The organism is Methylobacterium sp. TK31 (assembly GCF_055361545.1).
In genome coordinates this window covers 856,618-911,364 of sequence record NZ_CM143964.1, presented here as the reverse complement: position 1 = coordinate 911,364, position 54,747 = coordinate 856,618, and the positions used below count along the sequence as shown (strand labels likewise).

The following is a 54,747-nucleotide window of genomic DNA, read 5'->3' as shown; positions in this document are numbered from 1 at the left end:
GGTTCGAGGGACACCGTGCAGACCTGCGTCACCTGGGCGGTCACCGTGCCGCGCACCCGGAAGGCCGAGGCCGGGCCGCTCGTCTCGAAGGTGCCCATGAGGTCGCAGATGGCCGGGATCCCGAAATCCGCGGCGAGCGCCGCGCATTCCTCCGGGCTCGCCGTGACGACGAGGCGGCCGTCGCTGCGGCGCAGGCGGTCGACGCTGACGACCCGCGAGAGCGGGCCGGGCTCGTCGCGGCGCAGGGTGTCGTGGCGAGGCTTGTCGTGAGGGGGCTTGTCGTGACGAGTCATGGAACTGTCCGTGTCGTGGCGCCCTCCGGCCCGGCAGGCGGAGCGGCGAAGGTGTGCGGCGGCGGGAAGGCCGGGCCGAGGCCGATCAGGCCGTCGAGGTCGGACCGGGCCAGGGCGGCATCGCTGGCGACGACGTAGCGGGCGAGCCCGGCGGCCGCCTCCGGCGCGTCCAGGCCGAGGGTGTTGCGGGCGAGCGCGGCCGTCAGGGCCGTCGCATCCCCGGCATCGAGGGCGGCATCGTAGCCCTCGGCACGGCCGTAGAAGGCCGAGCCGAGCTTCTTCATGCGCTTCGGCACCCCGAAATCGCCGATGCCGGATTCCCGCAGCGACGAGTCGAGCTGCAGGAACACCGAATTCACGAGGTCCTGCGCCACGTCGGCGGCCGGTTCGGGCAGCCGATTCAGGCGCCGCAGCACCAGGATGACGTGCAGGATCAGGCACTCGAACCGGCCCTCCAGCGTGTCCGGCACGCCGAGACGCAGGTAGAGGTCCGGATGCCGCGCCGCCTCGTTGACGCGGCCGTGCAGCGTCTCGATCACCTGCTCGCGCGGGCTGGAGCGCCCCCAGCCGCGCAGCCGGTCGAGGAGTCCCGTCATCATGCGCATCTCCCCCGGCCTGCGGCCTCGGAACCACTGCAGACGGCCGGCGGGTGTGGCCGGGCTTGCCTTGTCAAAACCATAACCCCGCGTTACGGCAGCGAACGGTCAAGGTGCAACCTCCATCGGGATTCTTCCGCCCTCGGTGCCGGGTCGGCATCGGGGCCGCGGGATGACTTCCTGGAAGATGCCCTCGCGGAGGACGCCTTCCGGGAGTCGCCTTCACGGAAGACGCGTTCAGTTTCTCACTGTCAGCAAGGGTGGCCGATGTCGCGCCGTCTCGTCTCGTCGCTCGCTCGCCTCGTCGTCCTCGGCGTGATCGGAGCCGGTGTGTCCGGCTGCATCGGCGAGGACATCCGCCACGGCTACCAGATCGACCAGGCGGCCCTCGCCACGGTGAAGCCTGGCATGAGCGCCGAGCAGGTGCTGCAGATCCTCGGTACGCCCTCCACCGTCTCCACCGTCGGCAACAAGTCCTGGTACTACATCAGCCAGAACACGCGCCGCACGGTCCTGTTCCTCGGCGAGCAGGTCGAGGATCAGAAGGTCACCGCCGTCTATTTCACCCCGGCCTTCAAGGTCGAGCGCGTGGCGCTCTACGGCCTGCAGGACGGCAAGGTGTTCGACTTCATCGAGCGCACCACGCCGACCAGCGGCGCCGACCGCGCCTTCCTCAGCCAGCTCTTCCGCGGCCTGACCAAGTACGAGCCGTTCGGCAGCGGTTCCGGCGCCAGCGTGGTTCCGGGCGCCAACCGCGGCCTCTAACCGGCCTGGTCCGCGGCCGGATCCGGTCGGCTGTCGAATGGGCCGGGCGGCCCATGCCATGAACGGCCCGCCCGGGCTCGCCCCCGGGCCGGCAGAGGACCCTAGGATGCCGTTTCGCGAAGCCTTTCTCGTCGAGGGTGGCGAGACCGGCGCGCTCCTGCGCCAGCACGACTGGTCGGCGACCTCCATCGGCGCGCCGGCGGGCTGGCCCCAGGCGCTCAAGACCCTCGTGGGCGTGATGCTCGGCTCGCAGCAGCCGATGCTGATCGTCTGGGGGCCGGACTACATCACCCTCTACAATGACGGCTACGCCGCGATGTGCGGCGCGCGGCACCCGGCCGCCCTCGGCGGCTCGTTCCGCGATCTCTGGCACGACATCTGGGACCAGGTGGAGCCGATCCTCGCCCGCGCCTATGCGGGCGAAGCGACGCATATGGACGGCATCGCCTTCATCATGCATCGCAACGGCTACCCGGAGGAGACCTACTTCTCGTTCGGCTACACGCCCGTGCGCGACGAGGCCGGGCGGGTCGCCGGCATGTTCTGCGCCTGTGCCGAGACCACCGGCCGGGTCCGGGCGGAGCGCCGGGCCAGGGCCGAGCACGAGCGCCTCGAGCAGCTCTTCGCTCAGGCGCCGAGCTTCATGGCCGTCCTGCGCGGGCCCGAACACCGCTTCGAGCTCGCCAATCCGGCCTATCGCCGCCTCGTCGGCAACCGGCCGGTGCTCGGCCGGACCGTGGCGGAGGCCCTCCCCGACGCCGTCGCCCAGGGCTATCTCGACCTGCTCGACACCGTCTACCGCACCGGGGAGGCCTTCACCGCGACGGCTTCGAAACTGACCCTGAAGGCCGCCGACGGACCCGAGGTCGAGCTCTATCTCGACTTCGTCTACCAGCCGATCTTCGATGACGACGGCGCCGTCACCGGCATTTTCGTCGATGGGGTCGACGTCACCGACCGGGCGCTGGCCGAGATCGCTCTGCGCCGGAACGAGGCGGAATTGCGCTTCCTCAATGCCGATCTGGAGCGCCAGGTCATCCTGCGCTCCAACGAGCGCGGCCTGACCTGGCTGGTCAGCCCCGACCTCCTCGGCGTGTTCCACCCGGACGGCTATTTCGAGCGCCTGAACCCGGCCTGGGAGGTGGTGCTCGGCTGGTCCGAATCGGAGATCGCCGGGCGCCCCGTGATCGACCTGATCCACCCGGACGACGTCGAGCGCACGCAGGCGGCGATCCGGACCCTCGCGGGCAGCACGCCCGTCTTCCGTTTCGAGAACCGCTACCGCACCCGCGACGGCGGCTACCGCTGGCTCTCCTGGACCGCGGTGCCGGAGGGCGGGCGCTCCTATTGCAGCGGCCGCGACATCACCGAGGAGAAGGCCCGGGAGGCCGCCCTCGACCAGGCCCAGGAGGCCCTGCGGCAGGCGCAGAAGATGGAGGCGGTGGGCCAGCTCACCGGCGGCGTCGCCCACGACTTCAACAACCTCCTCACGGTCATCAAGTCCTCCACCGACCTCCTTAAGCGGCCGGGGCTCGCCGAGGACCGCCGCCGCCGCTACGTCGACGCGATCTCCGACACGGTGGCGCGGGCGGCCAAGCTCACCGGACAACTCCTCGCCTTCGCCCGGCGCCAGGCCCTGAAACCCGAGACCTTCAACGTCGGCACCGGTGTCGCCGCGATCAGCGAGATGGTCGGGACCCTGACGGGCGCCCGCATCGCCATCGTGGTCGAGGTCCCCGAGACGCCCTGCTACGTGCATGCCGACCCGAGCCAGTTCGACACCGCGCTGGTGAACATGGCGGTCAACGCACGCGACGCCATGGACGGCCAGGGCCGGCTGACGATCCGGGTCGGCACCGTCGAGGGCATCCCGCCCATCGACATCCGCGCCGGCGCCTTCGTGGCCGTGTCGCTGACCGATACCGGCTCCGGCATCGCGGCGAGCGACCTCCACCGGATCTTCGAGCCGTTCTACACCACCAAGGGCGTCGGCCAGGGCACCGGCCTCGGGCTGTCTCAGGTCTTCGGCTTCGCCAAGCAGTCCGGCGGCGAGGTCGTCGTGGAGAGCGCGCCGGGGCGCGGCTCGACCTTCACCCTCTACCTGCCGCGGGTCGCGGGCGTGCCGGAGACCGTCGGGCTCGCCGAGGAGGCCGAGCCCCTGACCGAGGGCCACGGCACCTGCGTCCTCGTGGTCGAGGACAACCCGGAGGTCGGCCGCTTCGCGACCCAGACCCTGGCCGAGCTCGGCTACCACACGGTCTGGGCGACCTCCGCCGCCGACGCCCTGCGCCAGCTCGAGAAGATCCCCTTCCGCTTCGAGGTGGTGTTCTCCGACATCGTCATGCCGGGCATGAACGGGATCGAGCTCGCCAAGGAGATCGTCCGCCGGCGGCCCGACCTGCCGGTGGTGCTGGCCAGCGGCTACAGCCACGTCCTGGCCGAGGAAGGCGCGCACGGCTTCGAGCTGCTGCACAAACCCTACTCGGTCGAGCAGCTCTCACGGGTGTTGCGGAAGGCGGTGGCGCGCAGCCGGCGCGGTCGGCGCGAACAATCCTGACGGCGTCAGGACGCGTCGGGCGCCCCGGACTCGAGGCGGGCGATCAAGCCGGCGAACAGGTCGGAGACCTCGGCTTCGGGCTGCGGCTGGTAGGCGGCCGGCAGGCCGCCGGCGAGGCAGGCCACCAGGAAGTGCGACCGCGCTCCGCGGGCCCGGAAGCGGCGGACCGCCGGCTCCCGGTCCGGCGTGACGGCCGGGCCGGTCGGCTGCGATCGAGGCGACTTGTCCATGCACGAGCTTCCCGAGCGCCGAGCGGCACGTATCAGGCGGTAACCTGGCGCGCCGCGGGACCGGGTGGCAAGCCGGCGGGCCGGCCCGCGGCGCAGTTTCCATCGTCCTGTGGCAGACCCGACACGATGGCCCGGGCGATCGCGCCGGGATCGGCGAAGACGTGCGCCGGCCCCCGGGCCGCCAGGGCGTCGGCGCGGGTATAGCCCCAGGCCACGGCCCCGAAGGCGCAGCCCGCCTCGGAGGCGGCCTGGTGGTCGCGGATCTCGTCGCCGACATAGAGCGTGTCGGACGGGGCGACCCCGGCATCGCGGATCAGGGCGCGCAGGCGCCGCGCCTTGCCGAACAGCGCGGCCCCGCAGGCATAGTGCGTGAAGCGCCGGGCCTCCGGCCCCAGCGCCCGCCGGATCGTCGCCTCGCGGTTCGAGCTGGCGATGCCGAGCAGCAGAGCCGCTCCGTCGAGGTCGGCGAGGAGGTCGGGCACCCCGGGGAACAGCCGGATCGCGGCGATGTCGCGGGCGGCGAGCCGGTGCATGTGGCGGGTGATCAGCGGCAGCTTCCGGGCCGGAATGCCGAGATGCCGGACGATGCCCCGCGCATCCATGCCGCGCAGGGTCTCCGTCTCGTGCGCGGCGATGCGGGCAAAGCCGTAGCGGTCGGCCACCCCGTTGATGACCCCGGCGAACCAGGGAAAGCTGTCCGCCAGGGTCCCGTCGAAATCGAAGACGACGAGGCGGTAGGGGCGCCCGCTCACGACTCGAGGTTGTTCACCGGCACCACGAGGCGCATCACGAGGCCGGTCGGGGCCCAGTCCTGCTCCAGGGTGCCGTCGAGCTGCCCGACGACGCTGCGCTGGGCCAGGACCGTGCCGAAGCCCTGCCGCGTCGGCGGACCGATGACCGTCGGGCCGCCGCTCTCCGCCCAGGTCAGGATGTAGAAAGCCCCCTCTCGCCGGCCGGTGAGACGGACACCGCCGGTCTCGGTCGACAGGCCCCCGTACTTCATCGCGTTGGTGGCCTGCTCGTGCATGATGAGCGCCAGCGCGGTGGCGGCGCGCTTGCCCACGGCCACGTCGTCGCCGTCGACCACGATCCGCTCCCGCCCGTCCTGCACGTAGGCCGCCATGATCAGCCGCATCAGGCCGAACAAGGTCTGGCCCTTCACCGCCGGGGCGCTGGCGGGGGAGTGGGGCCGGACGTATTCGTGGGCCTGGGCCAGGGCGCCGAGGCGCTCGCGGAAGGCCGAGACGAAGGGCCGGGCGGCCGGGTCGGTGCGGGCCGAGAGGCCGGCGATACCGCCCACCACCGCGAAGATGTTCTTGATCCGGTGCGACAGCTCCTTGATCAGGAGGTCCTGCGCCTCCTCCGCGCGCTTGCGCTCGCGCAGGTCGCGGGTGACGGTGGCGTAGCCGACGAAGCGACCCGCATCGTCGCGCACCGGGAAGATGTTGTAGAGGACCGCGATCCCCTCGCCCGTGCCGAAGTGCCGGAAGGCGAGCTCGCCCTCCCACCAGCCCTGCCGTTCGACGGCGGGCAGGACGGTGCCGGTGACCAGCGCCTGGCTCTCGGGCATGAAGTAGTCGAGGAGCTGGGTCCCGGCCACGGCGTTGACGTCGGGCAGCCCGACGAGGCGCCGCCCGGCCTCGTTGATGTGCTGGACCGATCCCTCGCGGTCGGCGATGCCGATGAAGTCCTGAGACTGCTCGACGATGGCCGCGAGCTTGCGCGCCTCGGCCTCCGCCCGCTTCAGGTCCTCGATGTCGGTGCAGGTCCCGAACCATCGCTCGATCCGCCCCTCGGCATCGTAGAGCGGCATCGCCCGGCCGAGGGTCCAGCGATAGGCTCCGGAATGATGGCGCAGGCGGTACTCCACCTCGTAGGGCTCGCCCGTGGCCAGGCTGTGGCGCCAGCGCGTCCAGGCCCGCTCCTGGTCGTCGGGATGGAACATCCCGTTCCAGGCTTCGCCGTCCGTCGAGCCGGGCGGCATCCCGGTGAAGTCGTACCAGCGGTCGTTGTAGAAGTCGTGGTAGCCGTCGGGCTGCGTGGTCCAGACCATCTGCGGCATCGCGCCGGTCATCACCCGGAAGCGGCGCTCGCTCGCCTCGAGTTCCGCCTCGCGGGCATCGACCTCGCGGCGCGTCCGGCTCAGCTCGATCAGCGTGGCGGCCTGGCGGGCCAGGGCCTCCAGCATCTCGGCCTGGACCGGGGTGATCCCGTCCGGGCGCGCGACCCGGTCGAGGACGCACACCGTGCCGAGCGGCAAGCCCGCGCGCGAGTGGATGACGGCACCGGCGTAGAAGCGCAGCCGGCGCTCGCCGCTCACGAGGGGATTGTCCCGGGTGCGCGGGTCGGCGGTCAGGTCCGGGATGACGAGGAGCGACCCCGCCTCGAGGGCGTGCGCGCAGATCGACATCCGCCGCGGCGTCTCGGGCAGTTCGACGCCGGTGCGGCCCTTGAACCATTGCCGGTCCGCCTCGACGAGGCTCACCAGGGCGATGGGCGCGTCACAGACCAGGGCCGCGATCCGGGTCAGGTCGTCGTAGGCGGTCTCGCGCCCGGCCGCCGTCAGGTCGAGGCTGGCGAGCTCCGCCAGCCGATCGGACTCGGTCCATCCGGTCGGCGCGGCTGAGCAGGCATCGGTCGAAGGCAAGCGCGGTTATCCCCGTCGATCGCAACACATAGGGTGTCTCCCCTCCGAGCGATAGCGCCGGCCGCTACTGAGGCGCCCGGGGCCGTTCCGCGATCGACCGGGTCCTCCCTTCGTGTATAGGCCGTCCAGGGTCGAAGACGACGACCCGGACGGCCCCGATCGGGTCGGCCGCTCAGGCAGCCCGGGCCGCATCCCGCGTTGGATAGTCGACGTAGCCCTCCGGACCCTGGCTGTACCAGGTCTTCGCCTCGTCCTTGTTCAGGGGCGCGCCTGCGAACAGCCGCTCGGGCAGGTCTGGATTGGCGATGAAGGGACGCCCGAAGGCGATGGCGTCGGCCTGGCCCGCGTCGAGGGCCGCCTGCGCGCGGGGGCCGTCGTAATCCGAGTTCAGGATCAGGGGGCCGTCGAAGGCCGCCTTCATCGTCGGCGCGACGGGGGCGTGGTTGGCCGTGCCGAAGGTGCCGTTCGGCCCCGGCTCGCGCAGCTCCAGGAAGGCGATGCCGATCTTCGACAGCGCGGCGGCCGCCGCGCCGAACAGGGCGTCGGGGTTCGAATCGTCCACGCCCTGGATCGCGCCGTTGGGTGAGAGGCGCACGCCGGTGCGGTCCTTGCCGACGGCCTCGGCCACCGTCTGCGTCACCTCGGTGAGCAGGCGGATGCGGTTCTCGATGGAGCCGCCATAGGCATCGGTGCGGAAGTTCGCGCCATCGCGCAGGAATTGGTCGATGAGGTAGCCGTTCGCCGCATGGATCTGCACGCCGTCGAAGCCGGCCGCGATGGCGTTGCGGGCGGCGCGGTCGTAATCGGCCAGCAGGCGCGGGATCTCGTCGACGGGCAGCGCCCGGGCCTCGGCGTAGGGCTTCTTGCCCTCGTAGGTGTGGGCGGCGTCCGGGGCCGTGGTGGCCGAGGACGAGATCGGCTGCCGGCCGCCGAGGAAGTCCGGATGGACGATGCGGCCCATGTGCCAGAGCTGGCAGACGATCTTGCCGCCCGCCTCGTGCACGGCCCGGACCACCGGCTTCCAGGCCTCGACCTGCTCGTCGGACCAGATGCCCGGGGCGAAGGGCCAGCCCAGGCCTTCCTGCGAGATCCCGGTCGCTTCCGTCAGGATCAGTCCGGCGCTGGCGCGCTGGCGGTAATACTCCACCATGATCGGCGTCGGCACGTGCGCGCGGGAGGCGCGGCCGCGGGTGAGCGGCGCCATGAAGACGCGGTTCTTGGCGTCGATCGCGCCGATGCGGATCGGATCGGAGAGGGAGGGCATGCGGACAGTCTCACGTTGTTTCAAGGACAAACGGGATGGACGAGCGACGGCGCGCAGCCTCCGCCGCGTCCGCCGGTCACCTCATGTGGTTGTCGTCCCCGACACGGCCAGACGGAGCCGCCGCCTCGGACGGCAACCTTGTGCGGCGGCGCACGCCCCGTACCATGTGAAGGAACGGACGACCCAACCCTGAGAACGAAGCCGGTTCCTTCTTTCGCGTCTGCCCTGGCGCGGTCAGAGGATTCTCGGAAGGCGTGACACCGGAGCCTGGGCTATGGTCCAGACCGTCCGCTGGCTCCGCGACGATGCCGTCCGTCACGGTTCGCGCGCATCGATCCCCCTCCCCCTCAAGGAATCCTGAGGTCGGGTATCGTCGTACTCTCGTTCGAGTGCCCGTCCGCTCGGCCCCGGGTCAAGCTTCAGGCCCCGAACTCGCTGGAGTGGCTGAACGGCGAGATCGAGCCGAAATCGAGGCGGCCGGCATCCTCCCCGAGGAAGCGGCTGTCACTCGATCTGCTGGCACGGTCCTGCCCGAACAGATCGACGAGTACGACCTCCGGTGTTCCGGTCGTAGGACCCTGGAGAGCGTTGCCCCGATCGATGATAACTCCCACGCCAGCCTGCTCAGGCTGGCGGGCCGATGATCCGCTTCGGCCGTGATCGTGGCGGCCACGCCGGAACCGAACCTCTTCAGGGGACGCGACTTATCGCTTCGGCGTACTGGCCGCGACGCGCGCGCTTCGTCAGCGCCGGCCATCGGGTAGGCATTCTCGAACATCAAGCGCAACTGCCGGCTCTCCAGCCCGGATGCGTCCGGAGGCTCTCGCCGGTCGAAACCGCTCCCATTCGAGTTCGGCTCGGCGCCGGCAGAGAATCCCGGGCCATCCCCATCATCTCGAGGACCAAGATTCTCCGGACATCCAAAGCGCCATGGCGTTCCTGAAGCCCCCAGCCCTGAAGCCCTTATCACTGCACCGCTCCAGGGACGTGGGAATTTCGCGGCCTCGTTCGACAAGCTCGGCAGGGACGTGATGCTTCGGTTCGAGCGTGCGCAGGTGGGAGCAGACATGGCGAGTCTGAATGCGGAGCAGAAGGAGCAACTGACCTTCCTGACCGGGATCGACGAGAACGGCGTGATCGCGAAGGACACCTATTTCACCTGGAGTGTCGGGGACAATCTCGGCCGGGCGTGGATCTCGAAATGGAACAACGACGCCGGGGGGGCGGTCGTGTCGCCGGCCAGTTCCGCAGGAACCGGCGGCGGCACGGTAAGCTACGGATTCGCGGCGGGGCTCAGTGCCGAAGAGCAGGCTGGCTACGAGGCGGCGCTGGCGCTCTATTCGGACTTCGCGAACATTCAATTTCGGAGGGATGATTCAGGCGCTGCCGTCAACATGCAGTTCAAGCCTTCGGCTGATGGTAATGGGACTACCTTCGTTCCGGCCAACGGCTCGTCCAGGACCGGAATGGGCGTGACGCAGATTCCTTCGCAGAATTCTCCGAACACCCGGGGTGGACAACTCGAGATCAGCATCAATGCTCCCGCCGAACAGTTCGGCAGCTTCGGTCCTACTGCCAGCTTTACGCTCAATACCGTCGCTCATGAGTTGGGGCACGCACTCGGTCTCGGGCATGCGGGACGATACAATGGAGATGATTTCAATAGTCAGAATCAGCTTGGTGTTTATGACAACCAAGCATGGACAATTATGTCATACGTCAATCCGGACGACTCCGGTGCAAAATACTACTCCAGCTATCCTGTTGCTGGGACGAACTGGGTCACGGTCAATTCTGGCGTAAGCTACCGATTGTATTCCCAGACGCCTATGTCGCTCGACATCCAGGCTCTTCAGAGAATCTACGGTAGCTCGACAAGCAGTACGTTCGCGGGTGGCCAGACATACGGCTTCAATACGAATATATCGGGTCTCTCCCGAAAATTCTATGATTTTAAACAGAATATGGATCCTGTACTAACGATTTATAATCGGGGCGCCAACAACACACTCGATCTATCCGGGTATTCGACCAACTCGAACGTCAATCTCAACCCGGGGACGTTTAGTAGCGCCAGCGCCAACGGAACACTCGTCAACAACATCTCCATTGCCTACGACACACGAATAGACAGGGCGATTGGTGGCCGTGGCAACGATACCTTCCGCACGAATGGCAACGGCGACACCATCGATGGTGGCTCCGGCAGGGATACGGTGGAATTCGCAGGAGCCGAGACGGATTACGCCATCTCCGCCACAGTAGATGGCACGACCCTCGTCGTCGACAAGCTGACGGGCACGACCGATCGGCTGACCAATGTCGAAGATCTTCGGTTTGGCGCCCCTCTCTGCTTCACCACCGGGACACGGATCGCCCTGATCCGAGACGGCGCAAGAGCCGAGGTCGCGGTGGAAGCGTTGCGGCCCGGCGATCTCGCCCTCACGGCGACAGGGGGGCGACGCGTCATCCGATGGATCGGCCATCGGACGTTGGGCGTGGGGGGGCGGATTTCATCGGCCCACTGGCCCGTGCGGGTTCTGCGGGGGGCTTTCGGCCGGGACGCCGAAGGCCGGTCGGTGCCCACACGCGACCTGCGCCTCTCTCCGGGGCACCCCATTCTCGTCGCCGGCGGACCAGCGTCGGATCGCGGCGTCCTTGTGCCGATCATGTGCTTGGTCAACGGTACCTCGATCGCTCGCGAGCCCGTCACCACGGTGACCTATTGGCATGTTGAACTCGCCGCACACGATATCCTGCTCGCGGAGGGTCTGGCCGCTGAAAGCTATATTGATGGAGGCGACCGCGCCTTCTTCAATGAAGCCTCCGACGGCATCCTTCAGAATCCAGATTTGGTGCAGTCAGGCTGGAGCGCGCGGTGTCGGCCCGTGGTCGTCGACGGTCCGGTGGTCGAGACCGAACGGCGACGACTGGATGTCCACTTCGCGGCCGCCCTGCATGACGCGTGCGCCTGGCCCTCGACCGGGATCGACTGGTCGAGGGCCGGGGATCCCTTCGGATCGCTCGCCAGGGAGAAGATGACCGCCGGAACCATCTGTCAAAACATCGGAAAGGATCGCGAAAAGTCGATCGAGAGGGTGTGAAATTCCAGGTCTCGCTAGACAGATAGCGAAAGCTCCTTGGTCATTTAAAACAATCAAGAAGCGAATTTGTCATTTCTCGGGAGGCGCTTGAATTGTCACTTGACGAGATCCCGGCTGAACATATTGGAGGAGCTCTGTATAATGTAAATAAAAATGATTTATATGAAATATGTGTCGCCCCCAAATAAATATAAACATGTATATGGATTGTTTGCGATAGATATTGGGTTTCTTATTTATGGCTTATGCTATTATCGAGAAGTCTTAATTCCATCATCGATCCAAATCGAGCCCATGAAGCGGAGTTATCGATATGTCGTCTGGTCCAAATCCATCTGTCGTGTACAGTAATTTCGTTGAGCTGATCGCCAATGCTAACAATACGTTTACGGTCGGGAACGTCATTACCAACGGCCGCTATACGCTTTCGGATGCGGCGAGCAGTGGGAGTGAGGACAGCACCCAAGTCTTCGGGGATGTGAAGAGCGAGCCCCTCAAGATTATACAGACGGATGGGACTGAGTATAGGACAGACCAGACATATTGGGGCAAACTTGGTAACGAGGGTGTCGTAGTCGAGTATCCATCCACAAAGCGGCCTGGTGGGTTCAGTTATATTTTATACACAGATAAATCGTATACGCAGTCAGATATCATTCCCAGATCAACTTTTGATCAGTCCGCTTTCGTTCTCTGTTTTGCGTCCGGCACGCGCATCCTGACGACGCGGGGCGAGGTGGCCGTCGAGGACCTGCAGGTCGGCGACTGTGCCGTCACCGCCTCGGGCGACCGCCGCGCCGTGATCTGGACCGGCCACCGCCGCCTCGGCGCCGAGCCGGTGTTGCCCGTCGATCAAGCCCCCATCCGGATCCGCGCCGGCGCCTTCGGCCACGGCCTGCCCACCCGTGACCTGTTCCTCTCCCCCGGCCACCCCGTCCTCGTCGGAGCCGATGCCGAGGCTCGGGGCGGCGTGCTCGTGCCGGTCATGCACCTCGTCAACGGAACCACCATCGCCCGCACCTGCACGGCGAGTGTCACCTACTGGCACGTGGAGCTCGACACCCACGACATCTTGCTCGCCGAGGGATTGGCCGCCGAGAGCTTCCTCGACTTCGGCTGCCGGCCCTTCTTCGAAGAGGCGTCGGATCACGAACTGCACAATCCGGATTTCGTGCCGCCGGGGCTGTCGGCCCGATGCCGACCGGTCGCATGCGACGGCCCCCTCGTCGAGACCGAGCGCGCTCGCCTCGATGCCGTCTTCGCTCAGACCCTCGTGGACGACTGCGCCTGGAGCGGTTATGCCGACCGTTTGGTTCTCGCGGCTGTCTAAACCGCACCATCGGGTCTGGATGCATGCAGTCAGGTTCGCTCACCCTCGATGCCTTTCTGAACCGACGATCTGCCGACCGCCGCCTCGCGCGGCTGACGCACGATGTCGGCCTGCCCGAAGGTCGGGGTTTGGAGTTCGATGCAGGGTCCGAGCCGACGCCGTTGCCGGAAGGTCTGCACGTCACTTATCTCGATCACGCCGTCGATGCCTATGCCGATCGCCTTGACGCTGTCCGGGCAGATTACGCCTGGACCGGTTCCACCTCGCTGGCCGCACTGATCGGACGAACGGATTTCGACTTCGCGATCGCCGCCGATGCAGCCCACCGCGTGCCGAACCTGCTCGGCTGGCTTCGCGGCCTCCACGCCGTGCTCCGCCCTGGCGGCGTGCTCAACCTCTCACTGCCGGATCGACGCTACACCTCCGACGCGAGCCGTCGGGAAAGCACGATCGCCGAATTGGTCGAAGCAGACCTGCTCGCCTACGAGCGTCCAAGCCCACGGCAGATCTTTGCCCACGTCTACGACACGCGCGCGATCGATCCAGCGTCGGTTTGGGAGGGCAATGATCCCTCGTCTGCTCGGCGGATCCACGAGGACGCGGCACTGTCCCTCGCATACACGCGTGCAGCGGCTCTCGGGTCCGAAAATCACGCGGCATGCCATTGCTGGGTCTTCACCCCTTTGTCGTTCCTCGACGTGATCGAGGAGGCGACCAGGCTCGGCCTCTTTCCCTTCGTGTTGAACCAGATTGCCGGGACGGATCGGGGTGGGCACGAGTTCTTCGTGTCGATGCGGCGCGATACAGAGCTGGATTCGCAGGTTCTGCGCCCGATGCAGGAAGGCGCCATCGGATATCTGCGCGCGATCCTCCAGCGGCAGCACCGGATCGCCAAGCTCGTCGCCCGCGACTGACGGAGCGTTTCGGCGAACCCGTCCCGCCTGCGAGACCGGGCACCCGGTCTGCACTCGATCCCATTGACCACACGGCCTGTTCGGGGGGGCCTGAGCCTCTATCGCATCCTCCCGGATGGCCGTCGGTAGTCACAGGCTTCGCCTTCCCCTGCGACTTCCTCGGGACTGTCCATGCTCGACAGGAACGCTGTCTCGGCAGACATCCTTGGACCCGTGACCGCATGCCGGTTCGAGGGGCTCGCCCTCAGGCGCCTGCTTGGCGGAAACCCCCGTCATGATGCATCCGCACGAGATCGCCGGTCAGGAACTCTCCCGGGCCAAGGATATGCCGCTGCTGCTTGGTCGACCCACCGCGGAAGAAAAGACCGCGACGTTCCTAACGGGTCCCCAAGATCGGGACGTCCGGATCGGGCGATCCGCGATTACCCTCGGTACCCATGGGTCGTCTCGACCTCGCCGACCACCTGGGCCTGATCATCGGGACGGCAAACCGGACCCTAGCTAAGCCCGACCGGGACCACCGTATACCTGCCCGCTGGCCTGTACCGCGAGGAGGTCCTCGGCCGCGACGGCGACCTGCTTTGGAACGATGGCCTCAGTGAGGCCGTGGCGACCGGTTGCGGCTCCGACGCGCCGATCGATCCGACCGCCGTCGCCGCGATGGGCGCCATCATGTGGCGCCTCGATGCGTCGATCCAGGCCGGCTGGGTGCAGATGAACGCCCGCACGATCGGCGGGGCTGGCTCGGGTGCGACCGAACTCGCCAACGTCAGCAAGAGGGCCCTATTTCTCTACTCCTGAAACACCTTCCCGGACTCGATCGCGTCCGTGGTCGGCGGGCATGGCGTCTCGGCGTCGAAAGACTTCTCGTCCGGCCGGCAGATCACGAGTCCGATGCACCTCTTGTACGTGCCGGTCCAACTCTGCATGGTGAAGCCTGAGTAGGGGACGACGCGCGGTCGGAGTCCGAGGAAGGCGCTACGCTAGATCTGTGGGTTAGCGGGGACGATTTTAGTCTCAAGTGGAGCGGGCATGGGGGCCGGCGGTTGGTGCGGGCCGGGCGGGATAGGGGCACTGGCCGCTACGCGGAAGGCCCAATTCGACCTCTCCTGCCCTTGCCGATGCCGGCTCTTCACGGTACGCAAGCTAGGGATTCTGTCGCCGGTTCTGTCGCCCGCGGGGTTTCGGTCGTCGGCAGAATAACCGAAGTCTAAGTCGTAACAACGGCTTGGGCCTGTAGCTCAATGGTTAGAGCCGACCGCTCATAACGGTCTGGTTGCAGGTTCGAGTCCTGCCGGGCCCACCAATACCCTCAATGGCTTAGGCGACATTCTGTCGGGCCGCGCCGGCTGCGCCCACAGGAATACCCACTTTTTGGTGCTTCTTCCGGTTCCGCACGCTGAAGGATTCGGCGGCCGCCTCTTGGAAGTCGGGGTGATGGTGGCCGTAGACGTCGATCAGCATCTGGGGCGACATGCCGAGGAAGCCGGCGACCTCGCCGATGTCCTCGCCGTTCTGCATCATCCAGGTCGCGGAGGTGTGCCGCAGGGTATGCGGATGCACCCTCCCCTCGAGGCCGGCGAGCCGAACGGCTGACGCGAAGCCGACCTTCACCGAGGCGACCGGCTTGCCGTTCCATTCGATGAAGTGGGTCTTCAGCCGCCAGCGCCGCATGTGTGCCACGAGCCGCGAGGGTAGGCGCACGAGGGGCTGGCGCTTCTTCGTCGCCCTCTTGCCTTCGGCAAGCCTCTGAAACTGGCCGGCGTCGAGGTCGACCCAAGAGTGCCCGATCCCGCGATAGGGCGATGCCGTCGCGATGGCCCCCGCCCTGGTGCCGGTATAGAGGCCAATCAGGATGAATCGGGCGATGTGACGGAGAGGGCGCTTGTCCGTCGTCACCGACTTGCCGGCCCGCGTGCCCCGCTGCCAGACCTGCACCTCCCGATGCCGCCAGCAGGTCCAGAGCAGGCGCGCGACCTCACTTCTCGTCAGCCAACGGTCGCGCGACACCCCTTTTTCGGGTAGCAGGACCTCAACGATCTCACGATGGAGCCCATGCTTTCGGTGAAGCGTGATCGCAGCAGCCAGGTCTTGCAGATCGCGGCGGGCACCGCCTGGCGTTTTCCGGGATGCGGCGTAGGCCTCGCAGGTCTCGCCGGTTACATCGGAAAGCATTCGACCGCCCCACCACTTCGTCAGCCGGATCACGCGCTCGTCGAGCTTCGCCTTGTTTGCCTGCTTGTCGCGGGTCTTGTCATGGTAGAAGCCCAAGACTTCAGCCACGTCTATCTTTTCAATGTCCTTAATTCGGCGGTCGGCCGACCTGCGCTCTGCGATGTAGATTGCGAGCTTGGTCTCAGCTTCTCCAACCTCATCAAAAGCGCATCCCGTGGCGATAAACTTTGCCCCGTCGCGGATGACCCAGCTCCCGCGCTCGCGGAGCTTGCCCGTCTTGACGTCGTAGCGCGGCTCTCGGAACCACAGTCGCGTCCCTTTGGTCGGGCGAGGCATCGTTGCATCATCTCGTTGATGGCCGCGAGGGTCGTGTAATCCTTGCCGGCGATTCGCATAGTGACAAGATGGCCTCGGGCAGCCTCGCGGCGCAGGCCTGACACGGTCATGCTGCCGTCGGGGAAAGCCATCTCGGCTGCCACCGCAAGCCGGAGCGGAGACGTGTCGGTGATCTCAGCCGGCATCTGGCTCCCCCTGGCGGGTGACGGTGTGTGGATGGGAGGCGGTCATGGACGCTGCCTCCGCTCGTGTCCGGTAAGCCCCTGAAGCTGTACTTTCGGCTCAAGCGGCAGCATGGCGTCTAGGGCGGCTTCAGCGTCAGTCTCTGGACACCGCGAATGCCCATGCCGGATCTTGGTGAGGGCATCGCGAGCGATCTTCAACGACCGCTGCAATTCGATGATGCGCTTCTTCTCACTCATGGCCGACCTTTTCGTCCAGCGCCGTCCGCAGGTCCTGCTCTTGGGTGTTGTGGGTGGTCATGGCTCAAGTCCTCCCAGTGAAGATGAAGCGCAAGCCGTAGATCAGCCCGGCAGCGATCAGGGTGAGGAAGAAGCCAGCACAGATGCCAATGATCGTACCAATAGCCGCCATTGAGAATTGACCGTTTGGGTCGTCGTGGTAGCCGGCCCAGCACCCCCAGATGCCGCCCGAGACGATCAAGACTATGAGGATCGCAACGAATACTCGGTCAGCACCGGAGCCGCGGAGCGGGTCACCTTCCAAGGCGATGACCGCTTCGACGTACCGCTGCCGGCCCTCCCAATCGGATCGGCGCGGATTTGTCCGTCGTCAGATGATTTGGGACATTCAGCGGTGTTCAGGAGCGGAGGCTCTGGTCCATCTGGGGTGAGAGGTTAGGCAGCGTGCGCGTGGTGGCGCAAGCGGCGATCCATGAATGTCTGGCGCTTGATGCGTTCCCGCTCGGCCAGGATCCCTTCACCGCGTCCGAAGTAGACGTCGGCGGGCGTGAGGTTGCTCAGGCTCTCATGGGCTCGGGCATGGTTGTAGTGTTCGACGAAGTTGGCAACCTGCGTCTCCAGCTCGCCGGGCAAGTAGGCGTGTTCAAGCAGGATGCGGTTCTTGAGCGTCTGGTGCCAACGCTCGATCTTGCCCTGCGTTTGAGGATGGCATGGCGCGCCGCGGATGTGGGTCATGGCCCGAATGCCGAGCCAGTCAGCTAGGTCGCTGGCGACGTAGCTCGGCCCATTGTCGGAGAGCAGGCGTGGCCGCGGCATCACCCGCGCCTGATCGAGCCCAGCCGCACCCAGCGCCAGGTCGAGCGTGGCGGTGACGTCGCTGGCCTGCATCGTCGTGCACAGCTTCCAGGCGACGATGTAGCGTGAGAAGTCGTCCAGGACCGTCGACAGGTAGTACCAGCCCCAGCCAACGACCTTCAGGTAGGTGAAGTCCGTCTGCCAAAGCTGGTTGGGCGCGGTGGTCTTATCGCGGAACTCGTCGGCGGCCTTGATGACGATATAGGCCGGGCTGGTGATCAGGTCCTGAGACTTGAGCAGCCGGTAGACGGTCGCTTCCGAGACGAAGTAGCGCCGCTCGTCGGTGAAGCGTACCGCCAGTTCACGCGGGCTGAGTTCAGGCTGCTCCAAGGCCAGAGCAACGATCTGCTCGCGGATCTCCGCAGGTAGGCGGTTCCAGACCCGGCTTGGCTGCGAAGGATGGTCATTCAACGCCTCGGGGCCGCCGCGCTGGTAGGCGTCGTACCAGCGGTAGAACGTCGAGCGGGTGATGCCGAGCTTGTCCAGGGTAGCGCGCACCGGCAGGTGGGATTGCTCGACGAGCCGGATGATCTCCAGCTTCTCGGGGGCCGGGTACCTCATGCCTCGTCGCCCCCAGCCCCGCTCATGCTTTTTTTGAGCAGACGGTTCTCCAGGACGAGATCAGCTACGACCTCCTTCAGCGCCCCCGTCTCGCGACGGAGGTCCCGCACCTCATCCGTAGTGGCCGCACGAGACGTGTCGCCGGACAGGCGCTTCTTGCCAGCCTCCAGGAACTCCTTGGACCAGCCGTAGTACATCGAGGCGGCGATCCCCTCACGTCGGCATAACTCGGCGATGCTGTCCTCGCCCCGCAAGCCTTCCAGCACCACACGGATCTTCTCCTCGGACGAGAACTGCCGACGTGTGGCCCGACGGATGTCCTTGATCACCGCTTCTGCCGGCTTCTTGGCCGGTCCGGATGTCTGCTTCATCTTCGCTCCTCAGGGGCTACGATGAACCAGCCATCCTCCGTTCGTGAAGACCCTCAATCTGTCCCATAGGTGCTGACGTCGGACATCGAAGCTCTACGCTCCGAAGCAAACGATCCGCGAGACGGTAGCGAAGTTCGCGCGGGCGCTGCGCCGAGGGCCGGAAGCCTTGCGGACGTTCTACAACACGCAGCTCGCCCGCACCTGGAAGGAAGGCGCGGACACGCCCGAGTGGCAGGATGTCTACGCGCGGCGGGACAGTTACCTGAGCGGTACGGTCAGCCGCGGTGCGCTGATCCTCTTCGGCGGCGTCGATGTGCAGAAGGACCGTATCGAGGTCAGCGTCTGGGGCTTCGGTCGCAACCGAGAACGCTGGCTGATCGAGCACCGCGTGCTGCCTGGCGATACCGGGCGCGCTCCAGTGTGGGCCGAGCTCGCGGCGATGTTCGACGAGACCTGGGCACACGAGGGTGGCGCCGACATGGCGGTACGGGACTGGGGCGTCGACTCCGGTGCGTTCACCGCCGAGGTCTACGCCTTCGTCCGTTCCATGGCTGGGCGCGGCAACGTGCACGCCGTCGACGGGCAGGACAGCTACTCGGGCGCGTTCCTTGGAGTGGGCGCTAAGGACACTACCGCATCGGGCAAGAAGCTACGGCGCGGGCTGAAGACTGTCCGGGTCGGCGTATCATTCGCTAAGCAGGAGCTGATGGGGTGCTTGGCGCTCCATCGCCCGCCGAACGGTGAGGCCTTCCCGGCTGGCTTCGTCCACCTTCCTCGGGATGTACCTGAGGACGGGGTGAAGCAACTGACCGCCGAGGAAATGGTGGTGAGCACGAACCGCGGACGCACCCGGCGCGAGTGGGTGCCGATCGGGGGGCGCCGCAACGAGTGGCTGGACTGCGCGAACTATGCTCGCGCCCTCGCTGCGATGCGCGGCTGGGATCGCTGGCGCGAGGTGCACTGGCGCGACCTGGAGGCGGCACTCGGGATGGAGCGCTTGAGGTCCGCCGCTGAGGCTGAGGTCCCGCCCGTGGTCGCCGCCAACACGCTGGCTGCTCGGGAACAGCACCGCCGCAGCGTCCGACGCAGCCGCGTATCGAATCGACGGTGAGGGCAGCATGGCCACCGACCTGACGAAGCAGATCGCGGACCTGCGCGATGCCATGGCCAGCGGCGTCCTCACCCTTCGTGACGGCGACAACGGCCTGATCACGTATCGAACTTACGCCGAGATGCGTCAGGCTCTGTCCGACCTTCTTGCGCGCCAGGCAGCCGAAGCTCCGGTTACAACCGTGACGCGCCGGACGCGGCAGGTCGTGATGGTCGGACGCAGCGGGTGGTAGCGTCCGCTAACCCCCACGGCGCCCGGTTTCGCGTCAAGGGGACCGCTCATTACGTCGAGCCGCTGGCGATGGACTTGGCGGGCGACATCGTTGGGGTGCCGAGCGCTGCCCCCTATGATGTCGCCAACGGTACCGGTCGGCGCTCGCGCGCATGGCGCGTGGGAAGCTACGGGCCGAACGCGGCCATCACCTATTCACTTGACGAGCTCCGGCAGAAGTCCCGCGACCAAGCCAGGAAGAACCCCTACGCAGGCGCGGCTGTCGAGCGGCTTGTAACGAATATCGTGGGAACGGGCATCGTGCCGCGCTCCATGGCAGCGCGCTCCCTCGACGGGCTGACGAAGCCGCAGGCCAAGAAGCGCAAGGCCGAAGACGCCGCGTTTCGTTCGCAGATCCAGAAGCTGTGGCTCGCCTGGACGGACGAGGCCGACAGTGTCGGCGCGCACGACTTCTACGGCCTCACTGCCCTGGCTGTGCGCGGCATGGTCGAGGGCGGGGAGACGTTCACCCGCCTTCGAACCCGTAGACCAGAGGACGGCCTTACGGTTCCGTTGCAACTGCAGCTGCTTGAGGGTGATCAGTGCCCACACGCGAAGACTGACGCCGCGGAGGGAATACGGCAGGGTATCCAGTACAGCGCCATCGGGAAGCGAGCAGGGTACTACTTCTACCGGGAGCATCCCGGCGACGTGCTCTACTCAGCCGGAGCCTTGGACCTGACGCTCGTGCCGGCGACGGACGTCTGCCACCTCTATCGGGCTGCGCGGCCTGGGCAGGATCGTGGTGAACCCTGGCTCGCCCGCGCGCTGCGCACGCTCTACGAACTCGACGGCTATCTCGACGCTGAGTTGGTCCGGAAGAAGAACGCGGCCCGCCTGGTTGGCTTCATCCGGCGCAAGCTCGATGAGAACGAGGGGCTACCTGGAGGCGGCCCTCTCGGGGCTGACCCGGCCGACGATGACGGTGCCGCTACCGTGGCATTCGAACCCGGCACACTGCAGGTGCTGGCCGACGGCGAGGACATCGAGTTCTCAGACCCGAAGGATGTGGGACCGAACTTCGAGGCCTTCGTTCGCGAGTCGAAGCGCAGCGTCGCGGCGGCTTGCGGCTTGCTCTACGAAGTCTTGAGCGGCGACTACAGCCAGCTCAACGACCGTACGCTGCGCGCCGCGCTCAACGACTTCCGCCGGGCCGTCGAGCAGTGGCAACATCACCTGGTCGTATTCCAATTCTGCCGTCCAATCTGGATCCGTTGGATCGATCTCGCGCTGCTGTCTGGCGCTCTCCGTCTGCCGCCCGGAATGACCAGGCAGGAAGCCTACGCAGCGAACTGGATCCCCCAGGCCTGGCCGTACATCCACCCGGTGCAGGACGTGCAGGGTAAGACCATGGAGATCCAAGCGGGTCTCTCCACCCGCACGCGGAAAGTCGCCGAGGGCGGCTACGACTCCGAGACGGTCGACGCTGAGCAAGCGAGCGACAACGAGCGGGCCGATACCCTGGGCCTCTCCTACACCAGCGACGGCCGACAGAAGGCGAAGACCGACGAGGCCGTGCCTGTCGATAATGACCAGCAGGCAGAGCCCGCCCCGCCCACGATCTGAGTGGCCGCAACACTTCACGGAGGCACCATGGCCGCTCTGGTCAATGGGAACGAGATCATCCTTTCGGGGACGGTCGGCAATCTCTACTGGGACGAGTGCTTCACCGCCTCAGACGTCATCTTCGCCCTGGCGCAGGTCGGACGCGACCAGGATGTCACGATCCGCCTGAACAGCGGCGGTGGCATCGCCACCGAAGGGGCGGCCATTCATTCGGCCATCGCCGCCCACCGGGGGCGCAAGGTCGTCATCGTCGAGGGTATCGCTGCGTCGGCCGCATCCGTCATCGCGATGGCGGGTGACGAGGTAGTGATGTCGCTCGGTGCCCTGATGATGGTGCACGACCCCTCGGGCTTCACCTTCGGCACGATCGACGACCACGAGCTGCAGATCCGGGCGCTGACCGCGCTCGCGACGGCCATGGCCGGCATCTACGCCGAGAAGACCGGCAAGACCGTCGCCGAGGCCCGTGCCGACATGCAGGCCGAGGTCTGGATGACCCCGGAGGAGGCCGTCACCGCCGGTTACGCCGACCGGACCCTGGCGCGCGCCGCCAACGACGACGCTGCGCCCGAACCGACGGCCTTCGACTACCGCCTCTTCGAACATCCGCCGGAGCGCCTGGTCGCCCTGGCCGATCAGCGTGCGTGGACTAAGCGCGCTCGCCCCACGGCCGCCTCGCCGGCCGCTCCCCCACGCTTGAAGGAAAAGCCCATGGCGACCGCGCCGGCCAGCACTGACACCGCCATACCCCCGAACCCCAGCGCTGCGCTCGCGGCGGTCGTCGATGGCCCCAAGCCTGAAGTGACCTCTTCGACGGTGTCGCGTGCCGACGCGTCCGAGATCGTCACGCTCTGCGTCGCAGGCGGCGTGCCGACCATGGCTGCCAACCTCCTCGCCGAGGGCGCGACTGTCGCCCAGGCCAAGGAGCGCATTGGCGCGGCCGGCGAGGTCAAGAACCTTGTCGCGCTCGCCCGGCGCAAGGACCCGACCCTGCCGGCCGACCTCGATGCCACCATGCTCGCCGAGGGCAAAACGGTGGAGCAGGCCCGTGCCGCCCTCTTCGACAAGCTCGTGGCGAGTGAGGAGAAGACTGCCGTTTCCTCGCACGTACCGGCCTGTCCGTCGTCAGATGATTTGGTACATTCAGCGGTGTTCAGGAGCGGAGGCTCTGGTCCATCTGGGGTGAGAGGTTAGGCAGCGTGCGCGTGGTGGCGCAAGCGGCGATCCATGAAGGTCTGGCGCTTGATGCGTTCCCGCTCGGCCAGGATCCCTTCACCGCGTCCGAAGTAGACGTCGGCGGGCGTGAGGTTGCTCAGGCTCTCATGGGCTCGGGCATGGTTGTAGTGTTCGACGAAGTTGGCAACCTGCGTCTCCAGCTCGCCGGGCAAGTAGGCGTGTTCAAGCAGGATGCGGTTCTTGAGCGTCTGGTGCCAACGCTCGATCTTGCCCTGCGTTTGAGGATGGCATGGCGCGCCGCGGATGTGGGTCATGGCCCGAATGCCGAGCCAGTCAGCTAGGTCGCTGGCGACGTAGCTCGGCCCATTGTCGGAGAGCAGGCGTGGCCGCGGCATCACCCGCGCCTGATCGAGCCCAGCCGCACCCAGCGCCAGGTCGAGCGTGGCGGTGACGTCGCTGGCCTGCATCGTCGTGCACAGCTTCCAGGCGACGATGTAGCGTGAGAAGTCGTCCAGGACCGTCGACAGGTAGTACCAGCCCCAGCCAACGACCTTCAGGTAGGTGAAGTCCGTCTGCCAAAGCTGGTTGGGCGCGGTGGTCTTATCGCGGAACTCGTCGGCGGCCTTGATGACGATATAGGCCGGGCTGGTGATCAGGTCCTGAGACTTGAGCAGCCGGTAGACGGTCGCTTCCGAGACGAAGTAGCGCCGCTCGTCGGTGAAGCGTACCGCCAGTTCACGCGGGCTGAGTTCAGGCTGCTCCAAGGCCAGAGCAACGATCTGCTCGCGGATCTCCGCAGGTAGGCGGTTCCAGACCCGGCTTGGCTGCGAAGGATGGTCATTCAACGCCTCGGGGCCGCCGCGCTGGTAGGCGTCGTACCAGCGGTAGAACGTCGAGCGGGTGATGCCGAGCTTGTCCAGGGTAGCGCGCACCGGCAGGTGGGATTGCTCGACGAGCCGGATGATCTCCAGCTTCTCGGGGGCCGGGTACCTCATGCCTCGTCGCCCCCAGCCCCGCTCATGCTTTTTTTGAGCAGACGGTTCTCCAGGACGAGATCAGCTACGACCTCCTTCAGCGCCCCCGTCTCGCGACGGAGGTCCCGCACCTCATCCGTAGTGGCCGCACGAGACGTGTCGCCGGACAGGCGCTTCTTGCCAGCCTCCAGGAACTCCTTGGACCAGCCGTAGTACATCGAGGCGGCGATCCCCTCACGTCGGCATAACTCGGCGATGCTGTCCTCGCCCCGCAAGCCTTCCAGCACCACACGGATCTTCTCCTCGGACGAGAACTGCCGACGTGTGGCCCGACGGATGTCCTTGATCACCGCTTCTGCCGGCTTCTTGGCCGGTCCGGATGTCTGCTTCATCTTCGCTCCTCAGGGGCTACGATGAACCAGCCATCCTCCGTTCGTGAAGACCCTCAATCTGTCCCATAGGTGCTGACGTCGGACAGTCGCCCGCCTATGGCATCAACAACAACATCGTCCAGCTGAATTCGGGCGACGCGGTCTTCAAGCAGAACAACAGCACGTACCACAGCGGCAACGTGTTCAACCTCGTGAACAACCCCAGCCAGAGCGGGGCCGGCGGCATCACCCACCTCTACAACGACTACGGAATGACGCTGGCGACGGGGGAGGCATACGCCAACCCGCAGTTCGTGAACCAAGCCGGGCGGGACTTCTCCCTGCAGGCCGGCAGCCCCGCGATCGGCAAGGGCCACACGGCCTGGACCCCGGTCCCGGTGCTCGGGATCAGCTCCTACCCGGCGGACTACGCGGCAGGCTCGGCGAAGACCTTCACGCAGACGACGCTGACCACGAGCGCGACCACGGTAGCCTCGGGGACGAACTTCACCCTAACGGCCACGATGGCGCCGACCGCCGCGACGGGCACGGTCACATTCTACGACCGCGATACCGTCCTCGGCACTGGCACGATCTCGAACGGCGTGGCGACCTTCACCGGGGCCATCACCGCAACGGGCTCGCACCGAGTCATTTGCACCTATGGTGGCGACGGCACCTACGCCGCCTCCATCTCCAACGCCCTGACCATCACCATCAACTAACTCAGGGAAGGCGCCTGAAGGGGCCTTAAACGCCCCTTCAGGGTTCGTGCACTGATGACATTTGAACCTGCGCGCTGTGCCATTCGATTTTGCGCGCTACACCTCCTCGCCGCCGCGCTCCTCTGCGCGCTGGCCTCTCCAGCCATGGCCGCTCGTCACCGCACGGTTTGTGTGGCCGTTGCGATTGAGCTGACCCCGTCCCTGATCTGCGCTCGGCCGGCCTGGCGTCGCTGAGGCGAGTTCTAGACGGCCGTGGGTGCGAGCTTCGGGAAGTAGGGATTGAACATGAGGGGCGTGCTCGCCGCCGGCGTAAGGTCAGGAGAGGTGCCCCGGTCCAAAGGCATCTGCGGAAAGTAGGGGTCGTAAGCTACGACGGCCGGCCGGGACCGCGGGCTCGCGCCGGGACGATCTGCCGGCGCCTCTTTTTTTCGGCCATTTGTCATTCGAGCGCTCGGCATCGTCTCAGTCCCTGAAGAGAGCCCCTCCTAACGTGGCGACAGCGATTTGCCTGTGCCCCGCCCGGCACACCTTGCTCGACAATCCTTCACGTCTCGACAATCTGGAGACCACCTATGGACCTCTCGCCCATCGGCGAAGCTGTGCTCATCGCTCGCGAGGGGCGGCGCCTGAAGGCCTACAAGGATTCGGTGGGCGTCTGGACCATCGGCATCGGCCACACTTCGGCGGCCGGCGCGCCTCTGGTCACCGCCGGGCTGACCATCACCTCGGCACAGTGCGACGCGATCTTCGCCCGTGACGTCCAGACCTACGTGGCGGCCGTGCGCAAGGGGCTGAAGGTGGCGGTCTCGCAGAACGCCTTCGATGCCCTGGTGTCGATCTGCTACAACATCGGGCCTGGCGCCTTCGCCGGCTCCACCTTCCTAAAACGCATCAACGCGGGCGACACGGCCGGCGCCTACGACGCGATCCTGATGTGGAAGAAGCCGGCGGCGATCATCACCCGCCGGCAGGCCGAGGCCCAGCAGTTCGTCACCGCCTACGCCCAAGCGATGCCGCGGGCGACCACGACGCAGAAGCCCATCGCTGTGGCCGCGCCCGTCATCGAAGTGATGCATGACGCGGTCCTGACGCCCGTCATCGTTCCGGTCGCCCCGGCGGTCGTCGCGCAGCCGAACCTGCTGATGCGCTTCCTGCGCTGGATCGACGACACCTACGGCGACAGCCGGAAGACAACCGCGAACGACAATGCCGCGCCGAGCATCAGCCGCGCGGCCTGACCTAAGATCCCGCGCCGGCTGGGTCACGCCGCGCACAGCCTCCAACCTAGACCGAAAGAATCACCATGACCCGCATCGTTCTCGCGGCGCTGGCGCTCGCCTGTGCCCTCTCCAGCCCTGCCTTCGCCGCTGAGGTGGTGGCCCCCGTACCCGTCGCGCCGGCCGTGCTCCTGCCTTGGGGTGACTGGGTCGTGGCCATCGGCCAGACCCTCACCTCGGTGCTCCTGCCGGTGCTCGTCGCCCTGATCGGCAAGGCGGTCTATCAGGTCGCGCCGTGGGCCCGCCTCGTGCTGACCCAGGCTCGCCTTGAGCAGATGACCAAGGCCATCACCGACTACGCCCTGAACGCCACCGAAGGCGTGGTGAAGGGCCAGGCGCTCACCATCCCCGTCGGCTCGGCCGTGATCGCGAAGGCCGTGCAGCGCGCCGTCGATGCGGCCCCCGCACAGGTGGTCAAGGCGGCCGGCGGCCCGAACGGCGTCGCCGAACTCGTGTTCCGCACCCTGCACCTGCAGGACGGCGCCACGGCGGCGAACACCCTGGCGCCGGCCCAGGCGGCGATCGTCGCGAAGTGAGGCGCTGAGCGATGGCAGGAGAGGCCGAGCAGATGACTGCTGCCGTGATCGCCGGCCTCATCAAGGACTACGGGATGGTCGGGGCCTTGGCCCTGGCCCTCGGCGCCATCGGTATGCTCGTCACCTGGCTGAAGGACTCGTGGCAGGCGAGGCTCGACGACAAGCAGGCGATGGTCGAGCGGGTCGCCACGGCCCTAGAGCGGCAGTCGGCCACCAGCGTCGACCACACCGAGGCGATCAAGGAGCTTCGCGACGGTCAGGCTGCGATCCTGAAGACGGCGACCGAAGCCGCCCTCACCGGCGCGGCCGCCGACAAGGCCATCCTCAAGGAGATCGAGGAGTCTCGGAAGGCGATCGACCGAAATACGGGGGCGCGCACCGCATGATCCTCGATCGCATCAGGGAAGGCTTTTGCCGCTCACTCTGCCCTCACCTTGGGAAGCATCAGGCCACCACCGGTGAGGACCGGCTCGAGCGAGCCGAGAAGCTGCACATCATGTCCGCACAGGACGCAGCGAACGAAAGCAGGAAGACCGGCTTGCGCGTCGGGGACATGAGGAAGGTGGCGAACTCCGCCGTCGACCGTCTTCGGCACGACCGGATGGATGTCGAGGATGGTGAGTGATCATGCTGCGGTACGACGACACCTCACCCGAGACCATCAAGAAGCAGATCGTGTTCTCGACCATCATGCTGGTCGGCACGGTGTTCATTCTCAATTTCTTCGTGCCTAACGCCGACCTGATCCTGGCCGAGCGCATCTTTCAGGCCTCAGTCGCGATGATGGTCGTGGTCGTCTACTGGCCGGACGCCCGGGCCGCGTGGCGGTCGGATTCGCCGGAGCGGGGCGACTACCTCATCGTGGGCGTGACGATCGGGTGGATGGCGACGTTCTGCCAGGCCATGTTCTCGGTCATCTTCCGGCTCGCCGGGATGCCGATGTGGTTCACCAACATCGACGCGAACTCGCTCTGGATCCTAATGAGCGCGATCTCCGGCATCCTGCACATCGTGGCCCCTGGGGCGGTCGATGGCGTCGTGCCGCGGCGCAACCGCATCGTGCTCGGCGTCGGCATGGGCGTGGCCGTCACGGGCATCTGCGTGGTGCTGTGGACCCGCCCGAACATCTCCGACTACGTCGAGGCCTGCCGTTTCTTCCTCGAAGACACTGCCTCTTGGATGCTCAGCCTCGTGGACCGTGGCGGTGCCGCGCTGAGAGCATGGTTCGGCCGGACAGGCTGACCGCCGCGCACAAACGCCCTCATATGTGACAGCGTGGAGTGCCCGACTTGCTACGATGCAACTGCTGTCCGCCCGCCCCCCGGTAGGACAGCACCCCCACTTTAACCCGCCCGGAGCAATCCGAGGCGGGTTTTTCGTCTATGGCTCAGGCCATCTGAGAACGACGAGGGTTGAGCTTCCTTGGCTCGCCAACGGCTCGAGGCAGATATTGCAGCAGTGTATAATCCCAAGGGGGAGGCTTAAACGCCAGCAAGCCCACATTCCCTGGAAGATTTGCGATTGATGCACACTTAGCAATGTCGCGCAGATACTCACTGCAATCAAAAATTTCTTGAGCGGTTCTGTTCAATTCTTCGGCGTCAACGTGGATTTTTTCACCGAAACGCATTTCATTTTTGCCGGCATCTATCTTTCGAAAACTGAGATCCTCATCGAAAAATGAGGCTCGGATGTCATGGGCGGCATCATTACGAAGTTCGCTTAGCGCCTCAAACCAATCTGCTGCTGATACGATGCAATCCAGTAATTCGGCTGGCATATCTAATCGAGTTTGTGAGGCATCCTTTAGATGTTTTCCAAGATTTCGTTTTCTTAATTTGTAGGCTTCTAGTTGCGCTGCTTCATCATAGGGAGCGCTAATTTTCGCAAGTGCCTCTCTCGCTGCGGCTTCGCATCGCGTCCACCCGATGACTATCAAGCCTATTGCTGCAGCAATTTCCTCCGAAGTCACCGCCTTGCGGCCCAATTCATTCCGAAGCAGCCTGTGGGTCAATGAGCCGTCTCCTCCGCGCTTCAGACTTCAGCCCCGCCGGCACCAGCCGCGCGGGGCTTTCGTCATTTCTGGCCCTGCTCACGCTCGCGCGCCAGTGCTCGCATAGCCTCTGCATAGACGCTAGCTGCTGACCCAGGCACGAAGAAGCCGCTGTCCTTGCGTTGATCAATTCGGGTGGCCGTGGCGCGTAGGCCGGCAGGAGAGCGATCCGGCTCTTTCTCGGTGAGCGGGACAGCAGGTGAAACGGCCTTGTCCTTGCTCATCGTTCCTCCTCAGCCCCGCCGGCATCCACCGGGTGGGGCTTTTGCGTTTCAGGCTCGGCGCTTCTGCTTTGGGTTAGACGATCCAACCGGACGTCCGTGAACGGCTTGGCCAGCACCGCCCGGCCGCTTGTGTCGTAGACCTCGACCCACCAACCGGACCAATCGATGTGAGCGCCGTGCACCATGAGGTCGAGCGCGACCCGCTCGGCCTGAAGGCGCACCAGCGCCAACGTCGGCAGCCGCCGGCCGCGCAGATCGGCGACGAGATCGTGCCCATCCGTGCAGTGGAAGCGGTAAAGCCGCGTCGGCATTGGCGTTCTACCCCGCACTCCACAGGCGTCCACCGCCCTGTTTCCCGGCTCGGCCGTTTCGATTGAACCACGCCCAGCGATGCGGTTTGTTCCCTTTGTGTTCTAACAGCAGCCGGACGCGCAATGCAGGCCCAGCCCAACGAACCCCCTGTGGACATCCGCCTGACTGAAGCGGAGACGATCGCGCTCGCCTATCACCGCGCAGCGCGCGGAGACGCCTGGGCCGCCCTCGTGCAGGCGGTCGAAGACGCGCTCGGCGACCTGGCCGAGGCCGAGCGCCAGACCGCGCAGCAGCGCCGCCTCATATCGCGGGGCTACATCCGCGACGGCGCGATCAGCCCAGGCGCTGGCCGATGAAGCTGCTCCAGATCGCCGAGCTGCCAGCCCATAGCGCCGGCACGGTCCGCATCCCGATCCAGGGCGCCGCGCTCTGCGCCGGCTTCCCCTCTCCCGCCGACGATTTCCTCGAGGGTTCCCTGGAGTTGCCGCGCTGGTTGGCACCGAACCCACCCGCCACCTTCGCCTGGAACATCTCCGGCGACAGCATGCGCGGCGCCGGCATCTTCGACCGGGATCTGGCGGTGGCCGATCGCAGCCTCAAGCCGGGCAACGGCAGCGTCGTCGTGGCGATCGTGGACGGCACCATGAGCCTGAAGCGCCTCGTCATCGAGGGCAACGTTGCACGCCTCGCCTTCGACAATCCGGACCTGCCGGCCTTCGCCGTCGAGGACCTGATCGAGGGCGAGATCTGGGGTGTGGTGCGCTTCTCGATCCGCTGGCACGTGGCCCGCGCCGGGCTGGTGCGATGAGCCGTGCTATCGCACTGATCGACGGCAACAGCTTCTATTGCTCCTGCGAGCGCGTGTTCGACCCGAAGCTCGCCCGGGTGCCGGTCATCGTCCTGTCCAACAACGACGGCTGCGCCATCGCCCGCACGGCGGAGGCCAAGGCGCTCGGGATCAAGATGGGCGACCCCTGGTTCAAGATCCGCCAGCAGTGCCAGCGCGAGGGCGTGCGCGTCTTCTCCTCGAACTACACCCTCTACGGCGACATGAGCGCCCGCACGAACGCGGTCTACCGGGACTTCTCGCCGGCCGTGGAGATCTACTCCATCGACGAGAGCTTCCTCGACCTCTCGGACGTGCGTGAACGGGACCGGGTGACGCTCGCGCGAGACCTTCGTTCCACGGTGCGGGCCTGGACCGGCATTCCGACCTGCGTCGGCATCGGCCCGACGAAGACCCTGGCGAAGCTCGCCAACCACATCGCCAAGACGATCCCGGATCTCGACGGCGTCTGCGACCTGACCGACCCCGTGGCCTACGATCACTGGCTCTGCCGGATCGCGGTGGCGGAGGTCTGGGGCATCGGCCGGGCCTCGCTCGCCAAGCTGATGGGCCTCGGCGTCGACACCGTGGCGGACCTGCGCGACCTCGACCCGCGGCCGGTGCGCAAGGCCATGACGGTGGTGGGCGAGCGCATCATCTACGAGCTACGTGGGCTGGCCTGCCTGCCGCTAGAGCTGATGCCAGCCCAGCGCAAGGGCTGCGCGGTCACCCGGTCGTTCTCCCGACGCATCACCGAGCGCGAGACCCTGGAGCAGGCGGTCGCCGCCCATGCAACGCGGCTAGGTGAGAAGCTGCGCCGCGGCGGGCTCGGGACCACGCACGTCTCGGTCTTCTATCACACGAGCGAGCACGACCGGGGCGACCCGATGCGCTCCGTCTCGACCACCGTGACGCTCCCCGAGGCCACGAACGACACCTTGGCCCTCATCAAGGCGGCGCAGGCCGGCGTGGCGCGGACCTGGCGGGAGGCGCCGGGCAATCGGCCCTGGCGCTACAGCAAGGCCGGCGTGGTCACGACCGACCTGAAGCTCCTCGAGGACGCGCCGCGGGCGCTGATCGGCCAGCTCGACCGCGAGCGTAGCGCGCCGCTCATGGCGGCCATGGACGCTTGCAACGCGCGCTTCGGCCGGGGCACCGTCGTGCCGGCCCGGGCCGGGCTAACGGAGAAGCGGACCTGGTCAACAAAATTCGAGATGCGCAGCCCCCGCTACACGACGCAGGTCGCGGAGCTGCCTGTCGCGCATGCTTAGGCAGCGTTGATCATGCCGGCGGCATACGCATTCAGAACGACTTGGCTCGCACTGACGGCTTGGCCGTCCATCTCGAACTCAGGCACGTCAGCTTCACCGTTCAGATCGATTGATATGCCCTGCACCAACAGGAAGCAAAACGCCTGCCGAAGCAGGCTCTCGTCCACGCCATGATCCGTCATGGTCATTTTACGATTTCCTTATCCAGAAACTCGAATGGATGGCCTGCCACACTCTCAGAGTGCCCGCCGCCATTCTTATTATTCAAGGCGTAAGGGGCTTTCATCGAACCACCCTCATGGCCGAACGATTATATGCGAGGGGGGGCTTACTTTATGCTGAAAAGCGTCAATTGCGCGCTACGTGGGGCGAGTAACGATATGCATCCTTCTTTCGACCAAACCGATGGCCAACTTAGAGTCTTATACTTCAACAGTGTACCAAATATAGGGGATCTGTGCAGTCCCTATGTTGTTCAGATGGTAAGCGGTCACAAGACTAAGGCGCTTACTGAAATTAATAAATCTCATATCATTGGTATAGGAAGCATTTTAGCGGTAGCGAATAGATCTTCGCTAGTATGGGGCGCTGGTTTATCCGATAACATCTACAACAAAACTGCGTCTGATCCAGATCAGTTTTTCGCCCTTCGTGGCAAACTGACTTATCAAGCTGTACGTAACTCGGGTGTAAATCTGAAAGACTTGGCACTTGGTGATCCTGGGTACCTCATGCCTTCACTTCTAAATGCGAAGAAGGACCCAAATCCTTCCTACAAGATTGGTTTTGTTCCGCACTATATCGACAAGGGAGTCGAGTTTATTAGAAATTTAGCGTACAATGATGAAGTGCTTATTATCGATGTACAGGAAAGTATAGAGAGTTTTTTCAGCCAGCTAGCAAAGTGTGAAACAATTGCAAGCACCTCTCTCCATGGTCTGATATTTGCCGAAGCGATGGGGATACCCAACGTTTGGATCAAGGCCTCCGACAATATATTAGGTGGTTACTTTAAATATCATGACTGGTTTTCCACTTGCTCTACATCTCAATTAGATCCAATAATAGTCAATGAAAATACAGTCATCTCGAAAATAATCCAGTCATGCTCGTTGCACAACTGTAGAATTGATTTGGACGCCCTCAAAAATAGTTTTCCAAATCTGACGGATTGACGTCCGAACACTGATATGTGGCGACCGACATGAATGTGGATCAGCAGAAGCGACCTTGGCCTTCGGTGAGGTCGAGGCGGTAGCCATCGCCGAACAGGAAGACCGTGGCGGTCGAGTCCGCCATGAAGGCGTCGACCGCGGCGACCACATCCGCCTCGAGGATGACCTTCGCCTTGTAGAGCTCGCCGGTCGTGGGGTTCTCAGCCATGACGAGGAGATAGCACGCGCCGGGCTCGCGTCACTGCCCGAACAGCCAGAGCGGCACCGCGCCGCTGGGCCGGCCCGGCTTGTCGCGACGGTAGGTCGTCCGCTCGAACGCGATTCGGTCGGTGTGCACGGCCGAGACCTTTTCGCCGCCGAGAACCATGGCACCGCAGAAGTCTGGTCGGATCGTACCGACCTGGGGGTGCACGCCGAAGCATTCCGCGTCGTCCAGCCGAGGGCTACGGCCTGATCCGCCCAACGATCCAGAAAATCGACGCACGCCTCGTGCGCGCCGCCCCAGGACTGCAGCGTGAAGCCTGGGCACGGGACGACGCTGGGCCGGAGGTTGAGGAAGGCCTTGCGCCAGAGCGCGGGGTCGGCGGGGACGATCTTCGGTGGGGCTGGCATGAGATCCGGCGGTTGGAATGGGCCGGATGGGATAGGGGATTGGCTGGACCCGAGGAAGCCCCCCGCCCTACGCCCACTGTTTCCCCACTTTAACCGCGAAACCGAACGCGAACATTCGTCGTCGATCAAAAGCGATATCTCTGATTTTGCTTGGTTTTTACGTTAAACGCCGCCGCTCATAACGGTCTGGTTGCAGGTTCGAGTCCTGCCGGGCCCACCACTTCCCCACTAAGTGCTTGTGTTGGAACAAGATACTGATAGAAAACGGGTTTCTTGGCGCGACTGTGACACAGGACTGTGACACATGGCGGACGAACCCGTGGCCCATCATCCGAATCTTACGACCCGCGCTGGCACGTATTACCTGCGTATGCGGGTGCCCCCGGAATTGGTTTAGGAACTCGGCCGGACGCACATCACCAAGAGTCTAAGGACCAAAGAACACCGCGTCGCGTTGGCACGCTTTCGACTGGCTCAGGCTCAGGCGGAGAGGGACTTCGAGGCTGCTCGGCGTCAGATGAAGGATGCTGATGCGCTACGGGTGCTTTTAGCGAAGGGACGCCTCGAACACTTGATGCCGGAGCACATGCAGGAGATCGCCCAGCGCTGGTTCGCTAGCGCCGTGCAACACGTTGCACGATCGCCGAAGGAGCAGGACCACCTTCGCACCCAGGATTGGGATATCGTGTTGGAGGATGCAGAAGCCGAAGGCGCGCTTCTCGAAAGCCCCGATCCCCATCACTACGAGGAGCACGTTCACCTCACCACCGACCAAATCCTGCTTGCTGCCGGCGTCCCGCCCGTGCCTCAAGGCCCGGGTAAACTTCAGCGGCGCGTTCGTAGGCCGAAGGTTGATCGCGACACAGCGCAGTACCGGCAACTGGCTGGTTTCGTGCGACGCGGCCTCATTTCGTTGAACCGAAATCACGTCGCACAGCTCACCGGAGAGCCTCATCTCGACCAAGCCGACGACCTTGCCCCTCCGGCATATGGGGGATCGCCGATGTCCAGGCGCACCCTGAACGAACTCATAGCCGCGTTCGAGGCTGATCCAGGGCGTGGAAGCCGAACCGGCAAGACGAACGTCGACTATGCGATGGTTTTTCTTGCTCTTCGTGAGGTGATTGGGGCTTCCACACCAGTCACGCGCATCACACGCGAGCAAGCCAAAAGCGTCCGCGATCTCTTCAGGAGGCTCCCGCCGAACGCAACGAAGCGTTTCCCCGGCAAGACACTCTTACAGGCATCTGATACCAACCCTCATTGATCGGGACTCACGGGGTAGCCTCCCGGGTTGAGTGGTGATTCTGTCTTCGGGTTTGGAGCCTGAGGAGGATGTCATGTCTGCTCCGGTGCTGCTGCGGCGGGACTTCGACGCCGAGGGCCTGCGCGCCTTGGCCAAGGCCGCGCGCGATCCTGCCCAGACCCGGCGCCTGCTGGCTTTGTCGGCGATCTACGCGGGCGGCTCACGCTCGACCGCTGCCGCGCTTGGCGGGGTCGGGCTGCAGACGGTGCGGGACTGGGTGGTGGCGTTCAACGCGCACGGTCCGGACGGGCTGATCGGCGGCAAGGCCCCTGGCGCCCGCCCGCGCCTGAGCATCGAGCAGCGGGAGGTGCTGCGTACCCTGGTCGAGCAGGGGCCGATGCCGGCCACCCACGGGGTAGTGCGTTGGCGCTTGTGCGATCTGGCCCAGATCCTGTGCGAGGATCACGGCGTGTCGGTGTCCGAGCAGACCCTGAGCCGGGTCTTGCGGGGGATGGGTTACCGCAAACTCTCGGCCCGTCCGCGCCATCACGCTCAAGCTCCGGACGCGATCCCCGCTTTTAAAAAGCCTTCCCCGCCCGCATGGCGGAGATCGCGCGGGCCGTCGGCGGCAAGCCGATAGAGGTCTGGTTCGCCGACGAGGCTCGGGTCGGCCAGAAGAACACGATCACCCGGCGCTGGACCAAGCGCGGCACGCGCCCCTCAGCCCCGAAGGACCAGCGCACCGCCTCCGCCTACATCTTCGGCGCCATCTGCCCGGCACGGGGAACGGGCGCCGGTCTCGTCATGCCCCGCTGCACCACCGAGGCGATGGCCCTGCACCTCGAAGAGATCGCCCAGGCCGTCGCCCCTGGTGCGCACGCCGTCCTGCTGCTTGATCAGGCCGGCTGGCACACGACGAAGAACCTCGCAGTGCCCGGCAACATCACCCTGCTGCCGTTGCCGGCCCGTTCCCCCGAACTCAACCCGGTCGAGAACCTCTGGCAGTTCATGCGCGACAACTGGCTCGGCAATCGAACCTTCGCATCCTACGCCGACATCCTCGACCACTGCTGCCACGCCTGGAACACCCTCATCGACCGACCCGGGCGCATCATGTCGATCGGACGCCGCGAATGGGCCTATGGGTTCTGATCAATGAGAATTGGTATAATAAGCTCATAACGACTATCAAATTCTGATCGTATAAAGATATTATCTATCGTCTTCGTCTAGCGGATTAAAATATGCTGATGTTCGCACGGTCTTGGCCTCGGACTTACGGTCGCAGATTGGGAACATCGTCCGAAGCGGTGCGTCTCCCAGCGTCAGCGTGTTGGGATCAACGTCTTGCTGCCTGTATCATCGATTATTTTGGACTTATCTCGATGCCATCTCGGTGAGGGGCCGAGCTACGAGCCGGACACCGACACTGTGTGGTGGGTCGACATCCTTAAGAAGTGTCTGTTCGAGCGGTCGTTGGGCGCAAAGGCTTCGCCCGGTCGGATGCACACGCTGCCCTTCATGGCGAGCGACGTCGCGGTGATTGATGCCGCCCGTCAACTACTCTCAGCCGAGAACGGTCTCTACGTCCGAACCGTCGCGGACGGACGGCTGACCCTATACGCCCCCCTGGAGGCGGACGATCCCGGCACGCGGTCCAACGACGGACGCGTACATCCGAGCGGCGCTCTCTGGATCGGAACCATGGGGTTGGACGCTGAGTCCGGGCGCGGTGCGATCTATCATGTGGCGGGGACACACATCACCCAGCTCTACGGCGGGTTGACCACGCCGAACGGGATTGCCTTCTCTCCGGACGGGTCGACCGGCTACTTCGTCGATACTGAGGAGGGCTTGCTGAGGCGCGTCGCCCTGAACTCCGCCACGGGCCTGCCCGTGGCCGAGCCCGAGACGCACTATGACCACAGGGGCGGGAAAGGCGGCATCGACGGTGCCGCCGTGGACGCCGAAGGGCTGATCTGGACCGCTCGCTTCGGCGCGGGCTGCCTCGACGCCTACAGCCCCGCGGGCGAGCGCGTCCGCACCGTCCCGGTCCCAGCCCAGCAGCCGACCTGTCCAACCTTCGTCGGACGCGACCTCGACCGGCTGCTCGTGACGACGGCCTACGAGGGCATGGACAACGATGCGAAGGCCCGCGATCCGGAACACGGGCGTACGCTCCTCGTCAATGTCGGCGTTCGCGGCCTGATCGAGCCGGCTTTCCGTCTCTCCGGCTGACTGCTCCGACCTCCCTTTCGTTCTCGTTCCGCCAGCACCGTTGGGTGGCCGCAGCGCGGCACCCGCGAGGAGTCCTTATGTCGACCACCGATGAGCGCGACTACCAGCCGATCGAAGCTTATGCCCTGCTGGGCAATTGCGAGGGCTGCGCCCTCGTGGCCCGTGACGGTTCGTTGGACTGGGCCTGCCTCGAGCGCTTCGACGCCGATCCCAGCTTTTCGCGCCTCCTCGACCGGCGGCGTGGCGGCTACTTTGTCATCCGCCCGGAGGGCACCTACGAGACGACGCGGCAGTATCTCAGCCGTACCAACATCCTGCAGACCACGTTCACCACCGTCGACGGCTTCGTTCACCTCTACGACTTCATGGTCGGCCCCGAAGGCGACGAGGACCGGCCGCGCCTCGTGCGCCTCGTGTCCGGCTTGTCCGGGCATGTTCCGATGGTCGCTCTGTACCGCCCCCTGGCCGGGTTCGCCGAGAGCTTTGCGCCGCTGCGGGTCGATGCGGGCCGCATCACCGCCGAGGGCTGCCCCGGGCTCGTCTCCGATGCCGACTTCGCGCTGGAGGAGGAGGTCGCCGCGGCTCGCTTCACGCTGGGGCGTGGCGAAAGCCGCGCCTTCGCCCTTTATCTCGATGAACCACCAGAAGCGCCGCCGGATGCGTTTGCGCTTATGGAGGAGGTACGTCGGGCCTGGGTGCTGTGGACACAGGACTCGGCCTATGTCGGGCCACTTGCCGACGAGTTGATGCGCTCGGCCCTCGTACTGAAGATGCTGACCTACGAGCCCACTGGGGCGATCGTCGCGGCGGCCACGACGTCGCTGCCCGAGGAGGTTGGCGGCATCCGTAACTGGGACTACCGCTTCTGCTGGATTCGCGACGCCTGCCTGTCGTTCTATGTGCTCAAGAAGTTCGGCATGTCCCGCGAGGCCGAAGGCTTTTTCGCGTTTGTCGGCGCCCTGTGCGAGCGTGAGAAGGGACAACTGAAGCCGCTCTACAGCATCTCGGGCGAGGCCGATCTCGAGGAAACCGAGATCGCCCATTTCGAGGGTTGGCGCAGCTCGGGCCCGGTGCATCGCGGCAACGGGGCCGCCGATCAGCACCAGGCAGATGCCTACGGCCAAGTGCTCGACCTGTTCTACCTCTACGAGCGCCTCGGCGGCACCCTATCGGAGGAGCTCAAGCGACACGGAGCACGGCTTGCTGACATCTCAGCCGCACATTGGTCCGAGCCGGACGCCGGCCTATGGGAGCCACGGAAGCCCGAGCGGCGCTACCTTCACGCTGCCATCATGAACTGGGTCGCGCTCGACCGCGCTATCCGACTGTTCGGCCCCCGGGAGGACTGGTGTACCGAGCGCGACCGCATCGTGGCCTTCGTCAACGGCGAGGGCGTACACGCGGACGGCTACTACCCGCAGTATCTAGGCAGCGACGACGTCGACGCCGCTCTACTGATCGCACCGATGGTCGGCTTTCCCGTAGACGAGGCGGTTTTTGCACGGACCGTCGACGTCATCGACGAGCGGCTGGGGTACGGACACCTCGTCTACCGGTACAAAAACGATGACGGCCTGCCCGGCCACGAGGGTACCTTCTTGCTTTGCGCCTTCTGGATGGTGGACGCACTGCTGTGGCTCGGGCGGGAGGCGGACGCCCGGACGCGCTTCGCCGCCCTGCGGGTGTTGCAGAACGATGTGGGGCTCATTGCCGAGCAGACCGCCGAGGACGGCGCGTTCCTCGGCAACTTCCCGCAGGCCTTCAGCCATCTCGGCCTCATCCACTCGGCCCTGATGCTCGACCTGTACGAGCACGGCGGGCGAGACGCCGTACAGGGCACCTACGCCGATCGGACGTTGCGCGAGACAGAGACCCGTCGTGCCCCCGACATCAAAAACGCTGCCTGACCGGCTGCAAACCGCATAAACCCAGCAGGAAACGTTCGACCATGGTCCGTATCGGTTACCACGCTTCCCATGAGCAGCACGCCCCGTCGGCCCTGCTGCGCTACGTCCGGGAGGCGGAGGCGGCAGGCTTCGCTTGCGCCATGTCCTCCGAGCACTTCAAGCCCTGGAGCAACGCACAAGGGCATTCGGGCCATGCCTGGTCCTGGCTCGGCGCCGCGTTGGCAGGCACGCAACTGCCCTTCGGGATCATCACCGCGCCGGGCTACCGGCACCACCCCGCGGTGCTCGCACAGTCTGCCGCGACCTTGAGCGAAATGTTTCCGGAGCGGCTATGGCTGGCGCTGGGGTCCGGACAGCGCCTGAACGAAGACGTGACCGGGCTGCCCTGGCCCGAAAAGGCAGAGCGAACTGCCCGGCTCGGCGAGTGCGCGGCGGTGATCCGTGCGCTCCTGGCGGGCGAAACGGTGACCCATCGCGGACGGATCACTGTTGTCGACGCCAAGCTGTACTCCCGCCCCGAGCGGGCGCCGCGGCTGCTGGCAGGGGCGGTGACGCCGGAGACGGCGCGCTGCGTCGGCCAATGGGCCGATGGTCTCGTGACCGTGGGGATCGATCCGGCCAAGCTGCGCCCCGTGTTCGAGGCGTTCCGGGAGGGCGGGGGTGCGGGTAAGCCGATCTTCCTCCAGACCAAGGTGTGCTGGGATCCCGATCCGGCCAAAGCGCTGGCCGAGGCTCATACACAATGGGCTAGCAACATGCTGGAGGGCAACGTGAACTGGGAGCTCCGCACGCCCGAGGATTTCGAAACTGCGTCGCGCTTCGTTCGGCCCGAAGACGTGCCTGGTTATGTGCGGGTCTCTACTGATCTTGGCCAACACGCCGCTTGGCTCGCCGAACTGGCCGAGCTGGGACCGGCGGAGATCATCATCCACCAGGTCGCCTGCGATCAAAGTCGGTTTTCCGAGGCATTCGGCCGGTACGTGCTGCCGAAATTCGCATAGAAGCGTCCCCTACACGGGTAAGTACCTCGAATTCGCAGCAAGGGCGAGGCTATAGCAGGTCTCACCGAGGGGATTGACGTTGGGCGCGCCGCCGAGGGAGCCGATGGTCGGGCTGTCGATACCGACCGCGTGCAGCGCCTTGTTGACCCTTCGCAGAATGGTACAGGCGGCGACCTTGAGTTCCTCGACACGGTCGGTGGGGGTCCGCGAGGAGCTTGAGGCTGTCCAGAAACTTCTCGGCGTTCGGCGCCTGGAACACCTTACAGATCACCATGATGAAGTGGTGCGTCGTCCCCTTCGCGCCGGGCAGGCGCTCGCCTTCGGCATCGAGAATCTTCAAGGCGAGACCGCGTCGGACAGGATGTTGCCGGCATTGGTCGAGAGCCGCATGTAGACCTTGCGCTCGCTCGGCTTGGCGAACGGACCCTGGACCAGTTCGGGGGGCAGTCCAGCGTCCACCGTCAGCGTCCCCTTAAGGATGCCGTGTGACCTAGCATGTACCTATTTGACGGCATGCCCCAAATAATCGGTGACCGTTTGGAGGATCCTGTCGAACGTCCTGTTCAACTTATCGATTGTCGCCTCATCGTCGGGGCCGGCCTATTCGACGTGAGCAAGCACCTCTACGAGGTGGCGCTGCATTCGAGTGAAGACCAAGGGGTGTTCACTCCGGATCGATACCGGCCGCATCCGCCGAACCGGGGTGACGCGACAGGTTGCGACATCGCGACCGGTGCGGAACCAGAGCCCGGTAGAAGGGCTTCTCCCGCAACAACCGTCATGGAAGCCACGTGAGCGCAAGCATACTGTGGCTAGAGGTCGGAGGGTCAGACCCCACGATGAACTATAAGCTCGCCTTCAGTCTTCCACTCCTCGCCGTCCTGGCTGCGCCCGTTTCGGCCCAGGCCGTGGGCCGCCCGTCAGGGGCGGCGTTGATACACGGCAACTACTGCGGCCCAGGTAACAACGCTCCCGCGACCCCGGTTGACGTGCTTGATGCGGCATGCGCCCGACACGATGCATGCACCCCCGATGGCGGGTTGGCCACGAAGGCCTGCAACCTGCGCCTTGAGACAGAGGCGGATGCCATCTCGCACGACTCTAGGCAGCCGGACTACCTAAGGGCCATGGCAGGCTTGGTGTCAGCCGGCGCCTCGATGATGATGTCGGCCGGTGAGCCTACGACAGGGACGGTGGTCACCCAAAGCCGAACTGTGAAGGTTTGGGCAGCGTACACCCGGTAGCCCCGGCTGCGCGCTAACTCAGGATTGTCGCGTCACGCAAGCAGACGCCGCCGCGTCAGTCGGCTGTCGATGCTCCCTGGCTGTCCGCTCCGACGCCAGGAAGGCGTGGAGCGTTTCTCCAAGCCTGGCGGCGACGCCCGACCTCCGACTTATACCGTCTGCCCCTACCGACCTGCTCCGGAGGAACAAGCATGGCCTACCTTCGCTACGCGCCAGGCATCGAGACGCCCGCACCGGACGAGCAGAAGTCCATCGATGGGATCATCCGAGGGATGATCCAGCAGTCGCAGGTCGTCGAGAAGCGAGAGCACCACGCCGTGCGTGCGAGCCACGCCAAGAGTTCGGCCTGTGTCGTCGGGGAGTTGATCGTCACGGAGAACCTACCGCCCGAACTCGCGCAGGGTCTGTTCGCCAAGCAAGGGGCGCATAAGGTCGCCGTGCGCTTCGCCCAGGGGCCGGGCGAGACCCTGGGTGACCGAGTGTCCACCCATCGCGGCATGTCGATCAAGGTGTTCGGGGTACCCGGCGAGAAGCTGCCCGGCCACGACGTCGACACCCAGGACTTTGTGCTTGCCACGGGCACGACCTTCCCGTCAGGCACGGCGGCGGGGTTCCTGCGGGACGGGACGGTTATCGGGAAATCGACGGGCCTGCCAGAGGGCGTGAAGAGCGCGGTCGCCACCACAGCGCGCAACCTCAACCGAGTGCTGCACGCTTTCGGAACTGAGAGTGCCATGGCCGATTTCCTCGGCCATCCCTACAGCCACCCGCTCGCCGACAGCTACTTCAGCCAAGCCCCGATGCGGTTCGGCGACTACGTCGCTAAGCTCGGGGCGGTCCCGGCTTCGCAGGCGCAGCTGGACCTTACCGACTGGCGGCTCGACCCGCACGGCGACGAGGACGGCTTTCGTCACGCGGCGGCGGCGTTCTTCCGCGAGTCCGACGTAGTCTACGAGTTGAAGGCGCAGCTCTGGGCCGATGCCGAGCGCCAGCCCATCGAGGATGCCTCTGTCGACTGGCCGGTCGCGATCAGCCCGTACCGCACGGTGGCGACGCTCCGCCTGCCCCGGCAGGACGCCTACTCCCGTGAGCGGGTTCGCTACTTCGACGAGGTGATGACCTTCCGCCCCGCGCACAGCCTCGCGGCGCACCAGCCGCTCGGTTCGGTGATGCGGGCGCGGCTTCAGGTCTACCGAGCGCTGAGCGACTTCCGCCACCGGGAGAACGGTGTGACCGCCGAGAACACCGCCTCGCCGGAGAGCATTCCGGCCTGACGCCGACATCTTGACGCCGCGCACAGAGGAGCCAACCATGACCCTTCAGGGCAAGACCATCGCCATCCTGATCGCCCCTCGGGGGACGGAGGAGCCGGAGTTCACCAAGCCCCGCGAGGCGCTGCTCGCAGCCGGCGCGACCGTCACAGTGGTTGGGCTTGAGGCGGGCGAGGCCGAGACGGTCAACAACGACCTCGACCCGGCTGGGAAGTATCCGATCGACAAGGTCATCGACGGCGTGTCCGCCTCAGACTTCGACGGGCTCGTCATCCCCGGCGGCAGTGTGGGGGCCGACAAGCTCCGCGGCAGCGAGGCCGTGGTCGGCTTCGTCCGGGACTTCTTTCAGCAGGCCAAGCCGGTCGGTGTCATCTGCCACGGGCCCTGGACGTTGGTGGAGGCCGACGTCGTGAAAGGCCGTAAGCTGACCTCCTTCCCAACCGTGAAGACCGACATCCGTAACGCGGGCGGGGAATGGGTCGACGCGGAGGTGGTGGTCGACAAGGGCCTCGTCACAAGTCGCAACCCACACGACCTGCCGGCCTTCTGCGCAAAGATCGTCGAGGAGTTCGCCGAGGGGCCTCATCTGGACCAAGCCCGCAGCGCCTGAACCTGTCCCATGCCAGGGCGCCGACGGATTGCCCGGCCCAAGTCCCAGGAACCGCGATGTCGCGTTTCTCCGGTAAGGTCGTATTAGTCACGGGTGCCGCATCCGGAATCGGCGAGGCCGCCGCGCGCCGCTTCGGCGAGGAGGGAGCGAGCCTCGTTCTTGCAGACATGAACCGCGAGGGCCTGGACCGGGTCGCCGCCGAGATCGGGGCCGACAGGACGCTGGCCCGGGTTGCCGATGTCTCAAATGTCGACCGGTGCCAAGAAGTGGTCTCGGCCGCAATCGGGCGCTTCGGTCGCCTTGATGTACTCGTCAATAACGCCGGGAAGGATCACCTGGGGCGCGTCGATGAGGGCGACATCAATGACTTCTCAACGATCATCGAAACCGATCTGTACGGCGTTTTCTACATGACGCGGTTCGCCCTGCCGCATCTGCGCGAGAGTTGTGGGTGCATCATTAACGTCTCCTCGGTGTCCGGGCTCGGCGGCGACTGGAATCATAGCTTTTACTGCGCCGCCAAGGGTGCAGTGACCAACTTTACCCGCGCGGTGGCGATGGACGAGGCGGCCCATGGGGTCCGGGTGAACGCGGTCAACCCGACGCTGGTCTACACGCCATTCACCGCCGGGATGCAGGACCAGCCCGAGCTTGTGGACAAGTTTAACGAGCGCATCCCGTTGGGACGGGGCGCCCAGCCGGACGACATCAGCGGGGTCATCGCCTTCCTCGCCAGCGAAGACGCGCGCTTCGTCACCGGGGTGAACCTACCAGTGGACGGTGGCATCTCGGCTTCGAACGGCCAGCGGAAGCTTATCTGAACTACGCCCCGGCGCTTGATGCCGGTCGACTGAGCCCTGCATTCACAAGGAGAAAGCCATGGATTTCGGAATCAAGGGGCGGGTCGCTGTCGTCACCGGCGCCAAGTCGGGCATGGGCCGCTCGACGGCCGAACACCTGCTGCGTGAGGGGGTCCATGTCGTTCTGACCGACAAGGAAGGCCCCGAGTTGCAGGCCACCGCCGTGGAGCTGGCGGCGCTAGGTCAGGTGCGCGCGGTCGAGGCCGACCTCAGCGGAGCTAAGGGAATCGAGATACTCGCCGCCTTCGCCAACATGGCTTTCGACGACAAGCCGACCATTCTCGTCTGCGCGGCAGGCATCACCGGGGCATCGGGCGACTTCCTTGAACTTACGGACGACGACTGGCTTGAGGCGTTGCAGACTGACCTCATGGCCGGGGTTCGCGCAACCAGGGCCTTCATCCCACACATGCGCAAAGCGGGCTGGGGCCGCGTCGTGCTGTTCTCCTCGGAGGATGCGGTTCATCCGTATATCGAGGAGCTTCCGTACGCCGCCGCCAAGGCTGGCGTCCTGAACCTGGCGAAGGGTCTATCGAAGGCCTACGGCCCGGACGGCGTCCTCGTGAACGCGGTCGGCCCGGCGTTTATCGCGACACCGATGACCGATGCCCAGATGGAGAAAAAGGCGAAGGAGAAGGGCATCACGTTCGACGAGGCGATCAAGCTGACCCTTGACGAGGAGCGCCCTGGCATCGTCGCCAAGCGTCGCGGCCGTACCGAGGAAGTCGCCGCTGCGGTCACGTTCCTCTGTTCGGAACACGCCAGCTTCATCACCGGCGAGTTTCTCAGAGTCGACGGCGGCTCCGTCATGACCATGGGGGCCTAAGTCTCCATTGCAGGTCAAGCGCCGTTCGGTGCCGAAGGACTCACTGCGTGGCTGCTTTTTGGCTGCTTGTTTCCTCGCAGCAATGACTGGGTTGGGTCAGGACCCGTCCGTCCGTTCTACGACCGGGTCGGGTGGATTTCCGCCGGTCCGCTTCGAAAGATAAGTCCGGGACGGCGGACATTGGCTTTCGAAACGCTGATCCGAGATGTTGCGTCGGGCGACGACCACACGCTTCAGCGACAGGCCGGCCCCTACGGATCTTCGGAGCCGGCGCGGGACCTGTTTCGAACGGATATCGAGCTTGTGAAGCCGGGAGACGGAAACGCGACGAGGGCGATCTGCTTATCCCCGGTCGCCCGCGACAGCGCGGACGCCGGATTGAGGTCCTCCTCCATGAAAACGCTTCTCCTGGCCGGTCTGGCCACCCTGATGCTGTCCCCGGCCATGGCACAAAGCGGCGGGGTTCCCCGCCAGCCCGGCACCGACGGCGCGACCGTCGTGCGGGAGCCCAACAGCACCGGTAACGATCGCGACCTCGTCATCTCGCGCGGCGCGACGGGCGCGGACACCATCGAGACGGACTCGGCCGCCGGCGGCAATGCCGGGCGTCCCGAGCAGGCTATCCCGAACAGCAGCGCCGGCGGGCGTTGATCCCCGGCAGGCTCAGGCCGCCGGTTCATGCCGGCGGGCTGGGTCTGGCCCGCACATTCGCCGATCGCCGGGCGTGCCGTGATCGCCGGGCGTGCCATGTCTCCCAGCCTCCGGGGTTCCGGCGACGCTCACGCCCGATGAGGTGGCGGAGCGCGCATCCGGTGCCGGCGTGGCTGAAGCCTGCCATGGCGGGGTGCAGAGCGTTCTTCCGCCTGCTCCGCGATGTCGACACGGGGTGCGGCTCCCTAACGGGAGCTGAATGGTCCGGTTCAGGATGGGTTGGGAGCCCTGACCTAGAAAGCCCGCAACCCCAGCAGGGGCGGGCGCCGCCTTCCATCGGCGCTTCACGGACAGGGCCCGTCCGGGCACGGCGAGAATCCCGTGCGCCAGGCCGGCAAACGACATCCTGAGGAATATTTCCCATGAACGACATGCAGACCGTCACCGGCACCGTCTGGGCCGTCTTCGGCCACCGCTTCGCCCTCGAGGGCAAGGACGGCCCGGTCCTCGCCGACCTGGGGCCGAAGGGGGCCGAGGGCATCGCGATCGCCCAGGGCGACAGGATCACGATCCAGGGCGCGCGCAAGCCCTCCGAGATCAAGGTGTTCTCCATCACCCTCGCGGACGGCACCACGCGCGACATCCCGTGGCCGAAGAAGCCTCAGGAGGCCGACGGCAAGGGGGACGGCAAGGGGGACGGCAAGGGTGCGGACGGCAGGCACGGACCGGCGGACCCGGCCGCCGCGCTCGCCGCGGTCGCGGCCGAGGGCTACGCCGTCGAGGGGGAGCCCAAGCGCAAGCCGAAGCACTTCGAGATCGTCGGAGCGAAGGACGGGGTCCGTCACGAGATCCACGTCGAGTTCGATGGAAAGATCCGGAAGGCCAATCCGCTCGCCGCCTGAGTCGCCGAGCCGAATCACAGCCGGATCCCGGCGGGCGTGATCCGGCCCCGCCGACCGGACGGAGCGATCACGATCCCGCGTCATCGCCGATAACGGCGCTTCGTTCAGGGACCCGACGGCAGGTCCGACGACTTGGCTCCCGTCCAGGGCGGTCCCGCCCATACCCATGCCCAAGGAAGACATCTTGGAAGTCATCCATCCCGACCCGCCGATGCGCGAGGAGATCGCGCGCGGCTTCTACCCGGCGTTCGAGGTCAGGTGGCGCAGGGCCGAGGTGATCGGCCGATGGGTCATGGTCGCCTTCGTCGCCGCCAACGTCCTAGGGGCGTTCGGCCAGGGGCTGTTCAGCGAGCGCGAGGCCGCCAACGCCGATGCCTCGATCAAGCTCCGCTACGAGCCGGTCGTCCGGTTCGGAGCCCCCACCAAGGTCCAGTTCGACACCCGCGTCCCGCCGGGCGGCGATAAGGTCGCCGTGACCATGGCCAAGGGCCTCGCGGACCATTTCGGGCTGGAGAGCATCATTCCCCGCCCCTCGCGCTGGGAGGCCGGCGCCGACAGCATCCGCCTGGAGTTCCCGGTGGTGAAGGGTCAGGAGCGGGTCGCGATCCTGTTCGCGGGCTCGCCCGGCTTTCGCGGTGGCGTCGAACTCTGGGCGCGTCTGGACGCGGGCGAGACCCTGTCCTGGTCGCAGTATTCGGTCCCGTAGCCATGAGCACCGTCTTCAAGGCCGCGGCGGCCTACCTCGTCGTCCTCTTCGTCATCCGCCTCATCGGGCGCCGAACCGCCAGCCAGCAGGCCCCCATCGACATGGTGGTGCTGTTCCTGTTCGGCGGCATGAGCGTCAGCGCCGTGCTCGGCGACGACAAGTCGTTCGTGGGCGCCATGAGCGCGATCTTCACGGTCGGCCTGATGCACGTGGCCGTGTCGTGGCTGAAGCTGCGCTACATCTGGTTCGAGCGCATCTGCGATGGCACGCCCATCGTCGTCTATCGCGACGGCGACTGGGACGAGACCCAGATGCGGCGCCTGCGGATGCAGCAGGCCGACGTGCGCACGGCCGCCCGGCAGCAGGGCCTCGAAGACATGGACCAGGTCGGCGTCGCCATTGTCGAGCGCGACGGCAAAGTGTCGATCGTCGAGAAGGCGTAGCACCCATCGCAAGGCGTTGGGTGCCGGGTGCCGCCGGCCCCGAAGCGAGTCGTGAGGGGCGCCCGCTTTCGAGCGCGACGTGGGTCAGTCGATATGGCGGGGTTGGGTCGGGACCCGTCTGTCCGCTCTACGACCACGTCGGGTGGATTTCGGCAGGTCCGCTTCGGGGTGGGAGTTGGCAGAAGCAGGCACTGCCATCGCGCTCGCTCGCGAGGGCTTTCGCTCAAGCAGCGCTTCCGCGGGCAGTGACCCGGCGGGACATCGCGTCGAAGGCGCGGAAAGATGCCTCGATCCTCGCGTGGTCCAGTCCATGGACGATGAAGACGAGGCGCGACGCCCTGCGCCCGTCCGGCCAGCGCTCCAGATGAACCGGCGAGTGGACCAGACGCTGGACGCCGTGCACGGCCACCGGGCGCTCTTCGCCCTGGAGGTTCAGGATGCCCTTCACGCGGAAGACGTTCTCCCCGTGCCGGTCGAGGAGCATGGTCAGCCAGAGGCCGAACCCCGTCCAATCGATGGGTTCTTCGATTTCTAGGTAGAAGGAGGTCACGGGCGTCTCGGCAAGGAACGTGGCGTGGCCGTGGTGCGGGAGCGAGACGGCGGGTGCAGTCGGCGTGTCGCTTGCTTCGGCGAGGAAGTCCGCGGCGGTTGCCTCGGACGCCGTCACCACCCGGGCGGATGGGTTCACCGAGGCGAGGCGGGCAACCATGTCCGAGACCCTGCCGGGCGCGGCCAAGTCGGTCTTGGTCAGCACCAGCAGGTCCGCCGCTCCGATCTGGCGCAGCGCCTCCAGCCGCGTGTCGAGCAGGCCAAGGGCATTCACCGCATCGACCGTCGTTACGACGCCGGCGTTGCGGTAGTGGCTGCGCAGCACCGGATGGGACCGGACCGTCGACAGGGCCGGATAGGGGTCGGCCATGCCCGTGGTCTCGATTGCCACGCGGTCGAAGAAGGGCACCTCGCCTCGGGCGCGTCGCGCGTGCAGGGCGAGCAAGGCTTCCGCGAGCTCCCCGCGCACCGTGCAGCAGAGGCAGCCCGACTTCAGCAGCACCACGGTGTCGTCGACGCGCTCCAGAAGCTCATGGTCGAGCCCGATCTCACCGAACTCGTTGACGAGCACGGCCGCGCCGGCCATCGCGGGATCGGCGAGCATGCGGCGCAGCAGCGTCGTCTTGCCCGAGCCGAGAAACCCCGTGAGGAGATGGACGGGTGTCGGCCCGCTCATCGGATGGCCTCGACCGACGCGATGAAGTCGGGATCGAGTGGGTCGAAGGGACGTCCCGCCAGCGCCCCCGCCTCGGACCAGAGATGCGAGAGGGCATCGAAGATCCGGGTGCTTCCGGTCGGCGAGGCCAGGACGTAGGACCGCGCCTGCCACTCGGACAGGCGGAGGCGGCGCGTGGACAGGAGGGCGTTGGCGACGGCGAGGCGCCGCGCGGCCTCGCGCCGTCGGGTGATGCGGTCGGTGTTGCGCGTGTAGACGCCCGGCCGCGCCACCGCGCTCGTCCAGTGGTCGTCGCATCCGAGAACGCCGCAGAGGGAGCACATGGCGCGAAGCCTTCCGTTACCGGGCCGGGCGGGCGAGGCCCCGCCCGGCCGTGGTTCACTTGCCGCGGGGCTGACGCTTGGCGAAGTCGTCCGCCATCTCGTCCATGGTCACGAAGCGCACCCCAGCATGCCCCTTGATGTGCTCGTAGAGCCGCTCAAGCATCATGAGCACCTGCGGGCGTCCCGCCACATCCGGATGGATGGTGATCGGGAACACGGCGTAGTCCATTTCCCGGTAGACCCAGTCGAACTGGTCGCGCCACATCTCTTCGAGGTGCCGCGGGTTGACGAAGCCGTGACTGTTCGGGGACTTCTTGATGAACATCATCGGCGGGAGGTCGTCGAGGTACCAGTTCGCCGGGATCTCGATCAGGTCCGTCTCGTCGCCTCGCACGAGCGGCCGCATCCAGTCGGACGGCTTGCCCGCGTAGTCGATCTTCGTCCAGGCGTCGCCGACGCGCACGTAGTAGGGCGTGAAGTCGTTGTGCATCAAGGAGTGGTCGTACTTGATGCCCTTCTTGAGCAGGAGCTCGTTCGTGACGTTGGAAAATTCCCACCACGGCGCGACGTAGCCGGTCGGTTGCTTACCCGACAGCTCCGCGATCAGGGCAATGCACTTGTCGAGGACTTCCTCTTCCTGCTCCGGCGTCATGGCTATCGGGTTCTCGTGCGAGTACCCGTGGATGCCGATCTCGTGGCCGGCCTCGGCCACAGCCTTCATCTCTTTCGGGAACGTCTCAACCGAGTGGCCCGGGATGAACCAGGTGGTCTTGATGCCCCACCTGTCGAAGAGCTTCAGCAGGCGTGGCGCGCCGACCTCGCCGGCGAACAGTCCCCGCGAGATGTCGTCCGGGGAGTCCTCGCCTCCGTAGGAACCGAGCCAACCCGCCACCGCGTCGACGTCGACACCGAAGCCGACCAGGATTTCCTTTGCCATGATGCGCTTCCTCTCCCTCATACAGGACGGCCCTTGTTCCTGGCCGCCGCAGTGGACTACGTGACTTGGCGCAGGATCTCGGCACGCAGCACCTCAGGCTGTGGCATGCCCGAGAACAGCCGGTTGCCGACGGCTGCCGAGGGGACGGCGCGGATGCCCGCCTCCCGCGCTTCCAGCAATGCCGCGTCATGGCGTGCGCCATGGAGCGGCGACGCGAGAACCGCGTCGAGGCCAGCAGGATCGAGGCCAAGCCCCTCGATGACCGCCTTGAGCACGTCGGTGTCGCCGATGTCGCGATCCTCCTGGAAGAAGGCGCGCAGGACCGCGTCCACGTAGGCATCGCCCCGCCCGTGCTCGACGGCATACTGGAGGCCGAGGAACGCCTTGCGGGTGTACGGTTGCGGAGAGACCGTCGGAAGCCGGATCGGGACGCCCAACCGCTCGGCGGCGGGGTAGACGCCGTGCTTCCAGGCCGTGGGGAGGTAGTCGTCCTCCGGCCGCAGCGTGGGAGTCGGATAGGGGCGCAGCTCGAAGGGCATCCAGACGATGTCCACGTCGAGCCCGTCGGTGGCGGCCCGGATGAGCTGCTCCCCCAGGAGGCAGTACGGACAGACGAAGTCGATCCAGACGTGGATCTTCGTGCGGGCAGGCTTCACGGTCGCCGTGCCAAGATCATCGCTCATGGTTCATGCTCCACGTTCGCCTATACGGCACGGGGGCCTGTCGGCTTTCCGCGCCCTTTCGTTTTGCACCCCTCAGGCGGCCAACTCGCTCGGCTTGATGTTGGCGATGGGTCCGAGGATGGCGGGGTCGAACGCGGCCACCTCCCGCTCCGCCCTGACACGGTTCGGGAAGTCCGGGTTGGCGAGCGCGGCCTTGCCGAGGGCCACGATATCCGCCCCGGCGGCCATGACCTCCTGCGCCCGCGCCGCATCCTGCACGCCGCCGTTGGCGATCAGCGGGACATGCGGCGCGTAGCGGCGGGCCAGCGCGACGAGGCTGTCGCGACCGCCCTCGAAGGCAGGCTCCCATACCTTGTGCTCGGTGACGTGGATGTAGCTGGCCCCGGCTTCGGCGAGCGTGCCGAAGATGGCTTCGGCGTCCTGATCGCGGCCCGCCCACTTGTGGACGAAGTCGTTGACCTTGCCCTGGGAGATGCGCACGCCGACCGGCACGTTGGTCCCGACCCTGGCCCGCACGGCCTCGAACACGGCGCGCACGAGCGTGGTGCGCCGAAGCGTATCGCCACCCCACCGGTCGTTGCGCCGGTTGGCGTAGTCGCTCAGGAACTGGTCAATGAGGTAGCCGTTCGCGCCATGAATCTCGACGCCGTCGAAGCCAGCCGACACGGCCCGTGCCGCCGACGCGGCGAAGCCTTCGACCGCGTCGGCGATCTGCTCCTCGGTCATGGCTGCGGGCATCGGGTAGGCGCCCTCGCCGTAGTAGAACTCCATCTGGTGGCCCTTGGGCTGCACGGCCGAGGGACCGACGGTGGCATCGCGAAAACGGTTGCCCTGGCTGATCGCGCCGGCATGCATGAGCTGGGCGACGAAGCGGGCGCCGTGCCGATGCACGGCGTCGACCACCGGCCGCCAGGCATGGGCCTGGCCGTCGTCGGTGATGCCAGGCTGGTTGAGGTAGCCCTGGGCGAACGCCTGGTCGGTGTAGATGCCCTCAGTGACCACGAGGCCGAAGCCGCCGCGGGCGAACCGCTCGTAGTAGCGGGCCATCGTCTCGGTGGCGGTTCCGTCCTCGGAGGCGCTCACGCGGGTCATCGGAGCGACCGCGAAGCGGTTACGCAGCGAGACGCCACTTATATCAGTCTCGGTGAAAAGGCTGTCCCTGTTCGCGCTCATGTCTGACCTCCGACCTGCTCTCTCAGCTCGATTGAGAGCAAATTAACCGCCGGGTCATCCACTCTGTAGCCAGGATGGACGATAAGCATTTTATCGCTCAATGATATGCCGATGAACCTCGCGGATGTGGCCCTGTTCTGCGCCATCGTCACGACCGGCAGCCTTTCGGCCGCGGGGCGGCAGGCGGGACTATCCCCGATGGCGGTCAGTCGGCGCCTGGCGGCGCTGGAACTTGAGCTGGGGGTGCGCCTGATCCACCGCACCACGCGATCCGTCGCGCTGACGGCGGACGGCGAGACGTTCCTGCCGCTCGCGCAGACGATGCTGGAAGCGCGGGAGGCGGCGAGCGCGGCTTTTTCCGAACATCACGAGGGCCTGAGCGGCATCTTGCGCGTGACTGCGCCCCATCGCATCGGCCGAGCCCTCGTCGTGCCCCTGGTCGTCCGGCTGATGGCGGAGAACCCGCGCCTCAAGCTGGACCTGACCTTCTCGGACGGGATCGTGGACATCGTGGCCGCGGGAATCGACGTGGCGATCAGGGTGGCGACCCTGCCGGCCTCCGAACTGGTCGCCGTGCGGGTTGCGGACAACCCACGAATCCTGTGCGCCGCGCCGGCCTACCTCGCGGCGCACGGTTGCCCCGGGAGTCTCGCGGACCTCGATGCGCACGCCTGCCTGACGCTGCACGCGATGGACGCGTGGACATTCGCCCAGGCCGGACATCCAGTCGCCAAGCGCATCAAGGGCAGGCTGGCGGCCAGCAGCGTCGATACGGTGCACGCCGCATGCGTCGCGGGCGCCGGACTCGCGTTGCTGACCTACTGGGACGTGGCGCAGGACCTCGCCGACGGCACTCTCAGGACCGTCACGCTCGACGACGTCGAGCCGGAGCAGTTGGCCATCTGGGCGGTTCTCCCGACCCGGCAGCACATGCCGCCGCGCGTGCGTCGGTTCATCGACGGGCTCAAGTCCGCGTTGATGGTGTCCATTCCAGCCCAGGCGCGGCCATGACGATCAAGCGCCGCGATGTTGCCGGACGGCCGACGAATGGCCGCTTTCGGGAAGCGCTGATGGCGGTTCCTACGACTGTGTTGGGTCGCTATCGGGATGACTGGTCAGGGTGGATTTCCGCCGGTCTGCTTTCGGGTGACAATGCATAGAAACGGACGTTCCCTTAAGTGGGCACACTCACTGCTTCGTGTCAGCAGCCAGACCTTGCCTGGCAGGGCTTCCGTGGCTCAGGTCAGCGAATGGTCGTCGGGCAGGCGAACCAAGTAGTCGCGCATGCCCGGTCCCGATCCGGTGACCTCCAGGGCGTCGGCCTCACCGAGGGCGAGGACACGGGCGAACAGGAGTTCGTCGCCGGTGCCCTGTCCCGGCGAATCCGCCTCGCAATTCAGGTGATTGAGCGCGCGGCCGATCAGCTTGATGAGCAACTCCCGTTCCCGCGTGGTCTGGGCCGTCAGGACGGCATCGAATTGGGATAGCGGCGCAGACACCAATCGGCCGTCGCGCACGATGCGCAGCGGCGCGTTCTCCCGCCGCAACCGCGACCAGGCCTCGACTGCGGCGTCGCTTTCGGCCTGGGAAAACGGGCGGCGCCTCCCGACGAGACTCAACGCCACGATCTCCTCGGGCCGAACCTGGCCGAGGGACCAAACCGGCGAGATCCCGCCGATGGTCGCGAGGTCGAACCCTGTTGCGTCGACGATGTCGAATGGCCGGCCGGCCATTCGTGAGGCGAACTCCAGGAAGCTTGCGTGCTCGCCGGCATCCGTCCGGCAAACCCAGTAGACCGGATGGACGCCGAGCGACGTGGCTTCCGACCAGGGTGCCTCCGGTTCGTGCCAATCGCGGTTCGGGTCGTCGTCGCGCAAGTTCGCCCTGGCCCACACCCGGCGCGCGTCCGCGTCGAGCGTATCGATGGGGCCGACATTTAACGCATGGGAAAGGGCTATGACCCGTCCCGCGCTGCCCTTCAGACGCAGGGCGTCTCGGATGCTGTCGGCCCTGCTCGGTCCCCATGCGACGTGGACGATCTCGACTTCGTCGGTCATTCCGGATCCTTTCCATCCGCACGGTGAGCGATCCAAGCCCGGGCCAAGTATGCACCGGCCCCCCGGCGCGATGATCGGCCGGGAACGGGATCGAGGTAACGGCCGACCCCGATCACCGGACCGCCGTTTCGAGAGCCTGCCGCCAGGTGCTCCACGAGACCGGCAGGTCACCGGAGGCCTGCGGCATGCGCGACGTCTCTGTGGAGCTGCCCGTGAAACCGGCATCGAAGTCGATGGCCTCACCGGCGTAGCGAGACGCCAGGCCGTAGATCGCGCGGCCATGGCAGCTCGCGATCAGCGAGGCGCCTCGGGTGGTCCAGGCGACCGGACCCGCAGCGTCGGCGAAAGCTGTCGACATGATCCAGACCTCGACGGCCTCACGCGCCTGTACGGGCTGCGCGCAGTAGGAGCCATGCTCGCAGTAGTAGCCGCTGATCTCGACCTGTTCCGGCCCGACGAGCGTCAGGAAGATCGACGATGCCTCGCTCCCGCCGGGACCGGGAATGACGCCGTAGGGCACGGCCACATTCACCCTGTGGCCGACGCTCCAATCCTTCGGAAGGATGGCCTCTATCCGCCGCTCCGCCGCATCGGCCGATAAGGGGTCGGCGTCGCCGGCCGAGCACCCACCCGCCCGGTGGCAAGCCCCCTGCGATACGATGGCGAGCACCGTGAGGATCCGGGCGACGGTGGCCAACCGGCCGTCGATCCCACCGAAAGGATGTCGGTCGGCTTCGGGCGAGACGGGCGAATGGTTTCGCGCAGGCAAGGCAGGTCGACATCCCGGCATTGAGGTGCCGGCGGAGATTAGCCCCCCCGTCGCCGGGAGAGAAACACCGCGATGACGGAGCCATCGGCGCGAAGCGCCTTGGGGATCCAAGCCTGTAACGCAGGGTCTCCGGGGCCGAGCGATTGGCTTCCGCGCGCGCCGTGATCACGACGTAAGGCCCGGACAAAGGCGATAGCTTTCGGCGCTTCCGCCGGTCAGGTCGGTGTAGGCCGCTGGGCCGTCGATGCGGATGGTCAAGGGTTCGGTCGCGCGCGCCAGGTCCGGTCCGCCATACTGCCTACAGGTCTGCTCGATCCCGAAGATGGCGCCCTCGTGCATGACGATGTGGGCCCGGCAGTCTCCGGCTTTGGAACTTCCGAGACCGGTGCCGTCGTAGGTCCGCAAGGCGACATTCGGCGGGTCCTTGCAGTCCGTACCGACCGCCACGTAGGATCCGTGGCGGAGCGGAAGGGCGTCGGCCAGGGCTTGGTCGGCGATCAGGACCAAGGCGCATGCGGTCATCGTTCGCAAAAGCGAGCGTGTCATTTTCTCCCTCCGGATTGGGCGGTCCGTACATGGTCATCAGGCCGGCACGCCGGCCTTGGAGAGCCATGCCTCGTACCAATCTGGCCATTGCGTGCTCGGGTTACCCGGCCTCCCCATGCCGAAGCCGTGGCCGCCGCTCGCAAGCGTATGGACCTCAACCCGCACGCCGGCGCGCTCGCAGGCACGGGCCATGATTCGGCTGTTGGCGATGTCCGAGATTGGATCGTCTT

Annotated in this window: 60 protein-coding genes, 1 tRNA gene and 2 pseudogenes (2 of these 63 cut by a window edge); 37 read left to right on the top strand and 26 right to left on the bottom strand. The window is 66.0% G+C overall.

Features of this window, described 5'->3' with window-relative positions; translation table 11 throughout:
- Together ACXJY8_RS04155 and ACXJY8_RS04150 are read right to left on the bottom strand one after the other, a co-directional pair.
- On the bottom strand, positions 1-293 hold the 5' portion of the coding sequence (locus ACXJY8_RS04155) for a YceD family protein (RefSeq protein ID WP_463776316.1). 262 nt of this gene lie to the left of the window's left edge; only the first 293 of its 555 coding nucleotides appear in the window; it begins with the start codon at positions 291-293; its stop codon lies off the left edge, out of view.
- Entirely contained in the window at positions 290-892 is a 603-nt protein-coding gene (locus ACXJY8_RS04150; protein WP_463776314.1) for a ubiquinol-cytochrome C chaperone family protein, read from the bottom strand. The genes ACXJY8_RS04155 and ACXJY8_RS04150 overlap by 4 nt, the downstream gene beginning before the upstream one ends.
- A gap of 264 nt (positions 893-1,156) precedes the next feature.
- Between ACXJY8_RS04150 and ACXJY8_RS04145 the strand changes: the two genes are divergently transcribed.
- Positions 1,157-1,654, top strand: coding sequence for an outer membrane protein assembly factor BamE (locus ACXJY8_RS04145; protein ID WP_463776310.1), 498 nt, complete (start codon positions 1,157-1,159; stop codon positions 1,652-1,654).
- Positions 1,655-1,760: 106 nt separating this feature from the next.
- Positions 1,761-4,211: a PAS domain-containing protein gene (locus ACXJY8_RS04140; protein WP_463776307.1), complete on the top strand. Its 2,451-nt coding sequence runs from the start codon at positions 1,761-1,763 to the stop codon at positions 4,209-4,211.
- Between the two features lie 5 nt (positions 4,212-4,216).
- Here the strand turns inward: ACXJY8_RS04140 and ACXJY8_RS04135 are convergent, their stop codons facing one another.
- From ACXJY8_RS04135 to ACXJY8_RS04115, 5 genes are all read right to left on the bottom strand, one after another.
- Positions 4,217-4,441, bottom strand: a complete 225-nt coding sequence (locus ACXJY8_RS04135; protein ID WP_463776304.1) for a hypothetical protein — start codon at positions 4,439-4,441, stop codon at positions 4,217-4,219.
- Positions 4,442-4,473: 32 nt separating this feature from the next.
- Positions 4,474-5,193 (bottom strand): HAD-IA family hydrolase, encoded by a 720-nt coding sequence (locus ACXJY8_RS04130; protein WP_463776301.1) that lies wholly within the window; start codon positions 5,191-5,193, stop codon positions 4,474-4,476.
- Positions 5,190-7,088, bottom strand: coding sequence for a PAS domain S-box protein (locus tag ACXJY8_RS04125; protein WP_463776298.1), 1,899 nt, complete (start codon positions 7,086-7,088; stop codon positions 5,190-5,192). Before ACXJY8_RS04125 ends, ACXJY8_RS04130 begins: the two co-directional genes overlap by 4 nt.
- A 172-nt stretch (positions 7,089-7,260) precedes the next feature.
- Complete coding sequence (locus ACXJY8_RS04120; RefSeq protein ID WP_463776296.1) at positions 7,261-8,352, bottom strand: alkene reductase; 1,092 nt, start codon at positions 8,350-8,352, stop codon at positions 7,261-7,263.
- 419 nt (positions 8,353-8,771) lie between these two features.
- Positions 8,772-8,966 carry a hypothetical protein gene (locus ACXJY8_RS04115; protein WP_463776291.1) on the bottom strand — a complete coding sequence of 65 codons (195 nt, stop codon included), beginning with the start codon at positions 8,964-8,966 and terminating at the stop codon, positions 8,772-8,774.
- A 453-nt stretch (positions 8,967-9,419) separates the two neighbouring features.
- Between ACXJY8_RS04115 and ACXJY8_RS04110 the strand changes: the two genes are divergently transcribed.
- From ACXJY8_RS04110 to ACXJY8_RS04090, 5 genes are all read left to right on the top strand, one after another.
- Positions 9,420-11,456: a Hint domain-containing protein gene (locus tag ACXJY8_RS04110; RefSeq protein WP_463776287.1), complete on the top strand. Its 2,037-nt coding sequence runs from the start codon at positions 9,420-9,422 to the stop codon at positions 11,454-11,456.
- Positions 11,457-11,796: 340 nt separating this feature from the next.
- Positions 11,797-12,786 carry a Hint domain-containing protein gene (locus tag ACXJY8_RS04105; protein WP_463776285.1) on the top strand — a complete coding sequence of 330 codons (990 nt, stop codon included), beginning with the start codon at positions 11,797-11,799 and terminating at the stop codon, positions 12,784-12,786.
- Between the two features lie 23 nt (positions 12,787-12,809).
- On the top strand, positions 12,810-13,700 hold the full coding sequence (locus ACXJY8_RS04100; RefSeq protein WP_463776282.1) for a hypothetical protein: 891 nt from the start codon (positions 12,810-12,812) through the stop codon (positions 13,698-13,700).
- Positions 13,701-14,306: 606 nt separating this feature from the next.
- On the top strand, positions 14,307-14,501 hold the full coding sequence (locus tag ACXJY8_RS04095) for a hypothetical protein (RefSeq protein ID WP_463776278.1): 195 nt from the start codon (positions 14,307-14,309) through the stop codon (positions 14,499-14,501).
- Between the two features lie 429 nt (positions 14,502-14,930).
- Positions 14,931-15,006, top strand: a tRNA-Ile gene (locus ACXJY8_RS04090).
- 14 nt (positions 15,007-15,020) lie between these two features.
- Here the strand turns inward: ACXJY8_RS04090 and ACXJY8_RS04085 are convergent.
- Positions 15,021-16,211 (bottom strand): tyrosine-type recombinase/integrase, encoded by a 1,191-nt coding sequence (locus ACXJY8_RS04085; RefSeq protein ID WP_463776272.1) that lies wholly within the window; start codon positions 16,209-16,211, stop codon positions 15,021-15,023.
- A 399-nt stretch (positions 16,212-16,610) separates the two neighbouring features.
- Here ACXJY8_RS04085 and ACXJY8_RS04080 point away from each other — a divergent pair, with 399 nt between their 5' ends.
- On the top strand, positions 16,611-16,808 hold the full coding sequence (locus ACXJY8_RS04080; protein ID WP_463776267.1) for a hypothetical protein: 198 nt from the start codon (positions 16,611-16,613) through the stop codon (positions 16,806-16,808).
- 260 nt (positions 16,809-17,068) lie between these two features.
- Here ACXJY8_RS04080 and ACXJY8_RS04075 read toward each other — a convergent pair.
- A protein-coding gene (locus tag ACXJY8_RS04075) for an IS3 family transposase (protein ID WP_463773284.1) occupies positions 17,069-18,420 on the bottom strand; the annotation gives its coding sequence in 2 pieces (ribosomal slippage) (positions 17,069-18,084 and positions 18,084-18,420; 1,353 coding nt in all).
- Positions 18,421-18,517: 97 nt separating this feature from the next.
- Between ACXJY8_RS04075 and ACXJY8_RS04070 the strand changes: the two are divergent.
- The 4 genes and pseudogenes from ACXJY8_RS04070 to ACXJY8_RS04055 all read left to right on the top strand — a co-directional run.
- Positions 18,518-19,531 (top strand): annotated as a pseudogene (locus ACXJY8_RS04070) (terminase gpA endonuclease subunit); the annotation flags it as partial.
- A gap of 7 nt (positions 19,532-19,538) precedes the next feature.
- Positions 19,539-19,763: a phage head-tail joining protein gene (locus ACXJY8_RS04065; protein ID WP_463776265.1), complete on the top strand. Its 225-nt coding sequence runs from the start codon at positions 19,539-19,541 to the stop codon at positions 19,761-19,763.
- A gap of 68 nt (positions 19,764-19,831) precedes the next feature.
- On the top strand, positions 19,832-21,367 hold the full coding sequence (locus ACXJY8_RS04060; protein ID WP_463776261.1) for a phage portal protein: 1,536 nt from the start codon (positions 19,832-19,834) through the stop codon (positions 21,365-21,367).
- A 27-nt stretch (positions 21,368-21,394) separates the two neighbouring features.
- Positions 21,395-22,561, top strand: coding sequence for a head maturation protease, ClpP-related (locus ACXJY8_RS04055; protein WP_463776257.1), 1,167 nt, complete (start codon positions 21,395-21,397; stop codon positions 22,559-22,561).
- Here the strand turns inward: ACXJY8_RS04055 and ACXJY8_RS04050 are convergent.
- Positions 22,558-23,909 (bottom strand): IS3 family transposase gene (locus tag ACXJY8_RS04050; RefSeq protein WP_463773284.1). Its coding sequence is split into 2 segments (ribosomal slippage): positions 22,558-23,573 and positions 23,573-23,909, totalling 1,353 coding nucleotides; the frame shifts between segments, so codons are not numbered across the junction. The two genes, ACXJY8_RS04055 and ACXJY8_RS04050, sit on opposite strands and share 4 nt — an antisense overlap.
- 191 nt (positions 23,910-24,100) lie before the next feature.
- On the opposite strand from ACXJY8_RS04050, the gene ACXJY8_RS04045 reads away from it, so the two are divergent.
- The 6 genes from ACXJY8_RS04045 to ACXJY8_RS04020 all read left to right on the top strand — a co-directional run bounded on the left by ACXJY8_RS04045 (position 24,101) and on the right by ACXJY8_RS04020 (position 27,668).
- The gene (locus ACXJY8_RS04045) at positions 24,101-24,613 is read left to right on the top strand and encodes an Ig-like domain-containing protein (RefSeq protein ID WP_463776254.1); all 513 of its coding nucleotides are present in this window, start codon (positions 24,101-24,103) and stop codon (positions 24,611-24,613) included.
- 572 nt (positions 24,614-25,185) lie between these two features.
- On the top strand, positions 25,186-25,851 hold the full coding sequence (locus ACXJY8_RS04040) for a lysozyme (protein WP_463776252.1): 666 nt from the start codon (positions 25,186-25,188) through the stop codon (positions 25,849-25,851).
- A gap of 65 nt (positions 25,852-25,916) precedes the next feature.
- Complete coding sequence (locus ACXJY8_RS04035) at positions 25,917-26,426, top strand: hypothetical protein (protein ID WP_463780944.1); 510 nt, start codon at positions 25,917-25,919, stop codon at positions 26,424-26,426.
- A 32-nt stretch (positions 26,427-26,458) separates the two neighbouring features.
- Entirely contained in the window at positions 26,459-26,812 is a 354-nt protein-coding gene (locus ACXJY8_RS04030) for a hypothetical protein (RefSeq protein WP_463776249.1), read from the top strand.
- Positions 26,809-27,051 (top strand): hypothetical protein, encoded by a 243-nt coding sequence (locus tag ACXJY8_RS04025; RefSeq protein WP_463776246.1) that lies wholly within the window; start codon positions 26,809-26,811, stop codon positions 27,049-27,051. Before ACXJY8_RS04030 ends, ACXJY8_RS04025 begins: the two co-directional genes overlap by 4 nt.
- A 2-nt stretch (positions 27,052-27,053) precedes the next feature.
- Positions 27,054-27,668, top strand: coding sequence for a hypothetical protein (locus ACXJY8_RS04020; RefSeq protein ID WP_463776242.1), 615 nt, complete (start codon positions 27,054-27,056; stop codon positions 27,666-27,668).
- A 145-nt stretch (positions 27,669-27,813) separates the two neighbouring features.
- On the opposite strand, the gene ACXJY8_RS04015 is transcribed toward ACXJY8_RS04020, so the two are convergent.
- The 3 genes from ACXJY8_RS04015 to ACXJY8_RS04005 all read right to left on the bottom strand — a co-directional run bounded on the left by ACXJY8_RS04015 (position 27,814) and on the right by ACXJY8_RS04005 (position 29,014).
- Complete coding sequence (locus ACXJY8_RS04015; RefSeq protein ID WP_463776239.1) at positions 27,814-28,440, bottom strand: hypothetical protein; 627 nt, start codon at positions 28,438-28,440, stop codon at positions 27,814-27,816.
- A 62-nt stretch (positions 28,441-28,502) separates the two neighbouring features.
- Positions 28,503-28,703, bottom strand: a complete 201-nt coding sequence (locus ACXJY8_RS04010; RefSeq protein WP_463776237.1) for a hypothetical protein — start codon at positions 28,701-28,703, stop codon at positions 28,503-28,505.
- Entirely contained in the window at positions 28,700-29,014 is a 315-nt protein-coding gene (locus tag ACXJY8_RS04005; protein WP_463776234.1) for a DUF6894 family protein, read from the bottom strand. The genes ACXJY8_RS04010 and ACXJY8_RS04005 overlap by 4 nt, the downstream gene beginning before the upstream one ends.
- A gap of 150 nt (positions 29,015-29,164) precedes the next feature.
- Between ACXJY8_RS04005 and ACXJY8_RS04000 the strand changes: the two genes are divergently transcribed.
- From ACXJY8_RS04000 to ACXJY8_RS03990, 3 genes are read left to right on the top strand one after another with little or no spacing between them, the layout of a single operon-like run.
- The gene (locus tag ACXJY8_RS04000) at positions 29,165-29,371 is read left to right on the top strand and encodes a hypothetical protein (protein ID WP_463776231.1); all 207 of its coding nucleotides are present in this window, start codon (positions 29,165-29,167) and stop codon (positions 29,369-29,371) included.
- Positions 29,368-29,823, top strand: a complete 456-nt coding sequence (locus ACXJY8_RS03995) for a LexA family protein (RefSeq protein ID WP_463776229.1) — start codon at positions 29,368-29,370, stop codon at positions 29,821-29,823. The genes ACXJY8_RS04000 and ACXJY8_RS03995 overlap by 4 nt, the downstream gene beginning before the upstream one ends.
- A complete protein-coding gene (locus ACXJY8_RS03990) occupies positions 29,820-31,112 on the top strand; it encodes a Y-family DNA polymerase (protein ID WP_463776227.1) in 1,293 nt (430 codons plus the stop codon). Before ACXJY8_RS03995 ends, ACXJY8_RS03990 begins: the two co-directional genes overlap by 4 nt.
- On the opposite strand, the gene ACXJY8_RS03985 is transcribed toward ACXJY8_RS03990, so the two are convergent.
- Positions 31,109-31,300 carry a hypothetical protein gene (locus ACXJY8_RS03985; protein ID WP_463776224.1) on the bottom strand — a complete coding sequence of 64 codons (192 nt, stop codon included), beginning with the start codon at positions 31,298-31,300 and terminating at the stop codon, positions 31,109-31,111. The genes ACXJY8_RS03990 and ACXJY8_RS03985 overlap by 4 nt on opposite strands.
- Before the next feature lie 192 nt (positions 31,301-31,492).
- Between ACXJY8_RS03985 and ACXJY8_RS03980 the strand changes: the two genes are divergently transcribed.
- On the top strand, positions 31,493-32,287 hold the full coding sequence (locus tag ACXJY8_RS03980; protein WP_463776222.1) for a polysaccharide pyruvyl transferase family protein: 795 nt from the start codon (positions 31,493-31,495) through the stop codon (positions 32,285-32,287).
- Between the two features lie 40 nt (positions 32,288-32,327).
- Here ACXJY8_RS03980 and ACXJY8_RS03975 read toward each other — a convergent pair whose 3' ends face one another.
- Together ACXJY8_RS03975 and ACXJY8_RS03970 are read right to left on the bottom strand one after the other, a co-directional pair.
- A complete protein-coding gene (locus tag ACXJY8_RS03975; RefSeq protein ID WP_463776220.1) occupies positions 32,328-32,495 on the bottom strand; it encodes a hypothetical protein in 168 nt (55 codons plus the stop codon).
- A 30-nt stretch (positions 32,496-32,525) separates the two neighbouring features.
- Positions 32,526-32,699, bottom strand: coding sequence for a hypothetical protein (locus tag ACXJY8_RS03970; RefSeq protein ID WP_463776218.1), 174 nt, complete (start codon positions 32,697-32,699; stop codon positions 32,526-32,528).
- Between the two features lie 612 nt (positions 32,700-33,311).
- Here ACXJY8_RS03970 and ACXJY8_RS03965 point away from each other — a divergent pair.
- The 6 genes and pseudogenes from ACXJY8_RS03965 to ACXJY8_RS03940 all read left to right on the top strand — a co-directional run.
- Positions 33,312-33,401, top strand: a pseudogene (locus ACXJY8_RS03965) (hypothetical protein); the annotation flags it as partial.
- A 15-nt stretch (positions 33,402-33,416) separates the two neighbouring features.
- Positions 33,417-34,166: a hypothetical protein gene (locus ACXJY8_RS03960; RefSeq protein WP_463776216.1), complete on the top strand. Its 750-nt coding sequence runs from the start codon at positions 33,417-33,419 to the stop codon at positions 34,164-34,166.
- Between the two features lie 73 nt (positions 34,167-34,239).
- A protein-coding gene (locus tag ACXJY8_RS03955) for an IS630 family transposase (protein ID WP_463774011.1) occupies positions 34,240-35,297 on the top strand; the annotation gives its coding sequence in 2 pieces (ribosomal slippage) (positions 34,240-34,732 and positions 34,732-35,297; 1,059 coding nt in all).
- A 195-nt stretch (positions 35,298-35,492) separates the two neighbouring features.
- A complete protein-coding gene (locus ACXJY8_RS03950; RefSeq protein ID WP_463776211.1) occupies positions 35,493-36,383 on the top strand; it encodes an SMP-30/gluconolactonase/LRE family protein in 891 nt (296 codons plus the stop codon).
- Between the two features lie 77 nt (positions 36,384-36,460).
- Positions 36,461-38,290, top strand: a complete 1,830-nt coding sequence (locus ACXJY8_RS03945) for a glycoside hydrolase family 15 protein (protein ID WP_463776207.1) — start codon at positions 36,461-36,463, stop codon at positions 38,288-38,290.
- A 41-nt stretch (positions 38,291-38,331) separates the two neighbouring features.
- Positions 38,332-39,291: a TIGR03885 family FMN-dependent LLM class oxidoreductase gene (locus ACXJY8_RS03940; protein ID WP_463776205.1), complete on the top strand. Its 960-nt coding sequence runs from the start codon at positions 38,332-38,334 to the stop codon at positions 39,289-39,291.
- Positions 39,292-39,627: 336 nt separating this feature from the next.
- On the opposite strand, the gene ACXJY8_RS03935 is transcribed toward ACXJY8_RS03940, so the two are convergent.
- On the bottom strand, positions 39,628-39,750 hold the full coding sequence (locus tag ACXJY8_RS03935) for a hypothetical protein (protein ID WP_463776202.1): 123 nt from the start codon (positions 39,748-39,750) through the stop codon (positions 39,628-39,630).
- A 976-nt stretch (positions 39,751-40,726) separates the two neighbouring features.
- On the opposite strand from ACXJY8_RS03935, the gene ACXJY8_RS03930 reads away from it, so the two are divergent.
- The 8 genes from ACXJY8_RS03930 (at position 40,727) to ACXJY8_RS03895 (ending at position 46,804) form a co-directional block, all read left to right on the top strand.
- Complete coding sequence (locus ACXJY8_RS03930) at positions 40,727-41,809, top strand: catalase family protein (RefSeq protein WP_463776200.1); 1,083 nt, start codon at positions 40,727-40,729, stop codon at positions 41,807-41,809.
- A 37-nt stretch (positions 41,810-41,846) separates the two neighbouring features.
- On the top strand, positions 41,847-42,416 hold the full coding sequence (locus tag ACXJY8_RS03925) for a type 1 glutamine amidotransferase domain-containing protein (RefSeq protein WP_463776198.1): 570 nt from the start codon (positions 41,847-41,849) through the stop codon (positions 42,414-42,416).
- Between the two features lie 56 nt (positions 42,417-42,472).
- Positions 42,473-43,237, top strand: coding sequence for a meso-2,3-butanediol dehydrogenase (gene budC / locus ACXJY8_RS03920; protein WP_463776195.1), 765 nt, complete (start codon positions 42,473-42,475; stop codon positions 43,235-43,237).
- A gap of 58 nt (positions 43,238-43,295) precedes the next feature.
- Complete coding sequence (locus ACXJY8_RS03915; protein WP_463776193.1) at positions 43,296-44,102, top strand: SDR family NAD(P)-dependent oxidoreductase; 807 nt, start codon at positions 43,296-43,298, stop codon at positions 44,100-44,102.
- A gap of 393 nt (positions 44,103-44,495) precedes the next feature.
- Entirely contained in the window at positions 44,496-44,753 is a 258-nt protein-coding gene (locus ACXJY8_RS03910; RefSeq protein WP_463776191.1) for a hypothetical protein, read from the top strand.
- Between the two features lie 422 nt (positions 44,754-45,175).
- Positions 45,176-45,655, top strand: coding sequence for a hypothetical protein (locus ACXJY8_RS03905; RefSeq protein ID WP_463776189.1), 480 nt, complete (start codon positions 45,176-45,178; stop codon positions 45,653-45,655).
- 184 nt (positions 45,656-45,839) lie between these two features.
- A complete protein-coding gene (locus ACXJY8_RS03900; protein WP_463776186.1) occupies positions 45,840-46,361 on the top strand; it encodes a hypothetical protein in 522 nt (173 codons plus the stop codon).
- 2 nt (positions 46,362-46,363) lie between these two features.
- Positions 46,364-46,804 (top strand): DUF421 domain-containing protein, encoded by a 441-nt coding sequence (locus ACXJY8_RS03895; protein WP_463776183.1) that lies wholly within the window; start codon positions 46,364-46,366, stop codon positions 46,802-46,804.
- A 223-nt stretch (positions 46,805-47,027) separates the two neighbouring features.
- Here the strand turns inward: ACXJY8_RS03895 and ACXJY8_RS03890 are convergent, their stop codons facing one another.
- The 5 genes from ACXJY8_RS03890 to ACXJY8_RS03870 form a co-directional block, all read right to left on the bottom strand.
- Positions 47,028-48,029: a CobW family GTP-binding protein gene (locus ACXJY8_RS03890; RefSeq protein ID WP_463776181.1), complete on the bottom strand. Its 1,002-nt coding sequence runs from the start codon at positions 48,027-48,029 to the stop codon at positions 47,028-47,030.
- The gene (locus ACXJY8_RS03885; protein ID WP_463776178.1) at positions 48,026-48,352 is read right to left on the bottom strand and encodes a hypothetical protein; all 327 of its coding nucleotides are present in this window, start codon (positions 48,350-48,352) and stop codon (positions 48,026-48,028) included. Before ACXJY8_RS03885 ends, ACXJY8_RS03890 begins: the two co-directional genes overlap by 4 nt.
- Before the next feature lie 55 nt (positions 48,353-48,407).
- Complete coding sequence (locus ACXJY8_RS03880) at positions 48,408-49,289, bottom strand: polysaccharide deacetylase family protein (protein WP_463776174.1); 882 nt, start codon at positions 49,287-49,289, stop codon at positions 48,408-48,410.
- Positions 49,290-49,345: 56 nt separating this feature from the next.
- A complete protein-coding gene (locus tag ACXJY8_RS03875) occupies positions 49,346-49,972 on the bottom strand; it encodes a DsbA family oxidoreductase (RefSeq protein WP_463776170.1) in 627 nt (208 codons plus the stop codon).
- A gap of 72 nt (positions 49,973-50,044) precedes the next feature.
- On the bottom strand, positions 50,045-51,145 hold the full coding sequence (locus ACXJY8_RS03870) for an oxidoreductase (protein ID WP_463776167.1): 1,101 nt from the start codon (positions 51,143-51,145) through the stop codon (positions 50,045-50,047).
- 105 nt (positions 51,146-51,250) lie between these two features.
- Here ACXJY8_RS03870 and ACXJY8_RS03865 point away from each other — a divergent pair, with 105 nt between their 5' ends.
- The gene (locus tag ACXJY8_RS03865; protein ID WP_463776166.1) at positions 51,251-52,156 is read left to right on the top strand and encodes a LysR family transcriptional regulator; all 906 of its coding nucleotides are present in this window, start codon (positions 51,251-51,253) and stop codon (positions 52,154-52,156) included.
- A gap of 227 nt (positions 52,157-52,383) precedes the next feature.
- On the opposite strand, the gene ACXJY8_RS03860 is transcribed toward ACXJY8_RS03865, so the two are convergent.
- The 4 genes from ACXJY8_RS03860 to ACXJY8_RS03845 all read right to left on the bottom strand — a co-directional run.
- The gene (locus ACXJY8_RS03860; protein WP_463776165.1) at positions 52,384-53,202 is read right to left on the bottom strand and encodes a DUF3658 domain-containing protein; all 819 of its coding nucleotides are present in this window, start codon (positions 53,200-53,202) and stop codon (positions 52,384-52,386) included.
- A 112-nt stretch (positions 53,203-53,314) separates the two neighbouring features.
- A complete protein-coding gene (locus tag ACXJY8_RS03855) occupies positions 53,315-53,899 on the bottom strand; it encodes a hypothetical protein (RefSeq protein ID WP_463776164.1) in 585 nt (194 codons plus the stop codon).
- Between the two features lie 237 nt (positions 53,900-54,136).
- Complete coding sequence (locus ACXJY8_RS03850; RefSeq protein WP_463776163.1) at positions 54,137-54,517, bottom strand: hypothetical protein; 381 nt, start codon at positions 54,515-54,517, stop codon at positions 54,137-54,139.
- Between the two features lie 36 nt (positions 54,518-54,553).
- Positions 54,554-54,747, bottom strand: partial view of an alpha/beta hydrolase gene (locus tag ACXJY8_RS03845; protein WP_463776162.1) — the 3' end only. The gene runs 727 nt beyond the window's last position; only the last 194 of its 921 coding nucleotides appear in the window; the start codon falls outside the window, past its right edge; its stop codon occupies positions 54,554-54,556.

Coding starts and splice junctions, on each gene's coding strand:
- ACXJY8_RS04150 (WP_463776314.1), bottom strand. CDS start 892: ATGATGACGGGACTCCTCGACCGGCTGCGCGGCTGGGGGCGCTCCAGC.
- ACXJY8_RS04145 (WP_463776310.1), top strand. CDS start 1,157: ATGTCGCGCCGTCTCGTCTCGTCGCTCGCTCGCCTCGTCGTCCTCGGC.
- ACXJY8_RS04140 (WP_463776307.1), top strand. CDS start 1,761: ATGCCGTTTCGCGAAGCCTTTCTCGTCGAGGGTGGCGAGACCGGCGCG.
- ACXJY8_RS04135 (WP_463776304.1), bottom strand. CDS start 4,441: ATGGACAAGTCGCCTCGATCGCAGCCGACCGGCCCGGCCGTCACGCCG.
- ACXJY8_RS04120 (WP_463776296.1), bottom strand. CDS start 8,352: ATGCCCTCCCTCTCCGATCCGATCCGCATCGGCGCGATCGACGCCAAG.
- ACXJY8_RS04110 (WP_463776287.1), top strand. CDS start 9,420: ATGGCGAGTCTGAATGCGGAGCAGAAGGAGCAACTGACCTTCCTGACC.
- ACXJY8_RS04100 (WP_463776282.1), top strand. CDS start 12,810: ATGCAGTCAGGTTCGCTCACCCTCGATGCCTTTCTGAACCGACGATCT.
- ACXJY8_RS04085 (WP_463776272.1), bottom strand. CDS start 16,211: ATGCCTCGCCCGACCAAAGGGACGCGACTGTGGTTCCGAGAGCCGCGC.
- ACXJY8_RS04080 (WP_463776267.1), top strand. CDS start 16,611: ATGATGCGCTTCTTCTCACTCATGGCCGACCTTTTCGTCCAGCGCCGT.
- ACXJY8_RS04065 (WP_463776265.1), top strand. CDS start 19,539: ATGGCCACCGACCTGACGAAGCAGATCGCGGACCTGCGCGATGCCATG.
- ACXJY8_RS04060 (WP_463776261.1), top strand. CDS start 19,832: ATGGACTTGGCGGGCGACATCGTTGGGGTGCCGAGCGCTGCCCCCTAT.
- ACXJY8_RS04055 (WP_463776257.1), top strand. CDS start 21,395: ATGGCCGCTCTGGTCAATGGGAACGAGATCATCCTTTCGGGGACGGTC.
- ACXJY8_RS04040 (WP_463776252.1), top strand. CDS start 25,186: ATGGACCTCTCGCCCATCGGCGAAGCTGTGCTCATCGCTCGCGAGGGG.
- ACXJY8_RS04035 (WP_463780944.1), top strand. CDS start 25,917: ATGACCCGCATCGTTCTCGCGGCGCTGGCGCTCGCCTGTGCCCTCTCC.
- ACXJY8_RS04030 (WP_463776249.1), top strand. CDS start 26,459: ATGACTGCTGCCGTGATCGCCGGCCTCATCAAGGACTACGGGATGGTC.
- ACXJY8_RS04025 (WP_463776246.1), top strand. CDS start 26,809: ATGATCCTCGATCGCATCAGGGAAGGCTTTTGCCGCTCACTCTGCCCT.
- ACXJY8_RS04020 (WP_463776242.1), top strand. CDS start 27,054: ATGCTGCGGTACGACGACACCTCACCCGAGACCATCAAGAAGCAGATC.
- ACXJY8_RS04010 (WP_463776237.1), bottom strand. CDS start 28,703: ATGAGCAAGGACAAGGCCGTTTCACCTGCTGTCCCGCTCACCGAGAAA.
- ACXJY8_RS04005 (WP_463776234.1), bottom strand. CDS start 29,014: ATGCCGACGCGGCTTTACCGCTTCCACTGCACGGATGGGCACGATCTC.
- ACXJY8_RS03995 (WP_463776229.1), top strand. CDS start 29,368: ATGAAGCTGCTCCAGATCGCCGAGCTGCCAGCCCATAGCGCCGGCACG.
- ACXJY8_RS03990 (WP_463776227.1), top strand. CDS start 29,820: ATGAGCCGTGCTATCGCACTGATCGACGGCAACAGCTTCTATTGCTCC.
- ACXJY8_RS03985 (WP_463776224.1), bottom strand. CDS start 31,300: ATGACCATGACGGATCATGGCGTGGACGAGAGCCTGCTTCGGCAGGCG.
- ACXJY8_RS03980 (WP_463776222.1), top strand. CDS start 31,493: ATGCATCCTTCTTTCGACCAAACCGATGGCCAACTTAGAGTCTTATAC.
- ACXJY8_RS03975 (WP_463776220.1), bottom strand. CDS start 32,495: ATGGCTGAGAACCCCACGACCGGCGAGCTCTACAAGGCGAAGGTCATC.
- ACXJY8_RS03960 (WP_463776216.1), top strand. CDS start 33,417: ATGAAGGATGCTGATGCGCTACGGGTGCTTTTAGCGAAGGGACGCCTC.
- ACXJY8_RS03945 (WP_463776207.1), top strand. CDS start 36,461: ATGTCGACCACCGATGAGCGCGACTACCAGCCGATCGAAGCTTATGCC.
- ACXJY8_RS03940 (WP_463776205.1), top strand. CDS start 38,332: ATGGTCCGTATCGGTTACCACGCTTCCCATGAGCAGCACGCCCCGTCG.
- ACXJY8_RS03930 (WP_463776200.1), top strand. CDS start 40,727: ATGGCCTACCTTCGCTACGCGCCAGGCATCGAGACGCCCGCACCGGAC.
- ACXJY8_RS03925 (WP_463776198.1), top strand. CDS start 41,847: ATGACCCTTCAGGGCAAGACCATCGCCATCCTGATCGCCCCTCGGGGG.
- budC (WP_463776195.1), top strand. CDS start 42,473: ATGTCGCGTTTCTCCGGTAAGGTCGTATTAGTCACGGGTGCCGCATCC.
- ACXJY8_RS03915 (WP_463776193.1), top strand. CDS start 43,296: ATGGATTTCGGAATCAAGGGGCGGGTCGCTGTCGTCACCGGCGCCAAG.
- ACXJY8_RS03910 (WP_463776191.1), top strand. CDS start 44,496: ATGAAAACGCTTCTCCTGGCCGGTCTGGCCACCCTGATGCTGTCCCCG.
- ACXJY8_RS03905 (WP_463776189.1), top strand. CDS start 45,176: ATGAACGACATGCAGACCGTCACCGGCACCGTCTGGGCCGTCTTCGGC.
- ACXJY8_RS03895 (WP_463776183.1), top strand. CDS start 46,364: ATGAGCACCGTCTTCAAGGCCGCGGCGGCCTACCTCGTCGTCCTCTTC.
- ACXJY8_RS03890 (WP_463776181.1), bottom strand. CDS start 48,029: ATGAGCGGGCCGACACCCGTCCATCTCCTCACGGGGTTTCTCGGCTCG.
- ACXJY8_RS03885 (WP_463776178.1), bottom strand. CDS start 48,352: ATGTGCTCCCTCTGCGGCGTTCTCGGATGCGACGACCACTGGACGAGC.
- ACXJY8_RS03880 (WP_463776174.1), bottom strand. CDS start 49,289: ATGGCAAAGGAAATCCTGGTCGGCTTCGGTGTCGACGTCGACGCGGTG.
- ACXJY8_RS03875 (WP_463776170.1), bottom strand. CDS start 49,972: ATGAGCGATGATCTTGGCACGGCGACCGTGAAGCCTGCCCGCACGAAG.
- ACXJY8_RS03870 (WP_463776167.1), bottom strand. CDS start 51,145: ATGAGCGCGAACAGGGACAGCCTTTTCACCGAGACTGATATAAGTGGC.
- ACXJY8_RS03865 (WP_463776166.1), top strand. CDS start 51,251: ATGCCGATGAACCTCGCGGATGTGGCCCTGTTCTGCGCCATCGTCACG.
- ACXJY8_RS03860 (WP_463776165.1), bottom strand. CDS start 53,202: ATGACCGACGAAGTCGAGATCGTCCACGTCGCATGGGGACCGAGCAGG.
- ACXJY8_RS03850 (WP_463776163.1), bottom strand. CDS start 54,517: ATGACACGCTCGCTTTTGCGAACGATGACCGCATGCGCCTTGGTCCTG.